The sequence below is a fragment of the Exiguobacterium sp. s133 genome (assembly GCF_018618595.1).
Classification (GTDB): domain Bacteria; phylum Bacillota; class Bacilli; order Exiguobacteriales; family Exiguobacteriaceae; genus Exiguobacterium_A; species Exiguobacterium_A oxidotolerans.
Window position 1 is genome coordinate 346,030 of record NZ_JACSMK010000002.1, and the last position, 57,671, is coordinate 403,700.

A 57,671-nucleotide genomic window follows, 5' to 3' on the forward strand; every position below is an offset into this window, starting at 1 on the left:
CGAGGACGTGCTCGACGAGTTCGAATACATCGGTCCGGAGGACGGAGCGACTTTTATCCGTCTCTCCGGCTCGCATCGCCAATTTTTCTTTGATGAAGATGGACGTGACTTCATGAGACAGTAGATCGACGTAGACATCGACGCCGAGTTCAGGCCCATCAAGAAATTCCTGCACAATCAAGCCGGGGCTCTGTTCAAATAATCGTTCGACTTCTTCTAATGTCTCGACGCGTCTTACGGCGATACTCGCACTCCCATTGCGTGGCTTGACGAAGACCGGAAAACCAACTTCCTTGAGTGCAACCGCTTCACGAAACGACGTGAGGGCATGATACGTTTTCGCATGCGGGATACCTTGCAAGGTACAGTGCTCGAACATCGCGTACTTATCAAAACAAAGCAGACATGACGATGGCGGAGAAACGATGACCGTGACACCGATTGCTGCAAACCGTTCCGTCGCTGTCGCGAGCAACTCGAGTTCAGGGTCGATTAACGACAACAGGGCCGTCACCTGCTCGAGTTGACACAGTTCCAATAAATGATCGATGTAATCCGGCTGATCAATCTTCGGGACGATATGGTGGTTCGGTGCCATATAGAGTGCCGGTGCAAGTGGATTACAGTCTGCGACGCTGACCGCCCCCTCCTGAAACTCCTGAACGAAGTATTCGACCAGCTTCGCACGACGACCGGCACTCGTAATCAACAGATGAGGTCTCTTCATGTTGTCCGCTCCTTTTTATATGATGTTCCTAAAGGATTCGCTTTTGCTAGACAAGACTCCTTCTAAAAAAAACGTTGAACTGCGACAAAAGTCTCAAGACAGTCTGATCAGTTGCTGCGCTCGACGTTTTCTCCGAATGAATCGATACAATACAATACCAATTAACGCACCTGTACCATCTAATAAGACATCCTGAATCAACCCAGTTCGTCCGCCTGTTACAATTTGATGGAATTCATCAAAGACAGCAATCGTGATTGCCAACGTATAGGCGAATAAACCGGCTAGTACATAGGGACGCAACAAGCGAACGGTCAAGTCGACCAAGGCAAACCCGAGTACCATGAAAATCGATAAGTGCGCTGCTTTTCGAATAAAGAATTCGACAAAACCGGATGCACCAAGCGCTTCAACACTGACTTCTCCGTGATAATCAAATGAGATGAAGCGAAACGCCTCCACAAAATCCAAATTAAAATAACGGGACAGCCCGGGCTTTAACGATTGCTCTTCATACGGCATCGAACTCGAAATAAATAAAATAATTAGAATAGCCAAGGTGATGTAACCGGACCAAGGAATTTTACGCATATAACTCGTCCTCCTTATTCAACACGCTTCTAGAATACCATGAGTTCTTCTTGAATTTCTCAGTTAATCAATGGAACCCACACTGTTTAGACATCCTTTTAGTTACATAATTATGTAATTTGAATTACTAAAAAACTTTTTTTTACATTTGATAGGTTTGCGCTATAGTCGAAGTGGTTATTTAGTACTATAGCAGTACCGTTAAAAGTAGGATTTGAGCTTCACAAACCATAAGCTTTATCATTAGCTGCTCTACCGATAAGTCGATTACATTCTAAAAAAGGAGGTGAAGGATGTCCCTCTCCTGACTAACGTCTTGAGCGTCTGACAACCTATAACATGAACCGAGCTCTCGGGAAAAAAATCATGCAACTACGAAAACAGCACAAGTATACACAAAAGTATCTCGCTGAGCGATGCGGTGAATCGACGACCTCGATTTCTGCCTATGAACGCGGACAACGGATGCCAAGCACGCAATCACTTGAACGGCTCGCCATCGCCCTCAACACGACTGTGATTGATTTGGTTGATCCAGAGCACGTCCAGCATCCGACCCTTAGTGATTTTATGAGCCAATCGCTCGAACCATCGAAACCAATCGACTTTAAGCTTGTCCTTGAAGATATACTCGTTCACCTTACGCTCTCGAATGAAGTTTACTTTAACGGTCGGTTACTATCACATGAAGTCCGTGAAGAGATGGCTGCCTCGGTCAATCAAGCCCTACAGCAAGGTCTCGAATCAATCGAAGTCTAAAAAACACGATGAGAAGTAGACAGGAGCCATTCCCGTGCACTTCTCATCGTGTTTTTTTAGTTCAATCCGGTTTGACGATATGATGAATGTATAATGTTTCCTCTTCATATGTGGCTTCTAACAAACGACTAAAAAAAGAAGACTCTTTACTCTTTTCTGCGAGAAAAACCCGGTCGAACTTTTGGTGGGCTTGTTCAACGAAGCTAAATTTTAGTTCCCGCTCCTTCGATTTAAACGTCAAATATGTGCCGATTTGACCGAATGCATCCGGAAAGGTTTGCTCTTCCATGAATTGAAACGTTTCTTCCGGAAATAAGGTAGAGATGAATTCAAAACAGCTGGCTTGTATAGTCCGTGCTTGTGCCATTTTTTTATCCATAACGTATTGATCCTCCGAATTTCATGATGGCTGCCCCTAAGTGATGAACTAGTTTAAATAATACCCTGACTTTAGACCCATTCAAACTAATATTTAAAATATTTTTTTAATCATTCTTCATTAAAAAGTCTAATCCGTACTTTAATCCTTAAACAAAAACAAGGGAGCAGATTATTAATCTGCCCCCTGGTGAAATTCATCCTAATTTATCAAATTCTAAGATGTGTACGGTTTTCCCTGCATATAGAGTACGTCCTGCATATTTCGATAGTTTCGCGAATTCAAAGAGAGTGGTTGGTTCATAGAGATGCTCGACAGCATAACTGACTTTCTCATCCTGATCAGATTTCAGATAAAGATTTAGTATCAACCGCTCCCCCTCCACCTTCTGTCCATAGAATAGAGCACAGTCCTTTACACGTTTTGAAGCGATCGGTTGCGTCTGTTGCTTTAAATGCTTGGCATTATGAACATTCACTAACAGTTGACCATCTGTCGTCAGAAGCTGGCGGATGTTTCGGAAAAATAACAGTAATTCGCCGCGTGAATACCGGGCAACCGTCGTCCCAGGCAAAATCAGCTTCTCAAATGCTTCATACCCGACAGCGTCGATTAAATCATAACTAAGACCGTATACTTTATGCATAAACCGTGAAGAAATTCCATTCAATCGGCCGGCTTCCGGTTCGACGAGATACAAATCATATCCTTCCTCAGATAACGTGTTGAACAAGCCCGGATCAAACGTTCCATAAACGAGGACACGGTCATTCCGATTTAAATACCGGCGATAAAATGTCAATTCATCGATTTCTGCCAGTTGCATCGTTTCCTGATGCAGACGCATGAAACGGTTATCTGCGTTGAAATCATCGAGCACGGTCACTCTCGAATAACTTCCTTTTCGTGAAAATGGTCCAAAGAGTGGTACGTCACCCATGATACATCAACTCCTTATAGGCTTGAATGGCTGTTTCATAATCAGAACCGAGGCGTTCCGGCAATACATCGAACCGGTCTTTTTGATCGGCTTCTAAAATCCATAAAAAGACTTCATCTGTTTCAAACAGCTGGTTCGTCGTCAGTTCGAACACGAATGCCCCTTCGCGATTTTGAATGCCAATCATCGTCAAGGGACCGAGCTTTCCGGGCGTCCGAGGTAAATCCAACTGGGTATATGGAGTGACAAACTGACTTTCGGTCAAGAAGGCCGAGGCCAGCTGATACAGTAAAGGATACAATGCGAGCTGAAGGTGTGGCGCGATCGGTGCGAATGTCTCCCGTTGACGATGACGCAACTGACAAATATCAATCTCTTCAAGCCCGCTCAAGCAGATTTGTTTTCCGTAATCTGCACAGACGCCGTCTTTAAAAATAAATAGCCGATGAGACACGGTCATCCCGGTGAGTGTCGCATAATCGAGAATCCCCATATAGTGTCCCGGGTTCGGTACGCGGCTCGTCGTCTGCCACGTTTCGAAGGCAGCTTCTATTGCCGTTCGACTGACGACGGCAAGGTGTGCCTTGATGTCGAACGACAGGGTATCCGAGAAGGCGACCAAGACCGGAACGCGGCTCATCAGTTCAATGACCGGTAAATCGTGCCGTGTTGGTTGGTCGATGTACAGTAAGCTGTTGATCGTCATCTGATCGAATAGTGCCGGATTGATGGAATTCAGTAGACTCGTCTCTTCTGCGTAAATATGCCGGAGTGGTTGCGGATGACGGGACGTCGCGTCCGGATAGACACCTGTGAATAAAGACATCAAGGCATCTTGTAAGGCAATCGGTTGTGAGTCAGCGAGCGGTTCTTCGAACGGTACCGTGATGCCGTCTAAAAAATACGGATCCCCAAACAAAACGTCCCCCCGGTCATTAATCAAATGAAACTGGACATGCAGCATCCGTTGTTGAAGATAGGCGACGAGTCGCATCGTCCGTTCGCCGGTCCCCCGAAGAATGAACAAATAGTGTTCAAATTCTTGAAAATCCATATAATCCAGTAAATCAAGAAACGTGTGCACATTGTAATCGTAATGATCGAACGAAAAACGATGCGACTGACAAAAAGCGATGAAGTCCGCTGTCGGTTCAAGCTGGTGGAGCCAGCCTTCACTCTCAGCGAGTACAGTAAGTCCAATCATGTTCATTCTCCTTTCATCTGAGTGTGTAAAAAAATGGCTTCAAACCGTAACGAACGGAATGAAGCCACGCCGTTAATGGACGTTTTTTTAAGATGTTTTAGTGCGACGTTTCGTCACCGGTTTGACGCGTTCCATCTCCCGACTAGCCAAGGGTGCGACCGTAACCGTAGAAGCGTTTAAACACCAGCCACAAGATGAAATCGTACGTCGCGATTCTTTAAAAATGAGATTCATAGGAAATACCCCTTTCTTCCGTTTAGAATGGATAATCAAAATCGTTGACGAATTATCACAGTAAAAAGTTGGTTTTGTCCGGGCATCACTTCTATAATAAGGAGATAGACACGTAGTCGAATCCACTTGATAGAAAGGACCGAACCCATGGATCAATTCACGTCACCCCAGATTGGCCTCGCCCTTCGCCGTCTTCGCAAGAAGCATAACTTGACGCAGAAGGATCTAGCGAACGGGATTTGTAGCCAAGCGGAGATCAGTAAGATTGAGAGCGGCACACATTCACCGACGGTTGATTTGTTGTTTGCGTTATCTCGGAGATTACAAGTTCCGATAGCCGTTTTTTTAGACCATACAGAGCAATATAATTCATTAAGAACTTTAGATGACTCTTTACTTATGAAGTTTAGAAATATGAAATATGAATCCCTTTACAATGAGGCCAGAAATCGACTAGAAAACTTCCCTTTAACAGAAGAATCTTCTCTGCTGTATAAATATTATTTCCATTTATCTTCATACCGATTAAAAAAAATAGATTACCGCACATGCATAGTCGAATTACAAAAATTATCTGATTTGTATTCAACTTCTTATTACTCACCAAAAATGTTAATAAGATTGAAATCAGCGATAGCAACGATTTATTACGAAAATAAAAGTTACCAACGGTGTAAAAAAGTATATGAAGAATTAATTTCTTTGAATTTCGACAATGATGAGTTAATGATAGATCGTATTAGAATATTCTATAACTTCTCAAAAATGCTTCTAGATATCAACGATACTCACACAGCACTTAAATACATCGAAGAAGGCATATACGATAGTTTAAGATTTAAGGATATGTCTATTCTGGGACAATTATTATTCCAAAGAGCTTCAGTATTAGAGCTACAATCCGGCCCCATTGAAGAAATAAAAATCTCATATACAAAAGCATATCTATTATTCGATCTTCTCGGTATGGAAGAATACAAAGATATTATCTTAACAAGCAAAATAAAATATATAAACGATAAAGGTATTTTATCCTAATTTCACCGAGAATTCTGTCGGTAGGTTGTTGATCGCTACGTCACGCTTCACCGAGAATTCTGTCGGTAGATTGTTGATCGCTACGTCACGCTTCACCGAGAATTCTGTCGGTAGATTATTGATTGCTACATCACGCTTCATCGAGAATTCTGTCGGTAGGTTGTTGATCGCTACGTCACGCTTCATCGAGAATTCTGTCGGTAGGTTGTTGATCGCTACATCACGCTTCATCGAGAATTCTGTCGGTAGGTTGTTGATCGCTACATCACGCTTCACTGAGAATTCTGTCGGTAGGTTGTTGATCGCTACATCACGCTTCACTGAGAATTCTGTCGGTAGGTTGTTGATTGCTACGTCTACTTTATTTAAAGAACCAATTGATCCTAATCCCATTGAAGCAGTTAAAGTAAGTGCGCCAACAACAAGACCTAATTTATTTTTCAAGTTCATGATTAATGACCTCCTAATATTTTTATATGGCTTATTGATATCATCATATAACCTTAGACCCCCTCCAAATATTCGAATACGAATATTATGCGTATTTTGCACATTATTTACACTTCTCATTACTTTAGTCGCGGGTCATACGTCCCGAAAGTTGTGCAATTTTTACATTTAATCCACCCTTGTGTCGAAAATATGTATAAAAATAGATTTTTTAGAATATTCCTTCATACCTATTGTGTTCTTGATCCATTAAAAAAAAGCGATCTCCCTGACTGAAACATCCAGCCAGGGAGATCGCTTGTTCATTTAGAAGATCGACGCAGTGTAATGAAATAACCTATCCCTAACAGCAGAATCACGCCTAATAAAATCGTACTGATCGTCGTCCGTGTCGGTGATTCCGGTATAAAAATGCCAAGCAGTAAATTAATTGCGGCAATGATGAGTACAAGCCAAACAATTGTTTTAGGTCTCACTGTTGTCCCCTCCATTCTAATGGCGTCATCAATGTAAAGTTCCCGCTAAGAAGACGAGGTCGCTTTTCAATTTCCCGCGGCGATATGGTATGTTGAGAAAAGACCAGTCTTGAAGGAGGAACGATTGTCATGAAAAAACTCGCTGTGTTTTGTGGCTCAAAAGATGGAGCATCACCGCTTTTCAAGGAAGCCGCCGCGACGCTCGGCACGGTGCTTGCGAAACAGGATTACGGACTCGTATATGGTGGTTCGCGTGTCGGAACAATGGGTGCCGTCGCAGATGCCATTTTATCCGCGAACGGACAAGCCATCGGTGTGTTACCACACTTTTTACAGGAAAAAGAAATCGCTCATCCGAACCTGACAGAACTCCACCTCGTCGACTCGATGCATGACCGAAAAGCAAAGATGGCGGAACTTGCGGACGGGTTTATCATCTTACCAGGCGGTCCCGGAACGATGGAAGAATTTTTCGAAGTCTTCACGTGGGCTCAGCTCGGTCTCCATGAAAAACCGTGCGGCATCTTGAACATCGACGGGTACTACGATCCCCTCATCGCCTTGTTCAAGCAGATGGAAACCCAAGGATTCATCATCCCCGAGCATGCAGCGATGCTGCTCGTCGAGTCGACACCTGAAGCGTTACTCGAGCGTTTTCGTCAATACGAAGCCCCTCACGTCAAGTCCTACTTGAATACGGATCAAACGTAAACAATCTTAATCACTGTTTAAAAGAGGGGGTTCCCCCTCTTTTTTTAAGTTTCCCACTCCGCGACATACTTCTTCAGTAATGCTTTGACATCCTCTTGAATCTCTTCGTCCTTCAGCGCGAAGGCAAGCGTCGTCTCGACGTACCCCATCTTCTCGCCGACATCAAACCGTTCTCCTTTGATGTCATACGCATAGACGTCCTCGATTCCATTCAAGCGTTCAATCGCATCTGTCAATTGAATCTCGCCCCCTGAACCCGCCTGTTGCGTCTCCAAGTACGTAAAGATCGCCGGTGTCAAAATGTATCGCCCGATGATTGCCATGTTCGACGGCGCTGTACCTTGCGGCGGTTTTTCGACGAATTGCCGGACGTGGTACCGATTCCCGATTTGTTCAATCGGATCAATGATCCCGTAGCGATGTGTATGCTCCGGCGCGACTTGTTGAACGCCGATGACGGAAGACGCTGTCGTCTCATACTGATCCATCAACTGTTTGAGACCGGGACGTTCTGCGACGATCAAATCATCACCAAGTAAGACGGCGAATGGTTCATTCCCAATGAAATGACGGGCACTCCAAATCGCATGTCCAAGACCTTTAGGTTCCTTTTGCCGGATATAATGGATTTCTGCCATCGTCGTCGAGGCGTCGACTTCTTTCAATAGCTCGAGCTTCCCTTTTTGCCGTAATATGTTTTCGAGTTCCGGTGCATGATCGAAGTGGTCTTCGATTGCCCGTTTATTTCGTCCCGAGACGATGATGATTTGTTCGATTCCTGAAGCAACGGCCTCCTCGACGATGTACTGAATCGTCGGCTTCGTCAAAATCGGAAGCATTTCTTTTGGCATCGCTTTCGTCGCCGGCAGGAAACGTGTTCCGAGTCCCGCTGCCGGAATGATGGCTTTTCGAATCTTCTGCATCCCTCGCCCTCCCTTATGCTGAATCGTCTAACGCTGTACTGTCCGTTGTACTACTTCTTTTTTTGATTCGCGTTTCCCTGTTTGCTCGACAAAAAAGACCAGTGACACAAAACGTATCACTGGTCGTCGGTGTTTAAAATAGGTTGGCGATTGCGTCAGTCAGTGATGCAAATGATGGCGTTTCATCGATGACCATCACACTGCCGGCTGCGAGTACGAGCAGCCCGAGTCCGGACAAGATCCAGCCTGGATGTTTGACCGTATCTTCAGCATCGACGTTCTGCTTACGCGGTGTCGCGTTTTCTGCCTGTTCCTTTAAGCGATCTTTGCGGTACTGGTGTTGCTCGTCTTTCGACAGTTTCTTGTATGACGTCAAAAACTGCTTATACTGCGGCACGACTTCTTTCGTCGTCCCGTCGAGTTTGACTTGACCGTACTCGAGCCAGATGACGCGTTCACAGAAGTTGCGAATCTGTGACAATGAGTGGCTGACGAAGATGATCGTCTTGCCTTCGTCCTTGAATTCATTCATCTTATCGATACACCGGTTATAGAACGTTTGGTCCCCGACCGATAATGCTTCATCGACGATCAAGATATCGGCATCGACGTTGACGGCAATCGCGAAGCCGAGACGCGACTTCATCCCGCTCGAATATTTTTTAATCGGTTGGTCGATGAAGTCCCCGATGTCCGCAAAATCGATGATGCCGGGCATCCGGCGGTCGATTTCCGCGTCGTCCATCCCGAGCATCAAACATTTGAGCCGGATGTTCTCGCGCCCCGTCAAGACACTCTTCAGTCCTTGCGAGACGGCGATGATCGCGACTTCACCATTGATTTCGACGTCGCCTTCGTTCGCATAGATGATACCGGAGATCAAGTTCGATAGCGTCGACTTACCGGAACCATTGATGCCGACGAGACCGACGACTTCTCCTGATCCGATGTCGAGCGTGACGTCACGGAGTGCCGTGAACGTCTTCACGCTCTTGCTTTTACTTTTGAATAACAACTTAAATTTTTCTTTCGTCGTCGTAACCATGTCAAACCGTTTCGTGACATGTTCGAGTTTTATCATAGACATAGCGATTTCCTTCCCTTAAACAAGCTCGGTGAATGATTTACGGAACTTAATGTGTAAGTAAGTTCCGGCTGTGAACAATAGAAGCGTCACGCTCCAGAAGTAAAGTCCCGTCGGCCATTCCTGCCAGACCCAGGCACCGCCCAGTAAACTCGACCGGTAGCCTTCGACTAGGTAGAAGACCGGGTTGAGACGAAGCAGACCATGTAAGACGTCCGGGAATCGTTCAATGTTCCACAGAATCGGTGTTAAATAAAAGAGCATCCGCATCATCGATTGTAAAAAGAGTTGAATGTCTTTGACGAGCGTAATCAATGTCGAGAAACAAAGTGAGAACGCGTAGACGAAGATGTACGTCGCCGCCATGTAGTACGGCAACTGGAGCAGCTTCCACGTCATCGGGATTCCGTTAAGCAAGATGACGACGAAGACGATCAATAACATCGCGAAATGCTGGTACATCCGCGACAAGATGACATATGACGGAATCGCACTCATCGGGAAACGCATCTTCGTCACCATCGCGAGCCGGTTGTTGATCGAGTTCGAACCCCTGAGTAACGCGTCATTGATGAAGAACCAGACGACGATCCCGCAAAGAAGCCAGACAATGAACGGCGTGTCGCCATCCACGTTCTTGTTGCCTTTCAGACCGACACCAAACACGAACCAGTAAATAAAGATTTGTAATCCGGGATTGAGCAGCTCCCACAACAGACCGAGCCGTTGCTCCGCATGCGCCGATTTGATTTCGTACCGTGCCAGACGCCGAATCAGTGGAAAATTCTCCACTTGTTCGCGGATGATGTTTTTCATTTCTTTCAACATAAGTTAAGTTCCTTCCGATCCGTAGAGGTACATGTATTTTAGTTCAGTTACTTCCAGTCAAAAATGACGGATTCGATTCGCGATCGTTTCAAACGAATGCGATCCGTTAGCAGTGCCTCTCGCCTGCCCGATTCGATTATTCCCCCCCTCTGCTTGAACAAATCTTTCATATTAAAAGTCGTCGATAACGACCATACACTTAGTCAATTCTAGCCATGGTTAAAAATCGTGTCAATGTATTGAGGAAACCGACACTAAACTGTAGCTTTCTAAACGACAAAAAAACTGCCCTCATCGATGTCCTAGGACACGTCACGGAGACAGCTCAAAATCAATTACATGCATACTACCAATCGTCGTCGGAGGTGAAGATAATCCCCATCCGAGTAAGGCAATCATCAAACAGAGGATCAAAACGACTAAACTTCCTCGAATCGCTTCATTCATTTTCAGTTGATCATCCTTTCACACGTTAGTCCATTACTTTATATGATACAAGAGAGAGGCACTAAAAACTACAAGCAAATTATCAAAAAATGGGAATGACACATAAACTTCTCGCAGTTTTTTATTCCCTTTTGAATCAATCCGACATATAATGAAAGCGTTATCATTTGTTTTTCAGTCACTTTTTCAGCGTCTGCAGTCTAACAAGTAAACCTCTCCAACGGGTTGTCCCGTCGTCCGACCTAAGAATTTACGTTTTTTACAAAACATTATCCGCACAGTGCTTTCTAAAACACTTATAGTAGAAGAAGAGGTCAACGATCGCATTTTGACCTTGCATTCATATACCCACTTTGAAGGAGGATTTTTACGTATGTACAAATCAAAACCGCTTTACGCGGCAGCTGTCGCTGTCGCCTTGACGACATCGGCAATCGTGCCGGTTGCGCAAACTACTGTCTCTGCTGCAACCCATGTCAAAGTCAAAACGGTCAAACTCAAGTCACTCGTCTTCAAGAAAGGTGCCTCGGTCAAATTACCCGCTACATACAAGGGCGAAAAAATCACGTGGAAGAAGTATGACCGTCACATCTTTAACCGTTTCCAAACGGTAAAAGGGACATACGGGAAGAAGAAATCACCAATCGAAGTGAAGATTTATATCCAAAACTATGCCGTCAAGTTCGTCGAGAGCGTGAAAGAACAGACGATCTACGTCGGTGAAAAACCGGTCTTACCGAAAACACTGGCTGTTCTTTATGCAACAGGCCGTGTCTATGACAAACCGGTCCATTGGACAAAAGTCGATACAGATGAAGCAGGCGTCAAATATGCGGTCGCAAAATACACACGTCTCGGTAAAACAATCACACTCAAAGCAAAAATCAATGTCCTCGACGTCAACAAGGATGATTTCTCCATCGGTTTACTCCACACGAATGACACACACGCGAACCTCGACAAAGCAGCGAAACGTGCAACTGTCATCAAGGAGCTCCGTGCGAGCTACAAAGCAGCCGGCAAACCGTCACTCTTACTTGACGCAGGAGATGTCTTCTCAGGCTCACTCTACTTCAATAAATTCCGTGGTCAAGCTGACCTCGAGTTGATGAACTACATGAAATACGATTTGATGACGTTCGGTAACCATGAGTTCGATCTCGGGGACCAGGACAACCATCAAGCCCTTCAGGATTTCGTTACGAACGCGAAGTTCCCGTTCATCTCAGCGAACGTCGATTTCAGCAAAAACGAACTGCTTGCGGGTCTCCAATCGAAAACAATCACAGCCGGTCCTGACAAAGGACGGATTTACCAAGGTGTGATTAAAGAATACAAAGGACAAAAAATCGGCTTCTTCGGGTTAACGACAGAAGAGACTGCGGAAATTTCAAGTCCGGGTACGGTCGCTTTCGCGAACTACATCGAGAGCGCAAAAACAGCCGTCAAAAAACTTGAAGACCGTGGCGTCAATAAAATCGTCGCGTTGACACACATCGGTTTCGATGACAATGCTGCAGTCGACAATGATCAACTGCTCGCACGTAACGTTGACGGCATCGACGTCATCGTCGGAGGACACTCGCACTCAAAACTTGAAGCGCCAGTCGTCGTCGACGAAAAAGACGTTCCAGGTAAAACAGAACCGACAATCATCGCGCAAGCGTATCAATACGGTGATTTCCTCGGAAATCTCGATTTGACGTTCGACTACAAAGGGAAATTAACAGAGTACAACGGTTCGCTGATCGACGTCTCAAAAGCAGCAGAAGACGCGAAAGCTGCTGAGATCCTCAAACCATATGCGGATCAAATCGCTGAACTTAAAAATGAAGAAGTCGGGGCGAACATCGTCAATGAACTCACAAACCCGCGTGGCGAAGTCAGTGTGCGTAACAGCGAGACGGCACTCGGTAACTTGATCACAGACGGCATGCTCAAAAAAGCTAAAGAATACAACAAAGATGCTGTCATCGCGATGCAAAACGGCGGCGGTATCCGGGCAGCAATCAATGCCGGACCACTCACAGTCGGTGAAGTCTTAACGACACTCCCGTTCGGTAACACACTCGCGACTGCGAAAATGACAGGTGCAGAAATCAAGGACCTCCTTGAAATCAGCATCGGTGTCGCTCCAGTCGAAAACGGTGGGTTCCTCCATGTATCTGGTATGAAATTCGAATATAACAGCAAAAATGTTAAGGGCGAACGTGTCACGAAGATGGAAGTCGACAACAACGGGACACTTGAAGCAATCGATCCTGCGAAGACGTACGTCATCGCGACGAACGCTTTCACTGCGAAGGGCGGCGACGGTCTCACACCATTCGCAACTGCTTATGCAGATGGACGCGTCACGGATCTCGGTCTCTCGGACTGGGAGAACCTCCGCGACTTCACAGCATCACTTAAAGAAGTCGATTACAAAATTGAAGGACGCATCGTCGATACAGCAACGATGCTCAAATAAGAGACAAGACACAACGAAAAGACGCTTTCCCTTTACCGGGAGAGCGTCTTTTTTCATAACGTTTGCGGTACATTTTGTTTCAGTAAAAGAATGATGTCGTCGAGTTCATATTCTTCCGCAAGCATTAACGGTGTATAGCCTTCCTCGTTCTTAATCGTCAGGTCTGCCCCTTTCTCAAGCAACAGCTTTACGGTCTGCTTGCCTTCACCTTCAACGGCATGGTGGAGCGGCGTATAGCCGTCCTCATCTTGCTGATCAATTTTCTCACCTTGTTTCAAGTACAAGGCGACGAGTTCCTGATTGTTACTGTAGACGGCCGTGATAAACGGTCGCTCCCCGAAGTCGTTAATCGCATCGACGTCGCTGCCGGCTTTAATCAAAGCGTCAAACACACCTTCAAGCCCCTTACTCGACTTTCGGTATCCGAGGTAATGCAGGGCCGTATCACCGTCAGCATCGACGGCCTGCATATCACTCGTCGGTAACAGCTGTTCGATTTCCTCGAGCGTCCCCTTTTGAATCGCCGCCATCAGTTCCGTTTCACCTAAGTCCTGCTCGATTCCGGCTTCTTGTTCGACGAATGTCGTCAAGTCAGCAAACAGTTGCGGGACTTGTCGACCGACGACAGCAAGCCCGAAGAGCGCGACCAGCGTTCCGCTCATGACGAGCCCTCGGACGATCCAACGCATCGTCTGCCGATGTGCAGCATCGATTCCGGTCGCTTGTAGACGCCGTAAGACGTCCGGTTGCTTCCGAAACAGTTGTGCGATTTCTGTCGCGAGTGATGCCCTTGCTTGTTTTTCTGTTATGTAGACGTTCATATCAAGATTTTCCACTATCGTCCGACCGACCGTCGAACTGATGATGCCACGTACGGCAACGTCACGCGGGACCCGTCGAAGCGCCATCCGGTCGACCGTTTCCTCACAGGCACGTACATAGGCCGCGCGTAAAAAGGGCACCCAGCTTCCAAGCAGGAGGACAAGACGTTTTTCATGATGATTCCGTTTGACGTGCGCGAGTTCTCGGATGATCAAAAATTCACCGGTATCGTCAAGCGACTGGTACGACGCCGGAAGCAACAGCGTATACTTTTGCAAAAAATAGACGATTCGTGGTGTCGTCAGCTGTGGATGGTCGATCAAATAGGTCTCCGGCATCCGCCAAAGTCCGAGTTCTTTCGCCTGATGCGCGACTCGGGATTGAAGATCGTAAAACAAGACGTCACTCACACGAACTTGTTCACTCCGTAACGCCGTCAGCTGGATCCACTTTCTCATCACAACCAGTCCGAGTACTACAACCACTCCACTTACTATCATCAGTCCAACCATCGGAAATTCGATGACGAGAACGAGTATGCCGCATGCCGTCACGATTGACGTCAGGAGCAACAACCAAAAATACACATGCTCGCGTCTTACAACCGGTTCCTTTTGACGGATTGATTGATTCGTTTCATTGATGTCGTGCATGGTCAGTCTTCGACCCCTTTCTTCACGAATGGCCTCTTCACCACTCTTCCCTATCATACCGATAATCCCAAACGGATTCCAAGTTAATTATTGTTAATTCTCAAAAAAACTATCTAAATATATCTTCCACTTAGATTACGAGACTTTCTGAATGGGTCAAATGATTCATGATTTCATTTCAAAAAATATTCAAAAAATAATAATTTTCAGAACAATCCCGCATTTAACAACACTTTTTATCGTCATTCTAATCGAAAAAATTAATAAACCATTCGACCCATATACTATTTATTATAGGGTGAGACGAAAGTCTCTCTTTTAGATTGCCATTCATTTGTAAATACCATATAATAACTACTAGAATGAAGAATATGGGAGTGGATATCATGGGATTACTGAATCTGTTCAACAAAGAATATACCATCCAATACCATGTCATCGAACGCGAAGAAATCATTGAAACCGATCGCCTGATCATCCGTGCGAGTGATCACACGACTGCCCGCAAAAAAGCAGACAACATGCTTCGAAAAGAGTACGGTCGGACACAATACAAAATCGAGTGGGTCCAACGCTTTTAACTGAATCAAAACATCCCCCGTCTTCTCAACTGTTGTTGAGGGAACGGGGGATGTTTTGGTTAGCTCGTTCGTTGATAGTCCATTTTGACGATCCGGTCCGCCTTCAGGAAAAGCCGGAGTCCCGTGTAAAGCAGGATCCCGACGAACGCCCCGCTCCCGTCAATCAAGACGTCACCGACAAGCGGCGTCCGTCCACCGGTCAAGAGTTGATGGAACTCATCGAGCACGCCGACGGTCATTGCTGTCGTAAAAGCAAAAAAGGCAGCAGGGACCGGGCGATAACGTCGCATCCGCAACAAGTGGACCAGACTGATACCGAAGACGAAAAACAGACCCGCGTGCATGCCTTTACGGATGAAGAACTCGACGAATGCGGCCGGTCCGAGTGCTGCGACACTGATCGGGACTTCATAATGAAACGAGACGAACGAAAACGCATCGACCCAGCCGAGCGGGACATGGTTCGTCAAAAATGGAATCAAGGATTGTTGTTCATACGTCATCGAGCTAAAACCAAACAATGCTAACAGGATGGCACCTCCTGTGACATAGGCAATCGGTATCCGACGCATGTAGCATCCCTCCTTCTACTATCGGAATAGCTTACCATGAAAAACGACTTGGAACCTACGCCTAAAGACGGAGACAAAAAAGCGCTCACCCGTTTAACAGGTGAGCACTTTGCTTAGGATATAGATGTTTTCGGTTCACGCAACAGATGTTTGACTTCGCGAAACGTCACGAACGTTTTATTTTTAGCATCATATAGTTTATAACGAAGCGACTTGAGACTCGAGAATAAGCCGATCGTCGTTGCTTTTTGAAGGGGTGGTGTCGCCGTATGGGCTTTTTCTAGATGATAGTTCGGGACACGCGGACTTAAGTGATGGACGTGGTGGAAGCCGATATTTCCTGTCACCCACTGTAAAACTTTCGGCAACTCGTAGTACGAGCTTCCTTCGATCGCGGCTTTGACGTAGTCCCATTCGCTTTCATCCTCGAAATACGAGTCTTCAAACGTATGCTGAACGTAGAATAACCAGATCCCGAGCACGCCCGCTGTGAACATCGTTGTTCCTTGGATGATCAAGAAGGCCTGCCAACCGACGACATAAATCATGACGGCATACAAGACGACGAGTGACGCATTGATGACGTGTGTGTTGATGCGTTCTTTTTTCCGTGCGTCCTTGCGATTGAAGCGGCTGACGACGAGAATCAACAACAATGGTCCGAGACCGAACATGACGAGCGGGTTCCGGTAGAGACGATACTTCAACCGTGTCCATTTCGATGCTTCGACATACTCTTCGATCGTCATGACCCAAATGTCACCGACGCCACGTTTATCGAGGTTACCACTCGACGCATGGTGGATTGAATGCTCGCGTTTCCATTTTTCGTATGGGAATAACGTCAAGATTCCTGTGATTGTCCCGACGATCGCATTTGCTTTCTTGTTTTTGAAGAATGACCCGTGCGTACAGTCATGGAAGATAATGAATGTTCGGACGACGAACCCGGCTGCGACGATCGCAAGCGGAACCGCAAGCCATACTGAGATTTTGAGTGCTTGGTAGGCGAGAAACCAAGCGACGAGAAACGGTAGGATCGTGTTGATCATCTGCCTGACACTCGCTTTTATGTCTGCCTTTTCAAACGGCGAGACATGTTTACGAAGCTGGGCGATTTTTTCTTTACTCATGTGTTGCTTCCTCCTCGAATTCAGTTACAGCGTTCACGACGCTAATGAGATGATGTGCTTGAATGAAACCAGGAAACGGCGTTCGTGACGGTGAATTCGTAACATCCACATGATACTCGACCCGACCGATATAGTTATACGCTTAAATATTTTTTATACCAGGTAATTATAGCACATGTTATAAAAAATAAAGCAGGAATTCTCAAATTGATGAAGATACAAGCAAAAAGCCCACGACGCATCGTGAGCCTTTTGGCTGTCGTTACATTCTTTTCAGCGGCTTAACGGCTGGCCCTTCGAGCACATTTCCTTCGTAATCGAACCGGGAGCCATGACACGGACAATCCCATGACCGTTCGCCGTCGTTCCATTTGACGTCGCAACCGAGATGCGTACAGGTCGTCTTGACGAGATGCAGTTCACCCGTCTCGTCCCGGTATCCGCCGACCGTCTTCCCGTCATGGCGGACAAGTCCACCTTCGTCGCGTGCTAACGCCTCCGCCTCTTTCTCGCCACGTGCGACTTTCCCTTTGACGAGTTCGAGCGCGACATCGGCATTGTTTTTGACGAACTGTTTCGCATCCTGCTTGCTCAACTTCGACCGGTTCGGATCGAACAAGGACAGGTAGCGGTTTGATTTCCCGGTCAATAGATCGGCTAAGAGACGACCTGCCGCGATCCCGTTCGTCATTCCCCACTTGGCGAATCCTGTCGCGACGAACAGGTTCGAGTCGTCACTCGTCATTTGACCGACATACGGGACTTTATCGAGCGAAATCAAATCTTGCGCCGACCAAAACTGTTCGATTGCTTCGACCCCGAACTCGGCTTCCGCGAACTGCGCCAACGTTTGATAATTGGCTTTCGTATGTGTCTCGTGTCCCGACAAATGGTTTTCCCCACCGAAGAAACCGAGTGTTCGTCCATCTGCCGTCTTTGCATGCCGGAGTGAGCGACTCGGTTGATCGGCACTCATGAACATACCGTCCGGAAACGTTGCATCGACGAAGCCGGAGACGATATACGATCGGTGGACTTCGAGTTTTGAAAAATAGAGCCCTTTTAAATCATTGAACGGGAAATGCGAGGCGACGATGATCTTTTTCGCTTCGATTTTACGTCCGTTCTCAACGACGACGGTCGGCGTCCGTTTTGTCTCGACCGATACGGCCCGTGTCTGTTCGTATAACTTACCGCCATTCGCTGTGAAGTACCGGGCGAGTCCTTGTAAGTACTTGACTGGATGGAACTGGGCTTGATTACGTAAGACGACTGCTTTTTCAACCGGATAGGGCAACTTCGCTTGCACTTCCGCCGTCGCCTCTCCCCCGTCCATTCCGAGTCGGGCATAGGCTTCGATTTCTTTTTCGAGTTGACTGGCCTTTTCTTTTGAGGACGCGACGTACAGGTACGCATCCTGCGTCTCAAGCTCGCAGTCGATGCCGAGTCGTTCGACCTGCTCACGTAAAAACTCAATCGCCTCTTCATTCGCCTGAAAATAGAGGCGCGCTTTCTCTTGGCCGATTGTCTGAATCAATTGATCATAAATCAAACCGTGTTGCGATGAGACTTTTGCCGTCGTATACCCGGTCGTCCCGCTCGCGACTTGATCCGCTTCAAGCAGCGTCACGGCATATCCGGAATCAATCAACTGGACCGCTGCGACGAGTCCTGCAATGCCGGCACCGATGATGACGATGTCCGTCGTACTGTCTGTTTCTAATTTCGGATAAATCGTATGTTCAATCGAAGTGCGCCAGTATGATGTTGGAAATCCGTCAAGTCGCTTCATTTTTTCCGCCTCCGTAAATGTTGGTTTCTTTTCATACAACTAACATTTACTTTTACCCTCTCTCTCACAAAAACATTCACAATCTGTATTTTCCAAAGAAAACGAGCGATCTAGAACATGGCTATTTTCTTTCGCGTTATATACGATTATTTATTTTTACTCGCCGATTTCATATTATATCTTCTTGATAAATAATCATTTCCAAAAACAAAATTTGTAATCTATTTTTAATTTTTGGTTAATGGAGAATATTTATATGACGAATTGTAATATTAAGTACAACACCTAGAAAAAAACACAAAAAGTGTACGACCTCATGTAGAACTAATCAAACACTTGTCTGAATCGGTAGAAGACCAAGTAAATGTCTTAACTCGAAATCTGTATACGAGATCTTAATTAAGAAATGTTGTACTTGATTTGACAAACTATATTTAAAAATAAAAAGGAAAGAGAGAGACAAAAAAAGATGGGAAACCACATTCAAGTGACTTTCCATCTTTTTTATCTAAAATCTGTGACTTCGATGAAATAGAAGTCATTGTCTTCAAGAACTCAATTTTTCTTTTGTTTGTTTTTCGAGCTTCCCAAGCCGACGAATCTTTTTCTCCTCGACGACAGCGACGATTGCAAGGGCAATCAAACCGAACAGTAACGCAGCATTGAAGATGACGAACGTATCGCTCCAGCCGTGTAATGTAACTGAACCGATCGTTAAACCATTCGTTTCTGGGTCAGCGATTTTTGCTAAACCGACTTTCGCGATTGAATCACCAAACAAGTAGCCGAACGTTCCGACCATTCCGTTCGTGACCGTTGTCGCTTGCTTCGGTGCGAAGCTGATGACCGAGACACCGATCAAGAGCTGTGGTCCGTAGATGAGGGCACCGAGTGCGAACAATGAAGTGTAAATCATGACTTCACTCGTACCGTAACGATAACCAAGGACTGCGACTGCCGTCAGCATGAGACAGATCGCTGCGACGAGCGCTCGGCGTCCTTTGAGTAAATCGGACACATACCCCCAAATCATACTGCCGCATAACGCACCGATTTCAAAGAAGAAGATCGTATTGACGGCACTCTCCGTACTGAAGTGCAAGTGTTCCGTAACATAGAGCGGTGCCCAGTTATCGATCCCGATCCGGACAATATAGACGAAGACGTTCGCGATACAGAGCGTCCAAATCCACGGATTCGAGATGACATACGTCTTGAAGACTTGCCACTTCGTCATGCTTTCTGCAGCAATGTTCTCCGGTTCGATCGGTTCCTCGAAAATTTCCTCACTCCTGTTCCACCCGAGTTCCTCCGGATCATCCTTCCCGATGAACAGACCGACGATCCCGATGACGAGAGCAATCGCAGCAGGGAAGATGAACATCCCGACGACACTTCCGTTAAAGAAGACGTTTGCTCCCCAAAGCGCAAGACCACCGGCAATCGCACCACCGATGTTGTGTGAGACGTTCCAAAAACCAAGGTAACGTCCACGTTTTTCAAACGGTGTCCAGCGGGCAATCGTCGAGTAGGATGACGGTCCTCCGACCGATTGGAAGAATCCACTCATCCCCCACAATACCATCAGGAGACCGACAGGACTTCCTCCGGCACTCATCAACATCCCCATGGCTGTCACGATTAAAGAAGACAAAATCAATAAGAATGAGATGACGCGTTTCGTGTTTTTACCGTCTACGAAGTACCCGAGCAACGTCTTCCCAATCCCGTATGTAATCGAGAAAGCGAAGCCGATATATCCGAGTTCAGTTGTCGTGAAACCGAGTTCTTCTTTTAGAAGCGGTTGTGCGGCTTTAAAGTTATTTCGAATTAGGTACATCGCCATATATGAAAAGAAAACGACTAAAAATGCTTTTAAAAATTGCTGCAACCATTGTTTCCGTTGTACTTCAATCGGTATGCCGGCATTCGGCAATTTTTTGATGCTGAAGAATCCCATCTTCCATTTCCCCTATCATGAATCAGAGTCTTCGCATCATTTGTCCTGGAGCTGATTGAATCGACGGAGATAGTCCCGGTAATCGGCGACGATATCCTGTCCGATGTTTTGCTGGATCGGTTGTGTCTTCGCGATCGCATAGGTCGGTGTACCGAACGATACTTTCCGTAGGATTGCCTGACCGTCAGAAGAAAGCACAAAACGCATGAAGGCATTCGCCTGCTTCTGTTGCGTCCGTCCCTTTAACTTCGAGATCGCGTTGATCGAATACGTATCAAGCGGGATGCTCTTGACCGGATAATACTTTTCACGTAGTGATTGTTGATCCCCGATGAAATTGACCCCAAGCACGGCTTCCCCACTTGCTACATACGAAGTCGGCGCAAAACCATTCGTCGTAAATAGACGTGTTCGCTCGATCAATTGGCGTAAGATATCTTCCGCTTTCGTTCCGTATCCGTCAAAGACAGCTTGCAGAATCGTCGCCCCCGTACCAGAATGATTCGGGTCCGGCAAGATTAATTCGTCCTGGTACTGTTTCGCCGTCAAGTCAGCGAGCGTCTTCGGATAAGGCGTTGCCCCAAATCGTTCATTCCAGACATCCGTGTTGATGACAATCGCGAGACGCTCGACTTCATAACCGATCCAGTAGCGATCCGGATCTTGCAGTTCCGCTTGATCCATATCACTCGGGAATGGTGTCGATAAACCACGTTGTTTAAGCGTCTGATGGGCATCCCATGTCCCACCGATGATGACGTCGGCTCGTGGATGGTCCGCTTCCTTCGTCACGCGTCGGACGAGTTCCTCCGTCGAGAGACGCACGAACTCATACGTACACCCCGATTGTTTACAATACGATGATAACAATGCGCGTCCGATATCCTCTTTCGCAGAAACGTACGCCGTCAAATGCGGAACTGTCTCCCGCGCGGCTGTCCCTTGCTTCGTCTGTTCATTGTTTCGGACAATCCAAATGCTCATAAGACAAATGATACTCAGCAAGAAGAGCATTCCTTTTTTCATCGTCCCGCCTCCTTCTCTGTCGGCAGGAGTTGTCTTCTCAAATAGAAGGTGTTCCCATTGTCATCATCCATGTACTGGACACTGAACAATGTCTCATATACGGTGATATTCATTAGGTTGGCACGCGTGTTCTGCTCACTCTTGAACCGCTGGAGCTTAAGAATGCGCGGCTGTCCCTGACTGGCATCAAGCGCCTGACCGACTTCTTCGTAGTCCGTCATCGGCTCTGCCTGCGTCAGACGACGTTTAACGTCTTCTCGCTCGCTTGCAGTCAAAGAACGAGATTTCCCTGCTTCATACCACGTTACGACTTCCGCCTCGGCGAACTGACGCGCGAGCTGTTCCGGTTCGTGATACGCGTTCAAGAACCGTGCTTTCAGTGTCGTCGTCTCAGTACTTGGACGTTTTGCGACACATCGCCCGTTTAGCGTCATGTTTTCTCCAAGCGAAAACGTCCACGTCGTGCCGTTTAAGAAACGAAGCGTTCCGTTGAACGTTTCCTTACCTGCCGGACACGTACCGTTTGTCACCGTCTTCATTTGCTTCAAAAGAGTCGTGATGCGCTGGACTTCCGTTCCGTCTTCTACCGTTTGCTCGCCCCATGACCGGTGACGTAACGTCAACTCGGTCGGGATCGAGTCATCGGAAGCATTCAGCCGTTTCGGTCCATCAAGGACATGTAAGCGTCCGAAGACCGTCTGCTGAAGCAAAAAAAGACCAAGGGCAAACAAGATGCCCATCAGGAAGAGATACGCGATGGTCGATGCTTTCATGATTCCTCTCCTTGCTTGATTCTTAGATTACCGGGCAATTGTTTCATAAATCCGGTCGAATTGTTTCGTAAATGTATCATTTGTAAGCGATTACATTACGTCTGGTTCGCTAAGCGGAATGTCAACATAACGCGTGTCCCACTCGTATCACTCTCAAGCGTGAAGTCGCCACCTTGTTCTTGCATCAAACGCCGGCAGAGCGGTAGACCGAGTCCATTTCCGTTCGCACTCGTCAGACTGTGCTGTTCTTCTTCCCATTCTGCAAGGACCACCGGATCAATACCGATTCCATCATCCGTCATGATAAGTTGCAACGTCGTATTCGTGGTAAGTACCGCAAACGTCACCGTCATCGCATCACTATATTTGACGGCATTCTCAAGTAAGTTCAACAAGACCTGTTTCGTCTGATCGGGTTGCCCGAGCACGTAAATAGACGGAACCTCTCGTTCAACTTGGATCCCTTGTCCATCGAGCCGCAGTTGCATGATGAATAAGGCGTCTATAAGCAAAGCATCGAGCGCGAACATCGTCGACGTCACCTGGCGTTCATTACGTTGCTGTTTTGCCTGCTCGAGATTATGTGAGACGAGTCGTAGCAATCGCTGACTTTCGACTTCGATATAGTGATAGCAATTCGCAGCTTCATCCGGCGGCAGCTTCGGAATCAACTCGACATAGCCCATGATCGCCGTCATCGGTGTTCGCAGTTCATGGGTGATGTGATCGATGAACGTCTGTTGGTCGCTTCTTTGTTGTTCGAGCTGTCCGATGTTATGTTGGATTGCGTCAGCAAGCGTCGAGAAGTCTGCCGCCAGTCGATTCAGTTCTTCATACGGATACGCGGGCAACGCATGCGCATAGTGCCCTTTCGTCAAGGCATGCGATACGCTCCGTAAATCGTCGATTGGTCCGATCAACGTCTTCGCCATCCGGCGCGCTGTCCAGACGGCAATCACGATCAAGATCAGAAATACACCGGCGAAGACATACGTGAATTGCCGGAGCAGTTCAGCTTCCGTCCGGAGATCGACGAGAAAACGGACCGATCCGATGACGTCCGTCTTGCCGTACAGTGGACTTGAGAAAAACAGCATCGGAACATCGGTCTCCTTGAGGAACAGATAACTCGATTTCCCTTTCAATGCTTGATCGATATCACTAGCGAGGAGCGGTAATTGATCACGCTCCGAATCGGCGAGCAGTTCCGCGTTTGGTCCGAACAGTTGAACGCGTGCATCGAACCGATCCGCTAGATACGAAGCAATCGGGACTGCCGTATCGGCGAGCGCGTCCGTCTCCTCGCTTGCGAGGTAATTCGTCGTATAGAGATCGGCTTCCCGACTCAGTTTTTGGACGGACTCGACGGCGTTCTCGTACAGGTTCGATTGAATGAAGGCGTAGAGAATCAAGAAGAGGACGAGTAGTGCCGGAACGAGAAGCAAGACGAAGTTTTCCGTAATGACCTGGCGTAGCTTCATGCGTCGATCCACTTGTAGCCGACGCCGTAAATCGTCTTGATCCGTTCGCCTTGCGTTCCGAGTTTCTTCCGCAAACGCTGGACCATGATATCGACAGCACGGGTCTGACCAGAGAAATCAAAACCCCAGACTTGTTCGAGCAGTTCATCACGCTCGAAGACACGTTTCGGATGCGTCAGGAAGAGCGCGAGCAACGCATACTCCCGGTATGTCAGTGGCAATGGTTGTCCGTCTAAACGAATGACCCGTTCTTCCGGATCAACGGACAGAAACGGATCCGTCACGATGGGTACAGGTGGTGCTAGAGATTTCGCGCGTTTCAACAGATTTTTCACACGTAAGACGAGCTCTGTTCCGTTGAACGGTTTTGTCATATAGTCATCTGCTCCGAGCTGCAGCCCGATGATTTTATCATTCATCTGATCACGCGCCGTCAGCATCAAGATCGGTAAGTCAGGCGTCGTCTTTCGAAGACGGGGAATCAAATCGAAGCCGGTCGTATCAGGAAGCATCAAATCGAGGACAATCAAATCAAATGTCTGCGTTGTCTGTAGGGCAAGCGCTGCTGCTCCATCAGCTGCCGACTCGACCGTTTGACCATCGAGCTCGAGTTGTAGTTTGACGAGATGCCGGATGCTCGCCTCATCATCGATGACAAGAATATGCATAGGGATTCCTTCTTTCTGGACAGGTTTTTCTGTCCCCCAGCGTATCATGAAATCGCTTGCAATCACACTGGAAGAACAAACGAAAAAGCCAGCTCCTGAAAGCAATCAGCAACTGGCTCGCACTTATTTTACTGTAAACTTCATCGTAATAGCATCACTATATGCGTCTGGTTCGAAGTGCCATTTTTCGACGCCAGTCTTAATCGCTTTAAATCCGTACCCGTCGAGTTGTAGCTTTCCTTCTCCTGAAGAAAATGCCCGATAGACGTATGGATTCGTATCCTTCGTCGATTTACGAACAATTCCGAAACGTTGTCCTTTTTTGAGTGTCATCGTTTTACCACTCGTCAGATGCGTGCTGCCGCCATAATAATCGAGCGTCATATAGTTAGAGACCTTCCCGGCAACAATCCGGTCATCCGCTCCTGTACCGGCACGATGCTTCAGTGCCTTCCCTTTGTAGGAATAGACATCATGGACAATCGTCATTGAACCGACATAGAGTTTTTTATCTTTAATCAGCGCCCGACCGAATGGGTATGCTTCTTTTGATTCGAACATCTTTTTGATCGTCTTACCATCTGTTGAACCAATCAGGATCGGCACGATGTAACCCCCGCTTCCACCAGATGGTCCAATGACTAACTGTTCTTTTTTCGTATCGAGTAGTTTTCCTTTCGCCCGGACATCATAGTAGTCTGTATCTCGATCCGTATACGTATAAATCGTCGTCCATTTCTTCTTTTTCGCGTCATACTTTTGGGCTTTACCGATAACATCATTCATGTACGTATTCGAGTTGAATCGTTCGTACAGCGTAAACGTCTCGGGATACTTTCCACCAAGTAGATAGACGGATCGGACATCGATTGGTTTATATCCACCCGATAGTTTACTTTTCTTCAAAGCGGCAATTTGTCGATCAACAATTGATTTCTCTGTCTTACTAAGTGCCGCTACCGAATCACTTGCTATCGGTAGTGTACTGATGATAAGACCCAGTGATGTTGCTATAACTACTTTTTTCATCCGGATTTCCTCCTTCGATTTAATACGTCGTCGTATCGTTATGACTAAAGGTTTTCAGTGCTTCCGAATCAACAATATACCAGCGTTCGTCATCTAAGTTATATTTCAGATAATACTTGAAGGGAACATCTTCTCCTGGATCACGCTCTTCGAGTGAATCATCGTCTTCTTTATAATAATCACCTTCGTAATAGCAAAGCGCTTCGACAGTCGCGCTCAGATCAGTTGCTACTTCACTAACATTGATCGATGCTGGTGAATACTCGATTTCGTCCAAGTATCCTTCCCAATAGACGCCTCTTTTATTCATGCTAGCATAGTAACTCTGTTGCTTACTCAAATACGCAGACGATGTAAACAAAGTAAACGCCGACGTGTCTTTATCGATATACGCCTGCTCCCATTCCTTCGCATGCTGATGTACGGCGCCTATGATATCCTCTTTAACCGACTCCCGAACTTCCATACCTCTGCCTGTCGCCGAATCCGATAGCGATTTCCGCTGATCGACGAGCCAGTCTTGACCTGACTTCACAAGATTCAGTTCCCAGACGATCGTGCTGCCCTCAGGGCGTTCGTGTAAATACGGCTGATAGGATCGCGAGGAATAGTCGACCGTTGCTTTGACCGTCGCCTTATCTCCTTTGATCGTAATATCGTTTTGAGGAATGTCGTTGACCGTCAGTTCACCGTCAAAGATATAACCTCCTGTGACCAGATCGTTCAAACTACCTTGGAAATTCTGATTATAAGTATTCGTACTGACGGATAGTCCTTTGACACTCCGCTCCGTCAGAGCATCTTCGAGTTCACGGAAAAAGAGCGCTGAAATATCTTGAATGTTCTTATAATCCTGATCGGACACTTCCTTCGAGTCTGATTTCTTCGTCGACTCCGTTGATTTCGTTTCCGCTTTTTCCTGACTTGCCTTCTCTTCTTCACCAATGACGAACGAAGCATCTTGCTTCTTCTGTTCGACCGCCTGAGGCGTCTCTTCCTGATTCAAAAAGACATAAGTTCCACCTCCTGCAGCGAGCAACAGAACGATTGCTCCAATGCCTACTGTTCTTTTATTCCGTTTATTCTTTTGTTTCTTTTCGTATTTAATGACGACGTATGCCCGTTCGATTTCCGTCCGCTCTTCGGACTCCTCCGGATGTATTTCTAGCTTTTCAGCATACGCGCGCTCCAGTTCTTTCATCGATGAGGTACGCGATATTCCTAATCGTTCATATGGATCCATGATTCCCTCTCCTTTTGTTCAAAAAATTGTTATTTTTTATCTTTATTTTACATTATAATGACGAAGGTAAGAAAGGAGTGCTTTTTTATGTCACATTGTTCGAATTGCCAGACCCCGATGAATGATCAAATGATTTACTGTCCGGTATGTGGTCAAAAAAATCGTCACACGCGATTCCGTTCCTCAAAAAAATCCTGGTTTATCGGATTGCTGATTGTATTGCTTTGCATTGGTGGAGGAACTTTCGGTTATCTCAAATATCAAGCTGCACAACCGTTATTTAAGACAAGTGAGCTGACACATGCAGCGGCCGATATCGATCAAGTCTTGCCGGAAGGTGCCTCAGCGACACAACGTAATCAACTAGATGATGAAGACCTTGAGGATTACCTCATGTTTGATGCAGCCTCAGCAGATTCCTTGTACGAGTTCCTAACCAGTTACGCCCAGCGTCTTCCCTTGCTCAATAATGGAGAAGACGGTGTCTGGGATTACTACGATTCCACCATCGAGGACTACAATTCCTATGCTGATTTATTCTACGGTGAAGACGATTTAACAGAAGATGAGCGAGACCACTTCAGTGATTTACTTGAGGTGCCTGAAGAAGATCCATATAGTTACATCACATTAAAAGATATGACATTCAATCATATAGAAGCCCTCAACGAAAATGATTTCAGAGTTGAAACGACCGAGACGTATGCTCTACTTCATTTTAGTAATGACGAAGAAAAGAAACGTTTCTATCGTGCTATCGTCGAATATGAGGTTACGTTCGATGACGACCGGTACAGCATTACCTCTGTGAAACGAACTTTCAAGAAGGAGACTACATCATGATGTCACGTGTACTTCCTCTTCTCTTCACAGCTATCGTACTCAGTGGCTGTAGTAACGACTCAGCAGAGATTTACTTGAAGCAAAGCGCTCAAAGTACACTCGCCGGAGACCTTTTCGAAGAACAACAATGGCGCGAGAAAGCTCGTACGGAAGGTGCAACAGACAAACGTCTGATCGCACTGATGCAGCAACAAGAAGCTTTTCACGATTTGGAAGCTGCCTTGTTCATGAATCAGACGACGGATGCCCTTCGTTATGCGGAACGGGTCATGAATCAGACGTTCGGTGACCGAGCACTTGCGAACGAAGCGGCCCGTTACCACCGGACACTTGGTAAGGTCGAAAAAACGTTTCGTGACGTGGCGGGTACCTATTCATACTCGACGAGTGATCAAGGCGAGTACGAGCAAGATTATACGAGTGCGACAATCGATGTCGTGACGCGTCCAAACCGCGAAGCGACGTTGACAATCCATGATGCCCTCGATTATGAAGGACAGCCACTCGATGACTATACGTATAGCGGACGTTTTAATTCCGACAATAGCTTGATGCTTTACTTTTACGAGTCCTCTTTAGAAATCCAGTTTAATGAGGACGGTAGTCTGACATTGCGAGATTCCGGCATTGAAAAAGACTCGACAATCGACTTTGAACAGACGACCAAACAATCCTTATGATAAAACGCTTGTCTTCGCAAACGGAGACAAGCGTTTTTGTTTGGAATCATCCTTTTGTATCTTTGAAGCGGTTCAATCCATACCCCACTAATCCACCGAGGAATGGGAACAGGAAAAGCATGAACGCATTCCACCATGTCAAAGTAGAAACGACGACACCGGCTAGGATATCGTTATCCCATTGCAGTTCAAACCGCGTTTGTGTGAAGTAAGCTAGAATGAGTCCACCGATCATAAAGACCCCAGCATAAATCACCACATTAGGTAACGTCCGAATCCAACGGAATCCGATTCCGATATGGATAACGAACATCAGTATAAGAGCAATCAAGCCGTACGGAGCAACACTTGAACTGAGCAATTGCTCTTCTTCAAATGGAGTGGAGGCATTCGCGATTTGCGCGAAACGTGTTAAGAGTCCAACATCCACCGTTTCATCAAAACGTGTCACTTTCGGATCGAGTGTTGGATCTTCTCCGTTTTCAATCTGGTTACCGATGATTCCTTGAATCCGACTCAGATTCGAAGCTTCTCCTGCTTCTTCCACTGGTCGTTGCAGATCACTCAAGCGGTCTTCGCCATATAAGGCAGCACCTAAACGGAAGTCTTCCGTCAAAACAGTCATCTTGAAGTCGACTTGCCCCGCTTGTGACATCGCGTAAAGCGGAGACGCGCCACTCAACAGGACGAGACTTGCTGATTCACCAAATTCGACTTCGTCCATTTCATCGAGCTCGTTTAGATAATACAGTTGTCCGAACGACGTCAGCAGGACACCGAACAAATAGACGCTCATTAATGTCGTCGCAGCGATTCGTCCAACTTGCCAAGAACCGTGCAGATTCGTTTGACCGATGAATTGGAACAACAGGACACCACCAAGTGATAGAAGGAAAATCCGAAGCATTCCTGTGACCAGATGTAGATCGAAGATACCGAAGTCTGTCGCGAGCAATCCGACGACCAGCGTGATTAACGATAACGTCAGGGCAAAAATGACAGCACGTTCGATTCGTTCATTCCATGATGTCGCCTTGATCCCGATGACACCACCTCGTTCCAGTAACCATGCACTCCCGATTAATAGAAGCAGACCCGGTAAGGACAGCAAGAAGTGTCCTGAGAAAATATGAAAATCAAGTTGATCGATAGCTTTTTGAATATCAGAGAACTGTTCTGCATCGTTACCTACCACTTCTGTAAGGAAACGTGACTTCAAGTCTTCACTTGATGTGAGCTGGAGACCAGCAAGGGCAACGAAGGCAAGGAAGAAGAACATACCGAATGTACTAAAATCATCCCCCATGTTTTGTTGAACAGTCTTGATTCCTTCTAATGCCGGGTTATCACTGAGGAGACCAAGCATGATGAACAATAAGACGATGATTGCAGCAAAACAAATGACGGCAGCGATACTACCGATGACAAGACTCGGATTCCCAAGCGATAGATTGAATCGTGATAAAAACGATTGTCCGCGCTCTTTCCATGGAAGATTCACATTCCAATCCTGTGACTTCCACTTCTTATGAATGTCGTCCATACCCGGAAGGCGATCCACAAGTGAGCCTTCTGACGTCGCCGCGATAAGGCGCGAATGTCCACAATTCGGACAATAGGACGCACGACCATCCATTTGTGTACCACACCCGACGCAGAAATGGGTTGCTTGTTCGAAACGGATCGGACGGGCTTGCTTATCCAGTGACGTTCCGTCTACTTCGCAATACTGGGCGTGGGGAGCATGTGCTTGACCACAGGTCGAACAATACTTCATACGCGTTGCCCCATTTCCGATCCACAACATGTACAGAAATGCTGATCATTACGTTGTGGCGTATGACATGTCGTACATGCGACTTTCGCTTGTTCGTTCTCACGCGGGACGGACGTGCCGCATTTACCACAGAACTTCGCGCCTGGCTCAAGTGGTGTCCGGCATGACTTACATTGTTTTTGTGCAGCTTCGACTTCCATCTCATCAATCCGTGACAATGCACCGAACACGAGTACTTCTTGCGCAAGAATGTCCTCGATTTCTTGACGACGTCCTTCGCTCCGCAGCTTCATGTAATGACGCTCTCCGATTTCATACAACAAGCGTCCTTTTTCACGTCGTGCCTGCTCCGCCTGATCCTGTAATTCTTTTGCTGTCATCCCTTGAAAACGTGATTTGACTGTTTGCCAATCCATCATCTTTGTTGCCCCCTTATTTTTATTTAATGTTCGTTGCCTGTTGAATTCGGAACCCTTCCTTATAGCTATCTTCTGAACTACCATATGTGAAGAGATAGCGGAAGAGTGACTTCGATGTTGACTTTCCTGGTGATTCACTCGCATACGTATACAGTTCACCTCGAATATATGTTGTCGCCATGACTTCGATGCCGACCGTATTCCCGTACTCGACAAACTTCGCTGACGAACGATCAATCGATGCATTCATGAACTCTCCGTCCCACTCCAAGTCCTTTCGGCTCCAATCGTCATAGTTCTTTTGTTGTTTCGCAAGGTAAGACGCATCATCCACGAGCGAGAAATAACTCGTATCCTGATAGGTTGCCGCATCGACCCAGTCGGACGCATGCTGCTCGACAACTCCTTGAAGTTGGTTCAGCACGGCTTCTGATGGTTCGAACGTGAACGTCGCTTTTTTGGTATCCGGTTTGACGACAATCTCATCCGATGTCTCCTCCCCCCATGGGAATGAATTCTCAATCGAGAGTTTGATGCCGTTCTTCGGGATCGGTCCATAGTTCTTCAAATCCGATACTTGTTTAGATGTCGACTTTCCATCAACGATCAAAAAGGCATCCGGATACGTCTGATCGAGCTCGATCGCATTTCCTTTTAACGTGATTTCAAATTTTCGATTTGCAGCGTCAAGCGTCAATGGATTAATTGTGACATCGCTCGACTCTTTTCCGTATTCGCCGTCATACGCGACTTTGGCATCCATTAATCCCGGGTAGACACCGTCCATCATGATACCTTCCGCCGACGCTTTACTACTTTCCGTTCCGACCGGATTCACGAGCGTGACCTTCGTTCCTTTAAAGTTACTGATGACTTCCGTTTTAACACTATCGAGGCGTAAACGGTAATCCTTAAAGATCCCGAGTTGACGACCACTTGCTACGATTTGACCGGGAACGTCACTTTCGTTTTCTGCTTGAATTGAAGCACCAGCCATTAATAAATAATCCATGAATGATTTCTTTTGCTCTGGCGTCTCTTTCAAGGCATCTAAGAAACGTTGCGCCATCTTCTGATCAATTGGCTTTCCATTGAACTGCGTATGCTCAGCGAGTAATATCGCATCGTCTGAGCGAATCGCATCCCGCACCTGATTCGTCGTCGCCTCGACCGTGAACCATTGTGTCGCGAGTCCATAATACGCGCCACCTGCTACGACCAATAATCCAACCGTTAAAAGAATGGCCTTTGCAGACTTACTCATTTTATTAGGACGGACCGGTCTGACGTCGCGTTCTTTTTCTACTGGTTCTACTTGTTCTACATGATGTTCCAATTCATCACCGCAACTCGGACAAAACTTCAAGCCACGTTTTGCAGCATCCGAACAATTCACACATGCCATGACAAATCTCCCTCTCTATTTCTTAATTTTGATTAGTAAAAAATAACCATAGAAAATTCTAACACGTTTTTATTACATTTACTATTTATTGTAAAAAATTATTAATTACATACTTTTGTGAATGTATGTAAAAAGTTATTATCTTCATCAAAAAAACTCATGTTGTATAAAAAACCTTCACTCCTAAAGGAGAAAAGGTTGAAAGGAATCATAGATTTGTCGCAGAAACACCAAATAGCGGAGATTTCTTTTTATAACGTAGTCAATCCAAAACAACGCTTTTTTACTGATATTGTAGATAGAGACGTATCTCGATTTAAGATCCTCGATTCAAAAGATTGCTAAATGCCTTGAGCATCATCCCTCTATGATTTCATAAGAACCGAGGCCAAATCCGCACTAAGATGCTTACTATGTCAATCAAACAGATTACAGGACGTTTATTCCAAGAGGACCAACCATCATTCAAAGCGATTTATCGTGGGATCTGGAATGACCTTATCAAGGCTCATGCTGGCCTTCTGCGTCCAAAACCACGCGAAGCGCGCAGAGACGCTTCAATATCAGACTATCAATCAGCAAACACCCTTCTGAAGCGAAAGAGTCGTTTCTACAATTACGTTATCGATGTCTAACTGTTCTTTTGATTTAATGGAAGAGGCGATTCATACACTCCATGCTTCTTTCCCTGCCGGAACACTTCAGACTGCGACGACAGACCGTGGGAAAGAGTTCAGTTGTCATTTGCGAAACGTTAGGAGTATCCACGTACTTCACTGATTCGTACTCTTCCCGGCAATGTCGGAGTAACAAAAACGCTATTAGTTTTTTCCATGAATTCTTACAGAAGGAAGCAGATTTTAGCAAGCTCAGTCGTTCTGAATTCGCTCAAACGCTATCCTGGATCCGTGCGCATATAAAGAAAATGTATCAACCGAAAAATTGTATACGAGGTCTTCTCGGAAGAGGTGTTGCACTTAATTTGACAAACTGTCTCATGTATAACAGCATGCATTATCCGTTTGTTTTTTTCCGAACACCCCCGAGGATAAGTAGAGTTATCCTGAAGCGACGCGCGACAAGACAAGGGTTTGCCTCGGTCAATCGTCGATATTTAGTTGGAAAACGAGACGAACGGCTTTTGAAAGCTCAGAAAACCGTTGGCATGATTCAAAAAAGATGGTTTGAAAAGAGAGGATAACTCTACTTATACTAAAACTACCGCGGAATACCCTTCGATATGCATATCCGAAAGATTGGATCCTTCCCATGAATGAAGCCTTACACCACTGGCTCCCTCTGATTAATTCACTCCTGCACCGCCTCTCGATCCACCCGAACGAACACGATGAATGCCGACAAGCAGCGTTGCTCCGTCTCTGGACATCCATCGAATCTGGTAAGGAATTATCCATCACGTTCGTCCGTATTCGGGCGCGCGGCGCAATGCTCGACTATCTCGCCAAACGGACCCGCACACTGACTACCGAAGTCGCTGTCGAAACCCTACCGGAATTGCCTCGTCAACAAACTGTTTCCTTCCCTTACTTGCTGAACGAACTCGAACACGCCCTCTCCCCGAAAGAATTCACTTTCCTTCAGGCAATGATCGCTGGAACGGAAGGAACACTCGGCTACTCCGACGCCCGTCTGCGCTCCCTCAAGTCAGACTTGAAGCGGAAAGTCGAAGGCATCCTCCTATGATGACGTTCTACCTCGACCGCTTACTCGCCTTGATTGAGGCTTCCCCCACCTACAGCCGCCTGACCAAAAAAGCCTATCGCTCGGACGTCCGCCACCTCTGTCGTCATGCGACGGCCCTCGATATTCCGTCACTCCGAAGATACATCACACTGCTTCACACGACCTATGCCCCGACGACCGTCGCCCGGCGGATCCATGCCTTAGCGACCTTGTTCGATGCCCTCGTCGCGGAGCGATCACTTGCGAAAAATCCCCTCAAGCAGATTAAGAAACCGGCTCGTCCGAGTCCGAAACTGCGAACGGCCTTCAGCTATCCGGATGCCCGTCGTGTCATCGACACGCTGACCGATGAAGCGACGTATGCGTTTTACTTTTTACTGCTCCATACCGGACTCCGGTTCAGTGAAGCCCACCAATTGACGTGTGCCGATCTCGATTTTACGGAGCGCCAACTGTTCGTCCGCCACGGCAAAGGCGACAAATCCCGTTTCGTCCCGTTGAACGACGAATTGACGGACGTCCTGTTGCGGTACATCGAGACGGAACGACCGGACGGGGAATATTTATTCCTGACCGATCAAGGACGGCGGTTACGTCCCGACACGACACGGAAACAATTGCGGCAGGCGAGCGAAGTGTTGCTCGGCCGGACGTTACGTCCGCACGACCTCCGGGTGACGTTCGCGACGACCCTTTACCGCGAACACCAGACCGACTTACTGACGGTCATGCGGTTGCTTGGTCACAGTGACGCGAAGACGACGCAACAGTACATCTTGCCGTCGGCTGAAGTCGCCCGTTCGTCGATCAACCGCCTTACGCCGACAAGGCATCGACGACTTGTCTGAGTTTCGTCTCCTGGCTCAAGATATAGCCTTCCGTCGTCTCCGACCGGGCATGTCCGAGCAGGCGTTGAATCTCGAGTAACTTACAGCCTGCCGTCTGGTACAGATAAGTCGCGTAGCCGACACGTAAATCATGCGGACGGAGTACATGACCCGACCGGGCGAGCGATTGGTTCCGTAACGCGTCCCGCGCCCCTTGTTCGTGGATTGCCTTGCCACGGACGGAGCGAAAAACGTACCCTGTCGCGCGATCTCCAATGAACGCTTTTAGCTTCGTGACCAAATGGCGCCCGAGCGGTACGGTTCGCAAGCGTCGTCCTTTTCCATGCCGGACGAGTAACGTCGCCGTTGTAAATTGAATGTCTTCGATCGACAACAAACGGGCCTCCATGAAGCGGAGGCCCGTTTGGCTGATGAGTTCGAAAAAGAGACGGTACGTCGGATGCTTGATTTGCCGGATGACATCGATTGCCGCAAGCAACGGATAACCGTCCCGTTGCCGGACGTGTTGATGGACGATCGGTCGAACTTGTTTCATTGGATTGACCTTGAGTCGTTTCACTCGAACAAGTTCATTTCCGAGTGCCATCAACGCATGATATCGCCGCAATGCCGTCGCCGGTTTATACTGTCCGATGACATGATTAAAATACGTTTGGAGGGACTTGACCGACCACTCGACACACGCCTTCTTCAGCTGCCGTAAATCGCTGCGGTAGGCTTTGATCGTCAGCGCCGAATACGTCGCGTGCGTTTGGAGATACTGCTCGAGATAGTCGAAGTGGGTCATGGTTGGTCCTCCTCTAATTGTAGTAGTAGAAGAATTCCCTATTTAGGAGCTTTCAAGCACCAAACAGCTTGATTTCCAATTCAGCGTAACAATCAAGATTCGTTCTCGAGTATTTCTTCGTAGTCCTCGTAATCTTCTACTTCAACTGTTCCTTCGACCTGTACGAACATCACTTTCGCTACCTTTGCGATCGTTTTAGTCGATCCAACATCAAATACTCCTCCGATAATTCCACCTACTAATGGGACCATCTTACCCAGATTAACAACCCCCGTTTCACCAAATTTTGTAACAAGACGCATACCGACAGCAGCATTGATTCGTTTAATGACCTCACCAGGAATTTTTTTAATTAAGTTGACTGACACCTTGTTACCGACTTTAATGCCAGCACTTTTTAAAATATCGGCCGCCGCTTGTCCAGTCAATGAAGTGTAAACGAATGTCCGAACCTCATCACTTTTTAAGTCATAGCCTCGAAGATGGGCAATTGCTGCAATCATGCGGAGTTGGATGAATATAACTGAAGAGACATTAGCCGGAACTGCAATCGGTAATGTCATAATCCCACCTAGTCCACTTAAAAAACCGCTAGTGCCACATTTTGTGATTTGGACAGTAATCAGTTTGTCGATGCCTCTTTCAACCCCATATTTTTCACGGTATTCTTCAGCAAGTGTGCATGCAGACTCAATCCCCATACCACCCTTTGTTGCTTTCTCATACCCCCAGTCGAGTAACTCGCTTACTTTAATCAAATCAAAATTCGGTTTCTCCAATCTTCATCGCCCCTTCTTTTCTAACAGTTTTTAACGGAAATAATCGAAGTAGTATCCTTCATAGATCGTTCGCTTATTCAAGCATGGAACAGACAATCATTTCATGCTATGCTTATCCAATAATTGTAACAAAAAGGAGAATCTTTATGGAAATCTTAGTAACAGGAGGCGCCGGTTATATCGGTAGCCACACGTGTCTTGAACTGCTCCAAGCAGGATATGAAGTCGTCGTCATCGACAACTTGAGCAACAGTCAAAAAATCGCTCTCGACCGAATCGAGCAGCTCGCGGGAAAACCGGTCACGTTTTATGAAGCCGACGTGATGGACATGAACGCGCTCGAACAAATCTTTACGCAGCATGACATCGAAGCCGTCATCCACTTCGCCGGTTTGAAAGCGGTCGGTGAGTCTGTCGCCTTACCGCTGTCGTACTATAAGAATAATCTCGTCAGTTCACTCGTCTTGTTTGAGGTCATGGCGCGACACAACGTCAAAAAACTCGTCTTCAGTTCATCCGCGACCGTCTACGGTGTGCCGGAAACGACACCGATTGACGAGTCGGCGCCACGCTCGACGACGAATCCGTACGGCGCGACGAAATTGATGATTGAACAGATGCTCGAAGACGTCGCGGCGTCCGACACGGACTGGGAGATTTCCCTGTTACGGTACTTCAATCCGATTGGTGCCGATATCAGTGGATTGATCGGGGAAGACCCGAACGGCATCCCGAACAACTTGATGCCGTACGTCACGCAAGTCGCAGCCGGACGTTTGGATGAACTCAGTGTCTACGGACAGGATTACGAGACGCCGGACGGGACCGGGATTCGCGATTACATCCACGTCGTCGATCTCGCAAAAGGACACCTCAAAGCACTTGAGTATAAGCACCAAGGTATCGAAGCGTTCAACTTAGGAACAGGGACCGGCTCAAGCGTCCTCGACTTAGTGACGACGTTCGAGTCAGCGACCGGCATCGACGTCAAACGCAAGTTCGTCGACCGTCGTCCGGGTGACGTCGCCGCCTGTTATGCGGATGCGTCAAAAGCCGAACGCCTCCTCGGCTGGAAAGCTGAAAAAACGTTATATGACATGTGCCAGGATGCTTGGCGCTGGCAGTCACAAAACCCGGAAGGCTATCCGCGTGAAATGAACCGCCGTTGATGACCGTCCACAAAAAAGCCTGAATCCGAGTAGCGAGATGCTACTTCGATTCAGGCTTTTTTTGTTAGGCCGAGCGCCGGTTCAACCGTTCCCCGACGCGGGTGAAGCGGGTTGACCGCTGGCGCGGCTCATAGCGGCAAAACGTATGGTAATCGATCTCATTGACGTACTGAATCAAGCGGATCAAGGCGTAGGCGAATGTCACCGTCGACCCTAATGCGAAGCTCAGACCGAATCCGTCATATCCGAACGGTGCTAACGCAACCGCGAAGACGCCGTTGACGGCGAAGAACAGCAGTGACGTGATACAGGCACCGCGCTGATCTTCGAAATAGAGCAACAGCAGCGTCAGGACGAGGACCATCGCGTTCGAGAAAGCACCGATCGTCGTCATCTGGAAGATGCTGATCGTCTCCTTCGACAAGGCGAGACTACTGAGCAAGGTCGAGGCAAAAATCAGGACGAACAACGTGAACAGTCCCTGGTTGCGGACGAGCCGCTGGAGCTCTTGCCGTAAGATCAGCAACATCGCCGCCTTCGCCTTATTGATTTGCTGGAGCGTCCCGCCTTCATTGACGTAACCGTAAAAGACACGGTAGCGCTCGTAGAAACGGGTCTCGACGGAGATGACGAAGATCGTCATCGTCGGGATGACCGTCAAGTACGAGAGGAAGATCGCCGTATCGTAGACGGGGTGATACCGGAACGTCCCGAGATGGACGGCTCCGCCTTCTGAGAACCAAATCACCCAGTTGCTGACCCAGACACCGATGTTGTAGAGGAAGCTCGTCCAAAACAATGCCGGATGCCGGTCGAAGTAACTGAGGTAACTAAACGGATCTTTCGTCTCCCGGTTCGGGAACGTCAACAACATCGCCGTGAACAGACCGAACAACGTCACGAGCATCCCGAGCGTAAAGCCTGCCGTCAACGCCATGCTCGTCGCGAACGGTGCCGTCAAGTACGGCATTAAGAAGCGGTCGATCAAGAGGACGGAGATGATCGATACTGCCGCTCCCCCTAAAAAGCTATAGGCGACGGCTTGATAAAACTTCGCCGCACTCAGGAATAAGAACTGCACCCAAATCAGGTTGATCGTCAAAAAGAGAATCAAAATCAACAAGTTCGACAGGAACGGCAACTCGGAGAACGTCAGGAAAATCACGTAGAAGACGGCGGCAATCGCGATCGTCATCTTCGTCATCCCGATGAACGTCGGGAAGATTTCCTTGTAGCGCTTCTCATAAAAACAATCGGCGAGGTAGCGCGTGACGACGAGCTGCTGAATCCCGAGGATGACTTGCGAAAAGATGAAGCAGTAAGAAATCGTTAAGTTGAACGTCGTCCGTTCCTCGAACGAAGCGATCGATAAGTATGTCGTCAACCACTGCGTCAAGGCAATCGTGACGATGACGATCAACCAGGGACCGGATGTGACGAGCCCTGCGAAGGCGTACGCCTTCAGACGTGCTGAAAAATAATCTTCCTGGAACAGCTTTTGGAGCTTAAACCCGATGCCCGCCATATGCCAGCCCCCTCTCTTCATAAAGTGCCACATACTCGGCGATGAACTGGTGTGTCTGATAGTATTTCAAGGCCCGTTTCTTGCCGTTCTCCCCGAGTTTTTTCGCATCCGCACGATGCGTAGCGAACCAGGCACAGCGCTCGGCAATCCGTCCGGGATTGACCGGCGGGACGACGAACCCGGCTGGTCCGTAAGGGTCGTCTTCGCGTCCGTTAATCAATTCGGAGCAAGCCCCGACATCGGTCACGATCCACGGGACACCGGCTGCCATGCCTTCGAGGACGGCGAGCGGTTGCCCTTCCGAGATGCTCGTCAACAAGCAGACGTCAAACGTCGGCAAGTAGGCGGCGATGTCGACCTTGCCGGCGAGCGTCACATACGGATCAAGTTCGAACTGTTCGATCAACTGTTGGCACTCGGTCGCATATTCCTCGTCCTCGTCGAGCGGTCCCATGATCGTTAGCTCGAACGCGACGTCCATCTCTTGCAGGACCTTCGCCGCATGAATCATCGTCTTGATGTCCTTGATTGGGACGACGCGGACGATGGCACCAATCTTCAGGATTGGTCCCTTCTCGACGACCGGTAAACTCGACAGACGGACGGCATCGATACCGTTCGGGATGATCCGCAGCTTCGCCGCTGGTGCCCCGAGTTCTTGTTGCAGTTCACCGTTGCGGTCGAACAGCGTGATGACGTCATCCGCTTCCTGATAAGCTTCCGCCGACAAATGGTGGAAGAAGCGAATCCAGTGCGCCCGGTATTCGACTGGAATCCACGTCGCTTGTAACAGTTCCTCTTCCCGCTCCCGCGAGTAGATGCCGTGCTCCGTCAAGATGTACGGCACGCCTTGGCGTTGTTTGATCGCACTCGCGACGAGTCCGGCATATCCGGTCGACGCCGAGTGAATCAAGTCGACTTGCGGTAACTCCGCCTGCAGTAACTCGAGGACCGGCGTATACATACTCCGCCACATCCAGAGGTAATCGATAAATGAGCCGGATTGTTTTTCCGTCTCATAACTCGTCTTGACGAGTTCGAAGAAGAGCCGGCTCGCGAAGAAGTGCTCCGACGTCCCGACCGCTTGTTCGAAGATCGGGAAGACCGGGGCTTCGACGTGTTGGAACGTCATCCATTGTTGAATCAACCGCCCTTGTTCTGCCGACAGGACGTGCTTCGGTTTCGGACGGTCGTATTTGAGATCGAGTGATAAGTTCGTCACACCCATCACATTGTCCGGTAAGTTGTATTTATAATCCGCTTCCGTCAGTTGCGTCGGTGTGATGGCGATGATTTCAAACTGATGCATCGGCATCTGCTGGATCACCATGTGGACCCAGCTCGCGACACCACCGCTGACGTAGGGATAGCTGCCTTCGACGACTAAACCAATCTTCATTCTGTTCCCTCCTCGATCGGTAGCGTGACCGTTGCTTTCGTCAACGTGACTTGATACAACGTCTCGCCTGCAAGCGCGCGGACCGTCCCGAAATCGAACGTCCCTGTCTTGAGGTGTTGACCCGGAGCGACACGGACGAGCATGACCGATGGCTTCAACATGTTCGTCCCGTTGATTTCAATCGTCTTGTCCGTATAGGTGACGTTGATGTCCGACTGTTGGTACTGGACGTATTTTTCATACGCTTCGTACTGGGTCAAGCTCTCGAGGTACGGATACATCGTCTTGACGTCGCGGAACATCTCTTCCATCGTCTTCTCCATCTCTGCCCAGCCCTTCCCTTTCGACCGGTCTTCGTCTAGCACGTCATCCGGGTGGATGAAGTGGGTAAACATTCCGAAGTTCGCGACGGCATCCGCCATGACGAACGTATCGTTTGCCGTTTCGTTGTAGCCGCTCGAAATACGCGGGAAGTTGTAGAGATTTTGATGGACGGGATCCGGTCCGAACTCCTGGATGTAGCTACCCATCGAGGGATCGCCCGAGTAGAGTGAGGCGACGATCAACTTGTCTTTAAAGACATTGTTGAGTGCTGTCAAACCGGTCTCGTTGATGATGTTCGACGGCGGGACATAACTTTGAATCGACTCGTTCGGGAAGTAATAGTCGTGCGTCCCGATGACTTTCTTTAATGCTTCCTCCATTTGATCACGGTTGTTCCACGGGACATAACCGAGGTTCGGGTCAAGCGTCTCACCGGCGACGACGAGTGGCTGGTGATTAAAGCCGTGCAGTCCGATTTCGCCACCCATCTTCAGCAGACCCCGCCCATAGTTGAGCATCGGGGTGCGGATTTTCTCCGACAAGTCTTCCGTCGTCTCTTCCGTCGTATTCTTATAGCTGCCGATGATGAACCCGGTATAGGTAACATCTTGTTCGTCGGCGATTCGTTTCATGTCACGCCACCAGATTTCTTTAAAGAACTCCTTGATCGTCCGGTTATAAGTCTTCTCGATTGCGGCGTTCGTATTCCCGGGGACCGGTGACGGGAAGTCATCAAGATGCGTCACTTTGATCGCCGCCTGTTGACTGACGAATGACGGGAACAATAACGATAACGTCTGGAGCATTAAACCGCGTGAGTTTTTCTCAGCGAGCGATGTCGTGTTCCAGAACAGGACTGTTCCCTTGCCGTACGCTGATGTCCAAAGAATCGGTTCACCGGACGCCGTGATTTTGACGTCCGCTTGCGGTAGCAGCTCGACGTCGGCGATACTGTGGGCGAACAAGTTCGACGAGTCCGGCAGATCGACGAAACCAGGGAAGATTTCTTCCTTGAAGGTCAATCCGTTGATGCCGTCTTTGAAATCACCGAACTGTTTCACCCCGACGAGCTCCGCCCAGTCCTGATTGATGAAGCGTGCTGCGATATAAAGCCGTCCGCCGTCCTTGACGAATTGACGAATCGTTTCGTAGGGCCAGTCACGTGAGTGCTCTCCCGCTAAAACAAGCACGGTCCGCTCGGACGGCTCCAATTGCTCGATTTCTTTGATTGAGATATTCGTATACGGGACTTTCGCATACTTCAGTGCATATTTAAAGTTCGTCAAGACACTTTTTGAGAGCTCGCCTTTATCCTGATGGATATAGACTTGTAACGGTTCTCCGTCCATCTGTCCCTCCTTGCCCGACATCGTCTGAAACGTCTTTTGTTGCGTCTCCTCGGTCGGAATCAGGCGATGTCCATAATCAAGACGTAACAACTGGACGACGCCGATCGTGACGAGCAGAATCGCGAAGACGGCGACGACGTAGGTCGTGATCGATTTTTTCATAGTTCCACTCCTTCCAGCCGGTCCAAAATGTAGCGTTTCTCGTCCGGAATGTCGTCCGGTGCGACGTGTGTTTTCAATTGTGTCACGAGCGGTGCCAGCTTCGTCCAGTCACCTCTCGTGAAGTGATATTCGATTGCCAGCAGGTAGCCGTCCGCTTGCTCCGGGTAGTGCATGATCAAGCGTTCATAGTAGCCGAGTCCGTCCGCGACGTCGCCTTTCGCGAGGGCGAGCTTGCCGCACGCCTTCAAGCACGTCGCGTCCGTCGGATACTGAATCCGCATGTCTTGTAAATACGATCCGAACCGATCAAAGATCCGTTTTTGCATGCTGTCGTCGAGCAGTCCACTTTCGATGAAGGCTTCGAAGGCGTCAATCAAGTGGTAATACGTCGTGACATGCCCCGGATTCAGTTGTTCCTCCCGACTTTTAATCGTCGCTTCGTACCGGTCATATAACGTATTGCGGACCGTCGCGGCGTAGTGGACCGTCTCCGAGTCGGCATGGTCGAGCCCGAACTGAAGGTACTTCCCGGAATCGGCAATCGATGTCGTCGTCAAGCGGACGATCGATTGTTTCCGTTCCTTCGCGTCCATCGCCATCGCTTCGCCCATCGGCACCAAATCGATGTTGTCGGCCGCCTGTTGTTGCAGTCCTTCCAGGTTGACGACGTCGAACTCGATGTAGTCATCGTAGTCGAGCAACGTCTTGTCTGACGCGTATCGTCTTGCGATCAGCCAACTGACGAGACCGAACAGTTCACCGAGCAGCGGGACGAAATAACAAATCAGGGCGATCCATTTGACGAGACCACGCTGTGCCGGATCCATCCGTGCCGTGATCAGTTTCGCGACGAGAAAGACGATGACGGCATGAATCAGAAAAAATAACAGGACGAAGAAAATCATCCAAGATTCCCTCCTTTTCGTGCGAACAACTCTTTAATCCGTTGCTCGAATCCTTCAGCGTTCTCTTGCGGTGTTCCCGGTAAGAGGAAGTGGAGCATTTGATTCGTCTCGTCATAGCCGATGATGTCGATTTCCCGCATCGACTGGCGTAGGATTAATTCCATTTCAATCAACGACAGCCGGACCTGTTCGACCGGCAAGACGACTGTACTGTACGGCTGATCGTACTGTTCAGCTCGGTGTTGTTGGAGTGCGACTTTTTTATTGAATGGCTCGATTTGATAAATCCGTGTCCCTTCAATCAAATCACCACGCGACGCATTCCATTCCATCGTCAACGTTTTTTCGATTCGTGTCCCGGTCCAGTCGAGAATCAACTGCATGATGTTCATCTCGTAACTCGTCAGGCGGTTGAAGTCGATCGCCTGGATGACGACGACTTCCTGAATCTTCCCGTCGTAGCGGATCGGTGCGATCAGTAACGGGACGTCCGTCTCGTCCATCGTCCGGATTGAGATCGCATTCGTCTTGAACATCCGTTGATAGATGCCGGTCGACGGATCGATGAATAGTGTTTGTGGCAAGACCTCTTTCTCACCGAAGCGGACGTGGAGTCGTAACGTCCGTTTTGACGCATCGACGTGATAGATGGCAAGATTCTCTGCCTTGAACGAACGTTTCAAGACATCGACGAGGCGATCGCGGACGATGTCGGCCGCCGTTTGGTCGAGCTCGAGTCCGACTTGGTAGATTTTCGTTAATGTATGATCCGAGTCGAGGACCTTCTTTTGCATTGTCGACTGCGACAGCCGGAGCTTTTCGACCGTCTCGAGCAAGTGGTTGTTTTCTTCGACGACTTCTTCGTGGCGGAGTCGTAACGATAAATAACGTTCCTGGAACGAGGTGCTAAAAATCCCGCAGACCATCGCGACGAGGAAGTGGAAGATGATCCAGCTCAGTTCCGTCCTGTCGTATAAAAATAAGAGAATGTCCGAACCTTCGACCGACAGGAAAAACAGGTGGTACAGCATCGTCATCGTGAAACTGACGAACGCCCCGAGCAGACCATAGCGGAGGGCGAACAATAAAATATAAAAGATTAACGGATCAATTGCCCAATTCGAGACCGAAAGGCTAAACATATAGTCAAGAATACCGATAAGTAAAATACTAGCTAGCATTTCTATCCATTTGACTGTATTTCTATGCTGTGTGTAAATCATGGCACACTCTCCTTAAAATAGTTATTTACATTTTTATTAGCAGTGGTAAGATTTAGTCAAACAGGCAATTACAACTAAATATCGAGAAGGGCAAACTTACTGAAAAGTAAGGGCGCAAAGACATGGGTCGTCGATCTTCGGATACCGATCGCCAGTCTGCAATGCCGCAGCCGCTCTCTGATAAAAAATCAGGAGGCTACTAACCATGGGTATTATCTCACTCAAACGCGTGACGTCTTTTTTGTGCATTCTTTTTTTAGGAGTGTTACTAATGACACCAATCACGGGCAAAGCTCAATCAACGAATCCACTCGATTCCGTCAGCTCGTATAAGGTCTACTACGATGCACCGACGAAATCAAAAATCAAGAAGATGCAAAAGTATGATGTCATGATCATCGAACCGGTCTTTTATTCAGCGAAACAAATCGCAGAAATTCAAAAGTACGGCACGAAAGTCTACGGCTACATCAACACGATGGAAGCCGACAACTGGAACACGGACTTGATGGCGCAATTAAAGGAATCAGATTTCTTCCACCGTGATGGACAACGTGTCCACTACGCGGAGTGGGATTCATACTTAATGGACATCAACTCGAAGCATTACCAAGCGGTCCTCATGCAAGAAGTCGAAAAGCAGGTCGTCAATAAAGGACTCGACGGTGTCTTCTTGGATACAGTCGGCGACATCGACAACGAACATGCCGACCAACCAAAGATCCTTGAGCAGCAGCAAGTCGCGATGACGAACTTCTTGAAGAGCGTCAAGACGAAACATGCGGATCTCTCATTGATTCAAAACTGGGGCTTCGGGACATTAAAATACCATACGTACCCGTACATCGATGGCATCATGTGGGAAAGCTTCAACTACTCGACGGTCGCAAAAGACCAATGGTCAAAAGACCGGATGGCAGATCTTCAGGAGTTGAACGAAGAAGAAGACATCAAGACATTGACGATTTCTTCTAAACAAGGTGCGAAAAGTGCGAAGTACGCGAAAAAGAATGGCTTCATTCACTTAAAATCAAACAAGACACTCAATTACAATAAATTCTAATCCACTTGAATATAATCTCATAACCGATTACTCAATTCCAATTCTGAGTGCTCCTGCATGAGACAATTATACAGGATGCACAAAACAAAACCGGTCACTTTTCAGAGGCAGGTCAACGAATTGAAACATCGAACGCAAAAAGAGGTCCAAGCGATAGTTATCGCTTGGACCTCTTTTGATGCTTGTAAACACTCACTTTTGTTCTCTTTAGTCTCGACTATACAAATCACGTGTATAGACTTTCTCTTCAACATCATTCAACTCCGAATGCATCCGGTTTGAAAGAATGACATCTGACTCTTGCTTAAACGCTTCAAGATCACGGATGACGCGTGAATTGTAGAATGTATCTTCCGTCAAGACAGGTTCGAAGACCGTTACTTCGATCCCCTTCGCCTTGATTCGCTTCATGATGCCCTGAATCGATGAGGCACGGAAGTTATCCGAGTCTGTCTTCATCGTCAGACGATATACGCCGACGACTTTCGGATTTTGTTTGATGATTGTATCTGCAATATAGTCTTTCCGTGTCCGGTTCGCTTCAACGATCGCCCCGATGATGTTGTTCGGTACTTCATCATAGTTCGCGAGCAGCTGCTTCGTATCTTTCGGTAAGCAGTAACCACCATAACCGAATGATGGGTTGTTATAATGATTGCCGATTCGGCTATCGAGTCCGACACCTTCGATGATTTGTTTTGTATCAAGGTTACGGACTTCGGCATATGTATCCAGTTCATTGAAGAACGCGACGCGCATCGCGAGGTACGTATTCGAGAACAACTTGATGGCTTCTGCTTCTGTTGAATCTGTCAAAAGAATCGGCACATCCTTTTTGATGGCTCCTTCAAGTAACAGATCAGCAAACTGCTGTGCGCGTTCCGATTGCTCGCCGACGACGATACGTGAGGGATAAAGATTGTCATGCAGCGCCTGTCCTTCACGCAAGAACTCTGGGGAAAAGACGATGTTCGGTGTATCAAACTTTTCTTTTAACTCTTGTGTATAACCGACTGGCACCGTCGATTTGATGACCATCGTCGCATCTGGATTGATGGCAAGAACCGTCGCGATAACGCTCTCGACCGTCCGAGTATTAAAGTAGTTCCGTGTTGGGTCATAATCTGTCGGAGTCGCAATAATGACGAATTCCGCATCTTTATAGGCCTCAAAATTATCGGTTGTTGCATGGAGATTCAATTCTTTATTTTGTAAGAAACTTTCGATTTCTGCATCAACGATTGGTGATTTGCGATCATTGACGAGCTCAACACGTTCTTTAATGATATCAATTGATGTAACTTCATTATGCTGAGCGAGTAAAACGGCCATCGAAAGTCCGACGTATCCTGTTCCTGCTACTGTAACTCTCATACGTCACCTATTTTCTTTTTTTAGATATTAGTTTTGAAAAAAGATCAAAAAAATCTAAAAATATTTTTTTATTCAAAAAAATTAAAAATAAATAGATAAGTAAGTATATATACTCAGAAGTTGAAGAAAATGAAACCGATAGTGATAAACAAATTAAAGTTACTATTTGAATACAATCTATTGTCTTATTCCATGATATCTTCACAATTTTTTTCGAGTGATACAATCTTATTATCCAAATCAACATATAGCTAAACAACGTTGCAAAAGATGCACCATATGCACCATATGAAGGAATCAAGAAAATATTAAGAAAAATATTTAGAATTCCTCCATATGCAGTAGAGTAAAATAAAAATCTCGTTAACATAGCAGAGGTATATATCGTTCCTAAATAAGAAGCAAGTCCATTAAAAAAATATGCTACTAACAAAATTGGAACAAAATAAAAAGCTTCTTTAAATGTTTCTCCAAACATAATTAATGAAATTGGTTTTGCAAAAATAATTAAAGCTGAACAAACAAGAATATTAATACTAAAAAGTGTTCTATAAACCTTCGAAAAGCTTTCAATTCTTCCTTTTTCAAACTCTTCCACTGAAGAAATTTGCCAAGCTTGCATAAAAATACTTGTAATTGTGTTAAGTAAGGATGGAACTTTATAAGCCATTGAATATAAACCAGTAACACTAACTCCTGAAAAATAATTTAATACATATTTGTCTGATGTGTTACTCACCCACCAACTTAAGGAATTAGGAATCATAGGAAATGAATAGTTGAACATTTTTTTTCTAAGAGCAATATTTGGTTTTTTTAAAAGATAACTTAAATCAATTTTCAATAATACGATATAAAAAATAATTATTAGAGTTCCTGATACGATTAAAGAAATGTAGTATCCTTCAATTCCTAATCTGTAGATATAGAGCAGTATAAGATTAAAACTTAACAAAGTAATAGTATCTAATATACTTAACTTTATAATTAATTTTATTTTTTCAATTCCTCGAGCATAGTACAATAATAAGTTTTTTAATGATGTAATTAGATAACTTAAAACAAAAAATATATAATACTTATCTAAATTCAAAAAATTTAAGATTAACGGAGAGAATACACAGACGATTATAAATCCCACTATCGTCACTTGAAAACCGATACCAAGTATTACTCTAGGATCTTCTTTTTTACTTAATAAAAATCTTAAAACAGCTTCATGAATATTGAGTGCGAAAATAGGTAATAATAAACTAACAGTTACAGTTATTAAATCAATAATTCCATATTCGCTGGTTTCAAGACTTCTTGCGTACAGTGGAACTAGTAAAAAAATTAATATTCTTGTCGAAAATGATCCTATTGCAAATAAAAATGTATTCGATAAAAGTTTTTTCAAAAATGAATTTTGTTTACTCATTAATTAATACATTTCCTTTTTCCAATGCTTCACTTAAATATATCAAAGAGTCTTTCCGATATTCGGACATTAGCTTGTTAATCTCAATATAATTCATATAATCTTCTTTTAAAGAAATTGAACTATTTATAACACGAGATTGAATTTTAAAGATATTGATAATGTTCTCAAGCCTCGAATTCACTCCAAATTTTTCATCTAATAGTTCCACGTACAATTCTTTATTAAGGTTTAAGCTTAATGCTACACCGTGGAATGAGTTAGTAACAACATATTCCGCATTATTAATTATATCTAACCATTCTTCAGGCCCAGCTGTTTGAACATAAGTTGCTTTGAGTGGTTGCCTCGGATTTCCGTTAATTGTTAGTATTTCTATGTTATTTATTTCGGCTAATTTTTTAGCAAATTCAACAAGTGTTTTGGAATATGCTCTTTGATAAATAACGAGATATTTTCGACCTGGTTTTGTATATTTTTTCTTTGAACTATTTGCTAATTCCAGCCATTCATTTCTATTTATAAGTAGACTAGGATCAATAACCACCTGAGGTTTTCTTAAGCCCATTTCCGTTACAATATTAGCTCCGGCAGGTTCCCTAACAGATATTGAATTAAATGATTTTAGATATTTAGAATACATGTCTGTTTTTTCAATTGGAATAGTGCTTACTCCGAAGCTAGCAGCATAACTAGTTTTTTTAAAATGATCAGTTGTCTCTCCAAGTAAATAGTTTTTATCAGAATCAGTAACTTTGTAATTCCAAACTTGATCACTACCAACTACAATTTTAAAATACCCTTGTGATATTTTATTATTTATATCTGAAATCTCCTTACTCTTACCTATTTTATTCAAAAAATTATCAAATCTTTTTCTTCGAATAAACCACATAGGCGATTCCAATATCTGAAAAGCACTTCTTACAAATCCCTTTGTAGAGTAAAATCTTTTATATGAATCTCTTTTTTCAAGTTCCAAATTTCTATAATCTATAATTTCGGCATTGTACCCTAATTTTTCAATTGATTTTACTAAACCATATGCTTGCAACACAGCTCCATAATTCAACGATCTATGGAAAGTTAATACCCCCACTTTTTTCTTCATATAAATTTTCCCTCTTTCTGTGATTCATTTTTTACATTTAAATAGTAAGGAACACTAGTAGAAATAATATATATACCTAATATGAAGTAATCATATAGCGGATTACCTGTAAAACCATATAGTATAAAAATAAATTGGATGTATATTGAAAATAAAATTTTATCAAGGAAACTATAATTCTTTATGTCTTTTTCATCCAATAATAATTTTATGCTAAAAATTAAAAAACTAGTAATCAAGATTATAAATATAATTAAGGCAAATATTCCTGATTCTGCCCACAATTGAAGATAAATATTATGACCTTTAATATTCAACGTCTCTTCAATCGACCCTATTCCATTACCTAAAATAGGATTTTTACTGATCATTTCTAGCACTCGCTTATATATATCTACACGACCAGTAGAAATATCTTCATCAAAAAGATAGTAATTTAATAAATAGGAATTAATACTTAACATCCATACTAATATAGTAATTATCGTTATAAAAAATGTAATTATTAAGCCTTTTATTTTTTTTAATTCCATTTTTTTATATAATAAAATAATTAATATAAACAATATAGTTATTATATTAAACAACAATAATCCTCTTTTTTCAGTAAGCAATAAAGCATAGAAGCCTAATAATAAAAGTGTTGATAAAAACATTCTTATTTTTAAAGTTTTACTTATATATAGTTTAGAAATTACTAGAGCAATAAAGATTGTTATAAAAAATGCATTTGATCCTACCTGTCCTGTAATACCTGCATATTTACCTCTCATTTGTTGCGAAAAATTTACAAGATATACTGATCTTTCCAATATTAAGTAGTTTATTTTATTGACTGTGCTTGGAGAAAGCCATTGTACATAAGTAGCTAAGATATGTATAGAAGAAAATAAAATATTTGAAAACATAAACATTGAAATCCAGTTTCCGCTGTTAATAAGAGAAGTACGTAACAAATAAAGCATAAGAAGAATCAACAAAAAAGTATATGCCTCTAATTTATTATTTGAATACAAAGTACTAATAAAAATAACACTTAAAAAGCATCCCCATATATAATCTTCTTTTCCAAAAATAATTTTTTTGAAATAATTTTTGGAAGAATAGTCAATTATACATAAGAGTACATACACCACAAAAATGTATTGGATCGAATTAAACACGTAAGAAAAATACAAAAAAGACATTACTAAAAACAAAAAAACATTAAATGTTTTCATGATCTTTTATGAGTAAAAAAAGTATTATTTTTAGTCAACAAGCCTTCTTTAAACCTGATAGCTATATTTTCCCACAAAAAGGTTTTTGAATGTTCAAAAGCATTATTAGACAATTTTCCGTGGTTATCGATAACATAATTAACTGCTTCTTTAATTTCAACATAAGATGTAGGATCTACAGGCACCCCAACTAAATTATCCTCAAATTGTCTATCGAACCCTTCATTTTTTGTATAAATTAACGGTAATCCTTGTGTCATTGCTTCAGCATAAACCAACCCAAATGATTCTGTTTTTGAAATCATAATAAATATATCAGCTGACCTATAATAACTTAAAAGGTCTTCTTTGTTAGAGAAATCTATTATTTCGATATATTCTCTATTTATCAAGTTATTTTTTATTTTCATATCTTTCGAATTTTCGCACTCTCCAATTATGGTTAGTTTAAATTTCGTTTTATTTTTTTCTTTATTTAATTTTTGTACACAATCTGCTAAAAAGATTAAATTTTTGTTTTTATTTATTTTACCAACATATAATAACTTTATTTTCTCCTTGTCTAAACAGTTCTCGAGCTTATGGTTATTATTTATCCAAAATTTTTCAATCCCAAATGGTATACACAATGCCTTTTCATTAATTTCTTTTTGAACATCGCTAGAGATATATTGTTTTAATACTCGATCTTTATAGGCAGCGGAAGTAAAAATTATTGACGTTGCATTCTTCAGTATATTTTCTCCATTTTTTCTTAAATGAATCATTTTTTTAAAGTATTTATTCACATCTGTATTTGTAACTATTACCGAATAAGGAATACTCAATTTTTCACTCAAATCCATTGCCAATTTTCCGTTTGAAAAAAGAGAATGAGCAAGTATATGTGTGAATTTAGTATTTTTATATAAATCAGTGGATACTCTTGATAAGTGTCTATTTCTATAAAAGTAAAAATATTTCTCATATTTACTTAAACAATTAATTTTATCGATATAGTCTTTATTATGTTTAACTTTTTCGTTTTTTTCTGTCGGGAAAAAAATTCTTCCGTCAACACTATCTAAACTGTTTAATGATTCTACGATGTTATAGTGAATTTTTGAGCGATTTAAGTTCGAATTCAAATGTAAAATATTCATTTTTATCATCCTTATAATTAAATATGATTGTACAAATATTCATGCTTATCTACGTTATTGTTTAAAGAATATTTTCTTTTAACAATTTCTAAATTTTGATTTAATTGGCTATCAAAAATTTCTTTTTCAGAAAAATAATATAGTATCTTTTCTGAAAAATCTTGTGCATTGTTTGCTATATTTTTAGGGTTATCGACAACTTCTACTGATCCTCCTGAATCGGTTGTTAGAACAATATTTTTTCTACTCATAGCTTCTACTAATGTTCTTCCAAATGATTCTGTATTAGGATTCGATGTTAAAATAAAAGTATTAATTCTATAAAATAGTATATTCATTTCTTTTAAATTAATGTTTATCTCTCCTGAAAATTTTACATTCGGAATTTCTTTTATTTTGTTAAACATTAATAACGTATCCTTATGCGACTTTTCATCTAAGCATCCTACTGCCATAACTACTTCTAATTCTTTATTAGTTTTCTTTCTCAAGTCATTAATAATTTCTATGGCTAAAGGCCAGTTTTTCCAATCACAGTACCTTCCAGCGAATCCCAACACGATCTTCTCATTATCTTTGTTTTTTTCAAATTGCTGCTCATATATTTCGAAAAGAGGGCCAGCTGTATTCTCAATTATTTTATACTTTAATTTATTTTTTGTGAATTTTCTCCAGTATTTCATATTGAATTCGGTCGTAGTAACTAACAAGTCCAAAGACCCAAACATAATTTTAAATAGATTTTTGAAAAAGAAATTATACTTTAGATATAGTCCTCGTTCAGTATGAATTATTTTAACTTTTTTATCGATTAGTTTTAATCTTTTTAATAAAGAAACAATGAAAAAACTTACTTGAGCCTGTGTATGAATTATTTCAGGTGATAAATTATTTATTATTTTTCTGACTTTTAATATGTATTTTAAAAATAGAATTGGCTTTTTTATTAAATGTTTTATTCTAGTTTCTTTTGTTAAATCAAACTCTTTGACTTTGTCTATTTTTGTTCCATGACCAGGTTGTATTAAATACATTTGAAATTTTTCCTTCAAATTTTCTAATATTATTTTGCTTGATTCTTGTTCTCCACCAACTGTGCCTAGATTATTGTCACACATTATTATAATTTTCATATTTTATATTCTCTCGATTCAATTGTTATAATTTCTTTAATGGCATTTTTTAAATCAAACTTTAAGTTAATTCTGTGTATATTGTGATCATTAATTTCATAGTATAAATCTCCAAATATTTTCTGAAACATAGTCTGAAGTAGCAGTATTTTGACAATTAGTTTAGGAATAGGCAATAAGAACGTTCTTTTCCCTTTAATCCTTCTAAGCGTTTGATAAATTTCTGAAGTTGATACTGGACTTTCATCTGACGGTAAAAATATTCCTTCTTTTTTCTGATCGATTATCCATTTTATAAACTCATTTAAATTCTCTATATACAAAACGCTTCTACTATTGTGTATTTGAAAGAAAATTGGGCTTTTAAAAGCTAACTTTTTTAACTTTTCAAAATTACCTTTTGATTTATAACCGTATATCATAGGTGGTCTTAAAACCGTCACTAAAAATCCATCATCCGCCAGAAAAATTATATTTTTCTCCGCCAAAAGTTTGCTATTCCCATAAAAATTATTAGGATTAGGCTTTGTATGACTATTTATTTTTTCATGAGTACTTCCATAAACAATTATACTACTCATAAATATAAAGTGCTTTACTCCATCTTTTTTTGCTTTTTTAGCCAAACGTGTTGTTAGATCAGTGTTGATTTTATAATATTCACTTTCTAGTTTTTTATTTCTAGATACATGTGCCTTACCTGCCAAATGAAGAAAAACATCATAATCTCCAAAATCCTTTTCTTCCCATTCATTATTTCTAACGGAGATAAAGTCTATGCTGTAATTTTCATCATACTTCGATATTGTCTTTTGAAAGGATCTTCCTATATAACCGTTTTCTCCAGATACAAGTATTTTTTCCATCCAAATTACTCCTTTGTGCTCGCTACTTCTTTAGTAGTAGTTATGGTTCCAGTTCCACCCTCAACTACACCCTCGCTCTTAATTACACTAAATAGAGTTGCAATAAAACATCTAGTATCCATCAGGAATCCCATCCGAGTTACGTACTCTCCATCTAGTTTGGCTTTCACCTCAATTGGTAGTTCGTCACGACCGTTAATTTGCGCCCACCCTGTCAGTCCGGGTAATGCGTCATTAGCATTGTACTTATCTCGTTCATCAATTAAATCATATTGATTCCATAATGCTGGTCGTGGCCCTACAAATGCCATCTCACCCTTTAAAATATTGAAAAGTTGTGGTAATTCATCTAAACTCGTTTTACGTAAAAATTTACCAACACGCGTGATGTAGACATCTGGATCGGCAAGTAAGTGTGTTGGTGTGTCATTTGGTGTCTCAATGTACATCGTTCGGAATTTTAAAATGTTAAAATGATTTTTCTTTAATCCAACACGTTTTTGTTTGAAGAAAACTGGTCCACGCGATTCGACTTTAATCGCTGCCATGATAAAAGCAAAGAGTGGAATCAATATAATACAAGCAATAAGTGCGATTGAAAAACCAAGCCGACGCTTGATTGACATGTAGTTCACGATAAAACCTCCTTCATCCATTTAAATTAGATTTTTTTCACGGATAGCTACATCATTTGCGATATCGAGTAGCACATTCCGCAATTGTAACGGTGTTTCTTTATGTTGATGGACGAGTGTTAAAATGTCCGATACTTGTTCTTTTTGGCGTGTTCGGCCAACAAAAATCTTCGGATAAATCGCTTCCGGATCCACTTCGCCGTCTTTTAGTAATTCTTCATACATTTTTTCCCCAGGCCGAATCCCGGAGAAGACGATTGGCATTTCATCTTCCGTAAACCCACTAAGTTCAATCATATTTTTTGCAAGGTCAACAATCTTGACAGGTTCACCCATATCAAGGACAAACACTTCACCACCATCCGCAAGGATACCCGCTTGAATGACGAGGCGGCTTGCTTCTGGAATCGTCATGAAGAACCGTGTCATTTCTGGGTGTGTGACCGTCACCGGTCCACCAGCTAAGATTTGTGATTTAAACAGTGGAATGACCGAGCCACGACTCCCGAGGACATTACCGAACCGGACGACAGCAAACTTCGTCTGACTGCGGCGTCCTAAGTCTTGCACAATCATTTCTGCGATGCGTTTCGTTGAACCCATGACATTTGTCGGATTCACTGCCTTATCGGTCGAAATCATGACAAACCGTTCTGCCTTAAAAAAATCTGCGACTTCGGCGACATTTTTTGTTCCATAAACATTATTTTTGACAGACTCATATGGATTCGCTTCCATCAGCGGCACATGTTTATGCGCAGCTGCATGAAAGACAACTTGCGGTTTATGCGTTTCAAATACTTGTTCAAGTCGCGTACGATCCTGTACGTCAGCAATGATTGGAATCAAGTTAATCGGTAACTGTAATCCGCGCAATTCCCGTTCAATCAAGTAGATGCTGTTTTCCCCGTGACCGAGTAACAAAATCGTCGTTGGGTTAAACTGGACGATTTGTCGGCAAATCTCTGAACCGATTGATCCACCAGCTCCTGTCACAAGGACTGTCCGTCCTTCAATCTCCGACCGAATCCCGGAGATATCGAGTTCGACAGCTTCCCGTCCGAGTAAATCTTCAATTGAAACATCACGAATCGCATTGACCGAAACTTTCCCGGTGACGAGTTCCTCAATCATCGGTAAAGTCTGGACATTTTTACATAACGTTTTTGCTTCCGTGATCAGTTCAATCCGCCGTTGTTGTGATAGCGAGGGGATCGCGAGTACAATTGCTTCGATTTGATGTTTTTCGATTACTGTTTCTAAATCGCCGGTTGTTCCAACGACCTCGATTCCCTGAATCATGAAGTGCATATTCTTTGGATCATCGTCTACAAAGGCAACTGGTTTTAATTCATGGAACGGTGAAGCATATAATTGACGGACGAGTGAACGTCCGGCCCGACCAGCGCCAATCACAAGTGTCCGTTTCCGTAATTTAATCATTCGTCGTGGTAATGCGTATTTCCGCCAGTGTTGTCCAATTCCAAGTAAGCGGAGCGCAATACGAATTGCCCCGAGTAACAACAGCGAAATACAAAAACTAAGAATTGTAATTCGCTCTAAAATTTGTCCAAACACAATTACTTGGTAAGCCATTAAACCGACTGAACTTAACGCAAGTGATAATGATAATGTTAATGCTTCTTGAATACTGGCATACTTCCAATTCACACGGTACAGCTTCATCAAGAACGCGACAGTTACGAATAATACGGCGAATAGCACAGCGGACTGTAATAAAAGTTGTGTATCGACTAGTGAGAATAATTCCTTAGGATACAGGAAAAAATATGCAAAGCTCATTGCGACAATTAACGCAACTGCATCAATACAGGCTAACGTCAGCGTTCGATAATAATAATAAAATTTCATCTATGAAGTTCCTTTCTCTTCATATTTCAAATGCGGAGTTAGACAAGTGATTGATTAGCTGCCCGTTCTGCAAGTAAGTCTTCCATCATCTTCGCGACATCATCTCCGAGATCGTCACGCTTTAGGGCAAATTCGAGTGTCGTTTGAATGAAACCGAGCTTTTCACCAACGTCATAACGTTTGCCATCAAATTCATAGGCAAAGACACGTTGCATCTCATTGAGACGCGTAATTGCGTCCGTTAATTGGATTTCTCCACCTGATCCAACTTCTTGCGTTTCGAGGTACTTAAAGATTTCCGGTGTTAATAAATACCGTCCTAAGATGGCTAAGTTCGATGGTGCCGTTCCTTGTGCCGGTTTTTCGACAAACGATTTCACCTTATGTAGGTTCTCTGAAATGCTTGTGCTTGGATCAACGATGCCATAGCGATGTGTGTCTTTATCGGCGACCGGTTGCACACCGATGATCGAGCTGTTCGTGATTTCGTACTGTTCAATCAGCTGACGTGTACATGGAACGTCTGCTTGAACGATATCATCCCCGAGCATCACGACAAAAGGCTCATTGCCAATGAATGCTTTTGCTTGAAGAATCGCATCACCTAGCCCTTTCGGTTTTGATTGGCGGATGAAATGAATGTTGATATTCGTTGTCTCTTCGACTAAGTGCAGCAACTCTGACTTGTTTTTAGCGATTAAATTTGCTTCCAGTTCCGGGACCGAATCAAAGTGATCTTCAATCGCTCGCTTCCCTTTACCGGTAATGATTAAAATATCTTCAATCCCTGATTCAATCGCTTCTTCGATGATATATTGAATCGTCGGCTTATCGACAATCGGTAACATTTCTTTCGGCATCGCTTTTGTGGCGGGTAAAAAACGTGTCCCAAGTCCCGCAGCTGGAATAACCGCTTTTTTTACACGGCTCATGAAATCAACTCCTGTCTGTAATTTTTGATTACCATAATATAATCAATATTCCATTCTTTATGTAAATTACGATAACACATCAATGCCCTTTACTTCCATAAAGTTTTCCATTTTTTAATAATGTAAGCGTTAACATAGAAAAAAGAGAGTGTTATTTCACTCTCTTTACTATTTCTTACAAATATCACCTTAGACCCACTGCCCCTTCCAGTTTTTTTCGACCGGACTCGGTGGATTAATCGTTACAAGTTGATTCAATAAGACGGCTTCATTGTTTTCATACACTTCGTCATACAACCAGTCTTCCAGTTCTTGCGCCAAGTACTTCCGACACTGCTCCCAGTTGAACGGACGTTTCTCGACATGGTGGGCGTCTGACGCTACAAGGTGAGCCAAACCATTTTCGAGTAAGGCAACAGCGAACCGCTGAACATCCTTACCATACTTACCAATCAAACTGGCACATGTGACCTGACTAATTGCTCCGTTCGAAATCAATTCGAACAGGAGATTCGGATTTTGGATGATTGCTTTATTTTTTTCCGGATGGGCGACGATCGGAATGTAGCCGTCGGAAATCAACTCCGCGAAGACTTGTCGGGCATACGATG

The 57,671-nt window shown here is 44.7% G+C and carries 55 protein-coding genes and 1 riboswitch (2 of these 56 only partly in view); of the genes, 11 read left to right on the plus strand and 44 right to left on the minus strand.

Features of this window, described 5'->3' with window-relative positions; genetic code table 11:
• Both KNP96_RS04255 and KNP96_RS04260 read right to left on the minus strand, forming a co-directional pair.
• On the minus strand, positions 1–727 hold the 5' portion of the coding sequence (locus tag KNP96_RS04255) for an ATP-grasp domain-containing protein (protein WP_214768954.1). 266 nt of this gene lie to the left of the window's left edge; 727 of the gene's 993 nt are visible here — the first part of the coding sequence; it begins with the start codon at positions 725–727; its stop codon lies off the left edge, out of view.
• Positions 728–820: 93 nt separating this feature from the next.
• On the minus strand, positions 821–1,318 hold the full coding sequence (locus KNP96_RS04260) for a VanZ family protein (RefSeq protein ID WP_214768957.1): 498 nt from the start codon (positions 1,316–1,318) through the stop codon (positions 821–823).
• A 339-nt stretch (positions 1,319–1,657) separates the two neighbouring features.
• Here KNP96_RS04260 and KNP96_RS04265 point away from each other — a divergent pair, with 339 nt between their 5' ends.
• The gene (locus KNP96_RS04265; RefSeq protein WP_214767037.1) at positions 1,658–2,077 is read left to right on the plus strand and encodes a helix-turn-helix domain-containing protein; all 420 of its coding nucleotides are present in this window, start codon (positions 1,658–1,660) and stop codon (positions 2,075–2,077) included.
• Between the two features lie 61 nt (positions 2,078–2,138).
• Here KNP96_RS04265 and KNP96_RS04270 read toward each other — a convergent pair whose 3' ends face one another.
• The 4 genes from KNP96_RS04270 to KNP96_RS04285 all read right to left on the minus strand — a co-directional run bounded on the left by KNP96_RS04270 (position 2,139) and on the right by KNP96_RS04285 (position 4,834).
• A complete protein-coding gene (locus KNP96_RS04270; RefSeq protein WP_214768960.1) occupies positions 2,139–2,456 on the minus strand; it encodes a hypothetical protein in 318 nt (105 codons plus the stop codon).
• 196 nt (positions 2,457–2,652) lie between these two features.
• The gene (locus KNP96_RS04275; RefSeq protein WP_088837894.1) at positions 2,653–3,396 is read right to left on the minus strand and encodes a hypothetical protein; all 744 of its coding nucleotides are present in this window, start codon (positions 3,394–3,396) and stop codon (positions 2,653–2,655) included.
• Complete coding sequence (locus tag KNP96_RS04280; protein ID WP_214768964.1) at positions 3,389–4,600, minus strand: hypothetical protein; 1,212 nt, start codon at positions 4,598–4,600, stop codon at positions 3,389–3,391. The genes KNP96_RS04275 and KNP96_RS04280 overlap by 8 nt, the downstream gene beginning before the upstream one ends.
• Before the next feature lie 87 nt (positions 4,601–4,687).
• Positions 4,688–4,834 carry a hypothetical protein gene (locus KNP96_RS04285; protein WP_157898498.1) on the minus strand — a complete coding sequence of 49 codons (147 nt, stop codon included), beginning with the start codon at positions 4,832–4,834 and terminating at the stop codon, positions 4,688–4,690.
• 147 nt (positions 4,835–4,981) lie between these two features.
• Here KNP96_RS04285 and KNP96_RS04290 point away from each other — a divergent pair, with 147 nt between their 5' ends.
• Positions 4,982–5,872 (plus strand): helix-turn-helix domain-containing protein, encoded by an 891-nt coding sequence (locus KNP96_RS04290; RefSeq protein WP_214767034.1) that lies wholly within the window; start codon positions 4,982–4,984, stop codon positions 5,870–5,872.
• Here the strand turns inward: KNP96_RS04290 and KNP96_RS04295 are convergent.
• Together KNP96_RS04295 and KNP96_RS04300 are read right to left on the minus strand one after the other, a co-directional pair.
• Positions 5,864–6,322 carry a hypothetical protein gene (locus KNP96_RS04295; RefSeq protein WP_214768966.1) on the minus strand — a complete coding sequence of 153 codons (459 nt, stop codon included), beginning with the start codon at positions 6,320–6,322 and terminating at the stop codon, positions 5,864–5,866. The genes KNP96_RS04290 and KNP96_RS04295 overlap by 9 nt on opposite strands.
• A 302-nt stretch (positions 6,323–6,624) precedes the next feature.
• Complete coding sequence (locus tag KNP96_RS04300) at positions 6,625–6,798, minus strand: hypothetical protein (RefSeq protein ID WP_214768968.1); 174 nt, start codon at positions 6,796–6,798, stop codon at positions 6,625–6,627.
• A gap of 129 nt (positions 6,799–6,927) precedes the next feature.
• Here KNP96_RS04300 and KNP96_RS04305 point away from each other — a divergent pair, with 129 nt between their 5' ends.
• Positions 6,928–7,509, plus strand: coding sequence for an LOG family protein (locus tag KNP96_RS04305; protein WP_214768970.1), 582 nt, complete (start codon positions 6,928–6,930; stop codon positions 7,507–7,509).
• 44 nt (positions 7,510–7,553) lie between these two features.
• Here KNP96_RS04305 and galU (KNP96_RS04310) read toward each other — a convergent pair whose 3' ends face one another.
• From galU (KNP96_RS04310) to KNP96_RS16835, 4 genes are all read right to left on the minus strand, one after another.
• Positions 7,554–8,432: a UTP--glucose-1-phosphate uridylyltransferase GalU gene (gene galU, locus KNP96_RS04310; protein WP_159172349.1), complete on the minus strand. Its 879-nt coding sequence runs from the start codon at positions 8,430–8,432 to the stop codon at positions 7,554–7,556.
• A 133-nt stretch (positions 8,433–8,565) separates the two neighbouring features.
• On the minus strand, positions 8,566–9,519 hold the full coding sequence (locus KNP96_RS04315; protein ID WP_159172348.1) for an ABC transporter ATP-binding protein: 954 nt from the start codon (positions 9,517–9,519) through the stop codon (positions 8,566–8,568).
• A 15-nt stretch (positions 9,520–9,534) separates the two neighbouring features.
• Complete coding sequence (locus KNP96_RS04320) at positions 9,535–10,344, minus strand: ABC transporter permease (protein WP_088837901.1); 810 nt, start codon at positions 10,342–10,344, stop codon at positions 9,535–9,537.
• Between the two features lie 312 nt (positions 10,345–10,656).
• Positions 10,657–10,791, minus strand: coding sequence for a hypothetical protein (locus KNP96_RS16835; protein ID WP_255407413.1), 135 nt, complete (start codon positions 10,789–10,791; stop codon positions 10,657–10,659).
• A gap of 373 nt (positions 10,792–11,164) precedes the next feature.
• On the opposite strand from KNP96_RS16835, the gene KNP96_RS04325 reads away from it, so the two are divergent.
• Positions 11,165–13,261, plus strand: a complete 2,097-nt coding sequence (locus tag KNP96_RS04325) for a 5'-nucleotidase C-terminal domain-containing protein (RefSeq protein ID WP_214768972.1) — start codon at positions 11,165–11,167, stop codon at positions 13,259–13,261.
• A gap of 53 nt (positions 13,262–13,314) precedes the next feature.
• Here the strand turns inward: KNP96_RS04325 and KNP96_RS04330 are convergent, their stop codons facing one another.
• On the minus strand, positions 13,315–14,736 hold the full coding sequence (locus tag KNP96_RS04330; protein ID WP_251132460.1) for an ankyrin repeat domain-containing protein: 1,422 nt from the start codon (positions 14,734–14,736) through the stop codon (positions 13,315–13,317).
• Positions 14,737–15,122: 386 nt separating this feature from the next.
• On the opposite strand from KNP96_RS04330, the gene KNP96_RS04335 reads away from it, so the two are divergent.
• Positions 15,123–15,317, plus strand: a complete 195-nt coding sequence (locus KNP96_RS04335; protein ID WP_088837903.1) for a hypothetical protein — start codon at positions 15,123–15,125, stop codon at positions 15,315–15,317.
• A 59-nt stretch (positions 15,318–15,376) separates the two neighbouring features.
• Here the strand turns inward: KNP96_RS04335 and KNP96_RS04340 are convergent, their stop codons facing one another.
• The 10 genes from KNP96_RS04340 to KNP96_RS04385 all read right to left on the minus strand — a co-directional run bounded on the left by KNP96_RS04340 (position 15,377) and on the right by KNP96_RS04385 (position 26,994).
• Positions 15,377–15,889: a VanZ family protein gene (locus tag KNP96_RS04340; protein ID WP_088837904.1), complete on the minus strand. Its 513-nt coding sequence runs from the start codon at positions 15,887–15,889 to the stop codon at positions 15,377–15,379.
• A gap of 113 nt (positions 15,890–16,002) precedes the next feature.
• Complete coding sequence (gene desA / locus KNP96_RS04345) at positions 16,003–17,022, minus strand: Delta(5) desaturase DesA (protein WP_088837905.1); 1,020 nt, start codon at positions 17,020–17,022, stop codon at positions 16,003–16,005.
• A gap of 262 nt (positions 17,023–17,284) precedes the next feature.
• Entirely contained in the window at positions 17,285–18,814 is a 1,530-nt protein-coding gene (locus tag KNP96_RS04350) for an FAD-dependent oxidoreductase (RefSeq protein WP_088837906.1), read from the minus strand.
• Positions 18,815–19,361: 547 nt separating this feature from the next.
• Positions 19,362–20,774 carry a hexose-6-phosphate:phosphate antiporter gene (uhpT, locus tag KNP96_RS04355; RefSeq protein WP_159172939.1) on the minus strand — a complete coding sequence of 471 codons (1,413 nt, stop codon included), beginning with the start codon at positions 20,772–20,774 and terminating at the stop codon, positions 19,362–19,364.
• Between the two features lie 36 nt (positions 20,775–20,810).
• Entirely contained in the window at positions 20,811–21,800 is a 990-nt protein-coding gene (locus KNP96_RS04360) for an ABC transporter substrate-binding protein (RefSeq protein WP_214767026.1), read from the minus strand.
• Positions 21,797–22,573, minus strand: coding sequence for a DUF3919 family protein (locus KNP96_RS04365; RefSeq protein ID WP_214768974.1), 777 nt, complete (start codon positions 22,571–22,573; stop codon positions 21,797–21,799). The genes KNP96_RS04360 and KNP96_RS04365 overlap by 4 nt, the downstream gene beginning before the upstream one ends.
• 95 nt (positions 22,574–22,668) lie before the next feature.
• Positions 22,669–24,054, minus strand: coding sequence for a sensor histidine kinase (locus tag KNP96_RS04370; protein WP_214768977.1), 1,386 nt, complete (start codon positions 24,052–24,054; stop codon positions 22,669–22,671).
• The gene (locus KNP96_RS04375; protein ID WP_214767020.1) at positions 24,051–24,722 is read right to left on the minus strand and encodes a response regulator transcription factor; all 672 of its coding nucleotides are present in this window, start codon (positions 24,720–24,722) and stop codon (positions 24,051–24,053) included. Before KNP96_RS04375 ends, KNP96_RS04370 begins: the two co-directional genes overlap by 4 nt.
• 123 nt (positions 24,723–24,845) lie before the next feature.
• Positions 24,846–25,751 (minus strand): hypothetical protein, encoded by a 906-nt coding sequence (locus tag KNP96_RS04380; protein ID WP_214767018.1) that lies wholly within the window; start codon positions 25,749–25,751, stop codon positions 24,846–24,848.
• Between the two features lie 19 nt (positions 25,752–25,770).
• Complete coding sequence (locus KNP96_RS04385) at positions 25,771–26,994, minus strand: hypothetical protein (RefSeq protein WP_214767016.1); 1,224 nt, start codon at positions 26,992–26,994, stop codon at positions 25,771–25,773.
• Between the two features lie 87 nt (positions 26,995–27,081).
• Between KNP96_RS04385 and KNP96_RS04390 the strand changes: the two genes are divergently transcribed.
• Complete coding sequence (locus KNP96_RS04390) at positions 27,082–27,837, plus strand: hypothetical protein (RefSeq protein ID WP_214767014.1); 756 nt, start codon at positions 27,082–27,084, stop codon at positions 27,835–27,837.
• Positions 27,834–28,517 (plus strand): DUF1254 domain-containing protein, encoded by a 684-nt coding sequence (locus tag KNP96_RS04395; RefSeq protein ID WP_214767012.1) that lies wholly within the window; start codon positions 27,834–27,836, stop codon positions 28,515–28,517. The genes KNP96_RS04390 and KNP96_RS04395 overlap by 4 nt, the downstream gene beginning before the upstream one ends.
• Before the next feature lie 46 nt (positions 28,518–28,563).
• Here KNP96_RS04395 and KNP96_RS04400 read toward each other — a convergent pair whose 3' ends face one another.
• Genes KNP96_RS04400 through KNP96_RS04410 form a run of 3 tightly spaced genes read right to left on the minus strand, consistent with a single transcriptional unit; the run spans position 28,564 to position 32,118 of the window.
• Positions 28,564–30,294 (minus strand): zinc ribbon domain-containing protein, encoded by a 1,731-nt coding sequence (locus KNP96_RS04400; RefSeq protein WP_214768980.1) that lies wholly within the window; start codon positions 30,292–30,294, stop codon positions 28,564–28,566.
• A complete protein-coding gene (locus KNP96_RS04405) occupies positions 30,291–30,713 on the minus strand; it encodes a zinc ribbon domain-containing protein (protein WP_214767008.1) in 423 nt (140 codons plus the stop codon). Before KNP96_RS04405 ends, KNP96_RS04400 begins: the two co-directional genes overlap by 4 nt.
• 19 nt (positions 30,714–30,732) lie before the next feature.
• On the minus strand, positions 30,733–32,118 hold the full coding sequence (locus tag KNP96_RS04410; RefSeq protein WP_214768983.1) for a TcaA 3rd/4th domain-containing protein: 1,386 nt from the start codon (positions 32,116–32,118) through the stop codon (positions 30,733–30,735).
• A 1,269-nt stretch (positions 32,119–33,387) separates the two neighbouring features.
• Between KNP96_RS04410 and KNP96_RS04415 the strand changes: the two genes are divergently transcribed.
• Positions 33,388–33,822, plus strand: coding sequence for a sigma factor (locus tag KNP96_RS04415; protein WP_029331656.1), 435 nt, complete (start codon positions 33,388–33,390; stop codon positions 33,820–33,822).
• The gene (locus KNP96_RS04420; RefSeq protein ID WP_214768986.1) at positions 33,819–34,670 is read left to right on the plus strand and encodes a tyrosine-type recombinase/integrase; all 852 of its coding nucleotides are present in this window, start codon (positions 33,819–33,821) and stop codon (positions 34,668–34,670) included. The genes KNP96_RS04415 and KNP96_RS04420 overlap by 4 nt, the downstream gene beginning before the upstream one ends.
• Here the strand turns inward: KNP96_RS04420 and KNP96_RS04425 are convergent.
• Together KNP96_RS04425 and KNP96_RS04430 are read right to left on the minus strand one after the other, a co-directional pair.
• On the minus strand, positions 34,639–35,457 hold the full coding sequence (locus KNP96_RS04425) for a tyrosine-type recombinase/integrase (protein ID WP_214768991.1): 819 nt from the start codon (positions 35,455–35,457) through the stop codon (positions 34,639–34,641). The two genes, KNP96_RS04420 and KNP96_RS04425, sit on opposite strands and share 32 nt — an antisense overlap.
• Positions 35,458–35,549: 92 nt before the next feature.
• The gene (locus tag KNP96_RS04430) at positions 35,550–36,236 is read right to left on the minus strand and encodes an EcsC family protein (protein WP_251135714.1); all 687 of its coding nucleotides are present in this window, start codon (positions 36,234–36,236) and stop codon (positions 35,550–35,552) included.
• 146 nt (positions 36,237–36,382) lie between these two features.
• Between KNP96_RS04430 and galE the strand changes: the two genes are divergently transcribed.
• Positions 36,383–37,405, plus strand: a complete 1,023-nt coding sequence (gene galE, locus KNP96_RS04435; RefSeq protein ID WP_214768994.1) for a UDP-glucose 4-epimerase GalE — start codon at positions 36,383–36,385, stop codon at positions 37,403–37,405.
• A 64-nt stretch (positions 37,406–37,469) separates the two neighbouring features.
• Here galE and pelG read toward each other — a convergent pair whose 3' ends face one another.
• The 5 genes from pelG to KNP96_RS04460 are packed head-to-tail and all read right to left on the minus strand — an operon-like array spanning position 37,470 to position 44,292.
• Positions 37,470–38,930 carry an exopolysaccharide Pel transporter PelG gene (gene pelG, locus KNP96_RS04440; protein WP_214768997.1) on the minus strand — a complete coding sequence of 487 codons (1,461 nt, stop codon included), beginning with the start codon at positions 38,928–38,930 and terminating at the stop codon, positions 37,470–37,472.
• Positions 38,911–40,329: a GT4 family glycosyltransferase PelF gene (pelF, locus tag KNP96_RS04445; protein WP_214769000.1), complete on the minus strand. Its 1,419-nt coding sequence runs from the start codon at positions 40,327–40,329 to the stop codon at positions 38,911–38,913. Before pelF ends, pelG begins: the two co-directional genes overlap by 20 nt.
• A complete protein-coding gene (locus KNP96_RS04450; protein WP_214769002.1) occupies positions 40,326–42,164 on the minus strand; it encodes a DUF2194 domain-containing protein in 1,839 nt (612 codons plus the stop codon). The genes pelF and KNP96_RS04450 overlap by 4 nt, the downstream gene beginning before the upstream one ends.
• Positions 42,161–43,069: a hypothetical protein gene (locus KNP96_RS04455; protein WP_214769004.1), complete on the minus strand. Its 909-nt coding sequence runs from the start codon at positions 43,067–43,069 to the stop codon at positions 42,161–42,163. Before KNP96_RS04455 ends, KNP96_RS04450 begins: the two co-directional genes overlap by 4 nt.
• On the minus strand, positions 43,066–44,292 hold the full coding sequence (locus tag KNP96_RS04460) for a hypothetical protein (RefSeq protein WP_214769006.1): 1,227 nt from the start codon (positions 44,290–44,292) through the stop codon (positions 43,066–43,068). Before KNP96_RS04460 ends, KNP96_RS04455 begins: the two co-directional genes overlap by 4 nt.
• A gap of 79 nt (positions 44,293–44,371) precedes the next feature.
• Positions 44,372–44,456: riboswitch (cyclic di-GMP riboswitch) on the plus strand.
• 107 nt (positions 44,457–44,563) lie between these two features.
• Between KNP96_RS04460 and KNP96_RS04465 the strand changes: the two genes are divergently transcribed.
• A complete protein-coding gene (locus KNP96_RS04465; protein ID WP_251132214.1) occupies positions 44,564–45,355 on the plus strand; it encodes a glycoside hydrolase family 191 protein in 792 nt (263 codons plus the stop codon).
• Between the two features lie 207 nt (positions 45,356–45,562).
• On the opposite strand, the gene KNP96_RS04470 is transcribed toward KNP96_RS04465, so the two are convergent.
• The 11 genes from KNP96_RS04470 to KNP96_RS04520 all read right to left on the minus strand — a co-directional run.
• Positions 45,563–46,729 carry a nucleotide sugar dehydrogenase gene (locus tag KNP96_RS04470; RefSeq protein ID WP_214769009.1) on the minus strand — a complete coding sequence of 389 codons (1,167 nt, stop codon included), beginning with the start codon at positions 46,727–46,729 and terminating at the stop codon, positions 45,563–45,565.
• Between the two features lie 7 nt (positions 46,730–46,736).
• Positions 46,737–48,149 carry a lipopolysaccharide biosynthesis protein gene (locus tag KNP96_RS04475; protein ID WP_214769011.1) on the minus strand — a complete coding sequence of 471 codons (1,413 nt, stop codon included), beginning with the start codon at positions 48,147–48,149 and terminating at the stop codon, positions 46,737–46,739.
• Positions 48,142–49,260 (minus strand): polysaccharide pyruvyl transferase family protein, encoded by a 1,119-nt coding sequence (locus tag KNP96_RS04480; RefSeq protein ID WP_214769013.1) that lies wholly within the window; start codon positions 49,258–49,260, stop codon positions 48,142–48,144. Before KNP96_RS04480 ends, KNP96_RS04475 begins: the two co-directional genes overlap by 8 nt.
• The gene (locus tag KNP96_RS04485; protein WP_214769015.1) at positions 49,257–50,168 is read right to left on the minus strand and encodes an O-antigen ligase family protein; all 912 of its coding nucleotides are present in this window, start codon (positions 50,166–50,168) and stop codon (positions 49,257–49,259) included. The genes KNP96_RS04480 and KNP96_RS04485 overlap by 4 nt, the downstream gene beginning before the upstream one ends.
• Positions 50,169–50,476: 308 nt before the next feature.
• Positions 50,477–51,622 (minus strand): glycosyltransferase family 4 protein, encoded by a 1,146-nt coding sequence (locus KNP96_RS04490; RefSeq protein ID WP_214769017.1) that lies wholly within the window; start codon positions 51,620–51,622, stop codon positions 50,477–50,479.
• A 17-nt stretch (positions 51,623–51,639) separates the two neighbouring features.
• Positions 51,640–52,755: a glycosyltransferase family 4 protein gene (locus KNP96_RS04495; RefSeq protein ID WP_214769019.1), complete on the minus strand. Its 1,116-nt coding sequence runs from the start codon at positions 52,753–52,755 to the stop codon at positions 51,640–51,642.
• Positions 52,752–53,621 (minus strand): NAD-dependent epimerase/dehydratase family protein, encoded by an 870-nt coding sequence (locus KNP96_RS04500; RefSeq protein WP_214769021.1) that lies wholly within the window; start codon positions 53,619–53,621, stop codon positions 52,752–52,754. Before KNP96_RS04500 ends, KNP96_RS04495 begins: the two co-directional genes overlap by 4 nt.
• A 5-nt stretch (positions 53,622–53,626) precedes the next feature.
• Positions 53,627–54,247: a sugar transferase gene (locus KNP96_RS04505; protein ID WP_251135717.1), complete on the minus strand. Its 621-nt coding sequence runs from the start codon at positions 54,245–54,247 to the stop codon at positions 53,627–53,629.
• Positions 54,248–54,277: 30 nt separating this feature from the next.
• Positions 54,278–56,128, minus strand: a complete 1,851-nt coding sequence (locus KNP96_RS04510) for a polysaccharide biosynthesis protein (RefSeq protein ID WP_214769024.1) — start codon at positions 56,126–56,128, stop codon at positions 54,278–54,280.
• 38 nt (positions 56,129–56,166) lie between these two features.
• Positions 56,167–57,060, minus strand: a complete 894-nt coding sequence (gene galU, locus KNP96_RS04515; protein WP_214769025.1) for a UTP--glucose-1-phosphate uridylyltransferase GalU — start codon at positions 57,058–57,060, stop codon at positions 56,167–56,169.
• Between the two features lie 189 nt (positions 57,061–57,249).
• Positions 57,250–57,671, minus strand: partial view of a tyrosine-protein phosphatase gene (locus KNP96_RS04520; protein WP_214769026.1) — the 3' portion only. The gene runs 343 nt beyond the window's last position; the window shows 422 of its 765 coding nt (coding positions 344–765); its start codon lies beyond the right edge, outside the window; it ends in the stop codon at positions 57,250–57,252.

What these genes read in the sequence shown, in the direction of transcription:
- KNP96_RS04370 (WP_214768977.1), bottom strand. Translation starts at nt 24,054, where the DNA reads ATGAAGCTACGCCAGGTCATTACGGAAAACTTCGTCTTGCTTCTCGTT.
- KNP96_RS16835 (WP_255407413.1), bottom strand. Translation starts at nt 10,791, where the DNA reads ATGAATGAAGCGATTCGAGGAAGTTTAGTCGTTTTGATCCTCTGTTTG.
- KNP96_RS04330 (WP_251132460.1), bottom strand. Translation starts at nt 14,736, where the DNA reads ATGCACGACATCAATGAAACGAATCAATCAATCCGTCAAAAGGAACCG.
- uhpT (WP_159172939.1), bottom strand. Translation starts at nt 20,774, where the DNA reads ATGGGATTCTTCAGCATCAAAAAATTGCCGAATGCCGGCATACCGATT.
- KNP96_RS04460 (WP_214769006.1), bottom strand. Translation starts at nt 44,292, where the DNA reads ATGATTTACACACAGCATAGAAATACAGTCAAATGGATAGAAATGCTA.
- KNP96_RS04375 (WP_214767020.1), bottom strand. Translation starts at nt 24,722, where the DNA reads ATGCATATTCTTGTCATCGATGATGAGGCGAGCATCCGGCATCTCGTC.
- KNP96_RS04450 (WP_214769002.1), bottom strand. Translation starts at nt 42,164, where the DNA reads ATGAAAAAATCGATCACGACCTACGTCGTCGCCGTCTTCGCGATTCTG.
- KNP96_RS04470 (WP_214769009.1), bottom strand. Translation starts at nt 46,729, where the DNA reads ATGAGAGTTACAGTAGCAGGAACAGGATACGTCGGACTTTCGATGGCC.
- pelF (WP_214769000.1), bottom strand. Translation starts at nt 40,329, where the DNA reads ATGAAGATTGGTTTAGTCGTCGAAGGCAGCTATCCCTACGTCAGCGGT.
- KNP96_RS04505 (WP_251135717.1), bottom strand. Translation starts at nt 54,247, where the DNA reads ATGTCAATCAAGCGTCGGCTTGGTTTTTCAATCGCACTTATTGCTTGT.
- KNP96_RS04305 (WP_214768970.1), top strand. Translation starts at nt 6,928, where the DNA reads ATGAAAAAACTCGCTGTGTTTTGTGGCTCAAAAGATGGAGCATCACCG.
- KNP96_RS04340 (WP_088837904.1), bottom strand. Translation starts at nt 15,889, where the DNA reads ATGCGTCGGATACCGATTGCCTATGTCACAGGAGGTGCCATCCTGTTA.
- KNP96_RS04380 (WP_214767018.1), bottom strand. Translation starts at nt 25,751, where the DNA reads ATGAAAAAAGTAGTTATAGCAACATCACTGGGTCTTATCATCAGTACA.
- KNP96_RS04425 (WP_214768991.1), bottom strand. Translation starts at nt 35,457, where the DNA reads ATGACCCACTTCGACTATCTCGAGCAGTATCTCCAAACGCACGCGACG.
- KNP96_RS04275 (WP_088837894.1), bottom strand. Translation starts at nt 3,396, where the DNA reads ATGGGTGACGTACCACTCTTTGGACCATTTTCACGAAAAGGAAGTTAT.
- KNP96_RS04390 (WP_214767014.1), top strand. Translation starts at nt 27,082, where the DNA reads ATGTCACATTGTTCGAATTGCCAGACCCCGATGAATGATCAAATGATT.
- KNP96_RS04320 (WP_088837901.1), bottom strand. Translation starts at nt 10,344, where the DNA reads ATGTTGAAAGAAATGAAAAACATCATCCGCGAACAAGTGGAGAATTTT.
- galE (WP_214768994.1), top strand. Translation starts at nt 36,383, where the DNA reads ATGGAAATCTTAGTAACAGGAGGCGCCGGTTATATCGGTAGCCACACG.
- pelG (WP_214768997.1), bottom strand. Translation starts at nt 38,930, where the DNA reads ATGGCGGGCATCGGGTTTAAGCTCCAAAAGCTGTTCCAGGAAGATTAT.
- KNP96_RS04500 (WP_214769021.1), bottom strand. Translation starts at nt 53,621, where the DNA reads ATGGAAAAAATACTTGTATCTGGAGAAAACGGTTATATAGGAAGATCC.
- KNP96_RS04290 (WP_214767034.1), top strand. Translation starts at nt 4,982, where the DNA reads ATGGATCAATTCACGTCACCCCAGATTGGCCTCGCCCTTCGCCGTCTT.
- KNP96_RS04495 (WP_214769019.1), bottom strand. Translation starts at nt 52,755, where the DNA reads ATGAAAATTATAATAATGTGTGACAATAATCTAGGCACAGTTGGTGGA.
- KNP96_RS04325 (WP_214768972.1), top strand. Translation starts at nt 11,165, where the DNA reads ATGTACAAATCAAAACCGCTTTACGCGGCAGCTGTCGCTGTCGCCTTG.
- KNP96_RS04285 (WP_157898498.1), bottom strand. Translation starts at nt 4,834, where the DNA reads ATGAATCTCATTTTTAAAGAATCGCGACGTACGATTTCATCTTGTGGC.
- KNP96_RS04270 (WP_214768960.1), bottom strand. Translation starts at nt 2,456, where the DNA reads ATGGATAAAAAAATGGCACAAGCACGGACTATACAAGCCAGCTGTTTT.
- KNP96_RS04485 (WP_214769015.1), bottom strand. Translation starts at nt 50,168, where the DNA reads ATGTTTTCAAATATTTTATTTTCTTCTATACATATCTTAGCTACTTAT.
- KNP96_RS04410 (WP_214768983.1), bottom strand. Translation starts at nt 32,118, where the DNA reads ATGGCATGTGTGAATTGTTCGGATGCTGCAAAACGTGGCTTGAAGTTT.
- KNP96_RS04265 (WP_214767037.1), top strand. Translation starts at nt 1,658, where the DNA reads ATGAACCGAGCTCTCGGGAAAAAAATCATGCAACTACGAAAACAGCAC.
- KNP96_RS04360 (WP_214767026.1), bottom strand. Translation starts at nt 21,800, where the DNA reads ATGAAAAAAGGAATGCTCTTCTTGCTGAGTATCATTTGTCTTATGAGC.
- KNP96_RS04455 (WP_214769004.1), bottom strand. Translation starts at nt 43,069, where the DNA reads ATGATTTTCTTCGTCCTGTTATTTTTTCTGATTCATGCCGTCATCGTC.
- KNP96_RS04280 (WP_214768964.1), bottom strand. Translation starts at nt 4,600, where the DNA reads ATGATTGGACTTACTGTACTCGCTGAGAGTGAAGGCTGGCTCCACCAG.
- KNP96_RS04420 (WP_214768986.1), top strand. Translation starts at nt 33,819, where the DNA reads ATGATGACGTTCTACCTCGACCGCTTACTCGCCTTGATTGAGGCTTCC.
- KNP96_RS04405 (WP_214767008.1), bottom strand. Translation starts at nt 30,713, where the DNA reads ATGATGGATTGGCAAACAGTCAAATCACGTTTTCAAGGGATGACAGCA.
- KNP96_RS04475 (WP_214769011.1), bottom strand. Translation starts at nt 48,149, where the DNA reads ATGAGTAAACAAAATTCATTTTTGAAAAAACTTTTATCGAATACATTT.
- KNP96_RS04260 (WP_214768957.1), bottom strand. Translation starts at nt 1,318, where the DNA reads ATGCGTAAAATTCCTTGGTCCGGTTACATCACCTTGGCTATTCTAATT.
- KNP96_RS04295 (WP_214768966.1), bottom strand. Translation starts at nt 6,322, where the DNA reads ATGAACTTGAAAAATAAATTAGGTCTTGTTGTTGGCGCACTTACTTTA.
- KNP96_RS04385 (WP_214767016.1), bottom strand. Translation starts at nt 26,994, where the DNA reads ATGGATCCATATGAACGATTAGGAATATCGCGTACCTCATCGATGAAA.
- KNP96_RS04395 (WP_214767012.1), top strand. Translation starts at nt 27,834, where the DNA reads ATGATGTCACGTGTACTTCCTCTTCTCTTCACAGCTATCGTACTCAGT.
- KNP96_RS04465 (WP_251132214.1), top strand. Translation starts at nt 44,564, where the DNA reads ATGACACCAATCACGGGCAAAGCTCAATCAACGAATCCACTCGATTCC.
- galU (WP_214769025.1), bottom strand. Translation starts at nt 57,060, where the DNA reads ATGAGCCGTGTAAAAAAAGCGGTTATTCCAGCTGCGGGACTTGGGACA.
- KNP96_RS04315 (WP_159172348.1), bottom strand. Translation starts at nt 9,519, where the DNA reads ATGTCTATGATAAAACTCGAACATGTCACGAAACGGTTTGACATGGTT.
- KNP96_RS04400 (WP_214768980.1), bottom strand. Translation starts at nt 30,294, where the DNA reads ATGAAGTATTGTTCGACCTGTGGTCAAGCACATGCTCCCCACGCCCAG.
- desA (WP_088837905.1), bottom strand. Translation starts at nt 17,022, where the DNA reads ATGAGTAAAGAAAAAATCGCCCAGCTTCGTAAACATGTCTCGCCGTTT.
- galU (WP_159172349.1), bottom strand. Translation starts at nt 8,432, where the DNA reads ATGCAGAAGATTCGAAAAGCCATCATTCCGGCAGCGGGACTCGGAACA.
- KNP96_RS04490 (WP_214769017.1), bottom strand. Translation starts at nt 51,622, where the DNA reads ATGAATATTTTACATTTGAATTCGAACTTAAATCGCTCAAAAATTCAC.
- KNP96_RS04365 (WP_214768974.1), bottom strand. Translation starts at nt 22,573, where the DNA reads ATGAAAGCATCGACCATCGCGTATCTCTTCCTGATGGGCATCTTGTTT.
- KNP96_RS04480 (WP_214769013.1), bottom strand. Translation starts at nt 49,260, where the DNA reads ATGAAGAAAAAAGTGGGGGTATTAACTTTCCATAGATCGTTGAATTAT.
- KNP96_RS04335 (WP_088837903.1), top strand. Translation starts at nt 15,123, where the DNA reads ATGGGATTACTGAATCTGTTCAACAAAGAATATACCATCCAATACCAT.
- KNP96_RS04415 (WP_029331656.1), top strand. Translation starts at nt 33,388, where the DNA reads ATGAATGAAGCCTTACACCACTGGCTCCCTCTGATTAATTCACTCCTG.
- KNP96_RS04510 (WP_214769024.1), bottom strand. Translation starts at nt 56,128, where the DNA reads ATGAAATTTTATTATTATTATCGAACGCTGACGTTAGCCTGTATTGAT.
- KNP96_RS04350 (WP_088837906.1), bottom strand. Translation starts at nt 18,814, where the DNA reads ATGAAGCGACTTGACGGATTTCCAACATCATACTGGCGCACTTCGATT.